The sequence below is a fragment of the Roseococcus pinisoli genome, assembly GCF_018413645.1.
GTDB classification, from domain to species: Bacteria; Pseudomonadota; Alphaproteobacteria; order Acetobacterales; family Acetobacteraceae; genus Roseococcus; species Roseococcus pinisoli.
The window spans coordinates 55907-112110 of sequence record NZ_JAHCDA010000001.1 but is presented as its reverse complement, the minus strand read 5'-3'; the positions used below and the strand labels follow the sequence as shown (position 1 = coordinate 112110).

General features: G+C 70.7%; 51 protein-coding genes (2 of these 51 running past the window's edge). 19 read left to right on the top strand and 32 right to left on the bottom strand.

Features of this window, described 5'->3' with window-relative positions; genetic code table 11:
• Positions 1 to 374, bottom strand: the 5' end (the start) of a protein-coding gene (gene modA, locus KHU32_RS00510) for a molybdate ABC transporter substrate-binding protein (protein WP_213668101.1). It extends 406 nt beyond the left edge of the window; the window shows 374 of its 780 coding nt (coding positions 1-374); it begins with the start codon at positions 372 to 374; the stop codon falls past the left edge of the window.
• Between the two features lie 246 nt (positions 375 to 620).
• Positions 621 to 956 carry a winged helix-turn-helix domain-containing protein gene (locus tag KHU32_RS00505; RefSeq protein WP_213668100.1) on the bottom strand — a complete coding sequence of 112 codons (336 nt, stop codon included), beginning with the start codon at positions 954 to 956 and terminating at the stop codon, positions 621 to 623.
• A gap of 103 nt (positions 957 to 1059) precedes the next feature.
• Here KHU32_RS00505 and KHU32_RS00500 point away from each other — a divergent pair, with 103 nt between their 5' ends.
• From KHU32_RS00500 to KHU32_RS00480, 4 genes are all read left to right on the top strand, one after another.
• Complete coding sequence (locus KHU32_RS00500) at positions 1060 to 2550, top strand: aldehyde dehydrogenase family protein (RefSeq protein ID WP_213668099.1); 1491 nt, start codon at positions 1060 to 1062, stop codon at positions 2548 to 2550.
• 38 nt (positions 2551 to 2588) lie between these two features.
• Entirely contained in the window at positions 2589 to 4703 is a 2115-nt protein-coding gene (locus tag KHU32_RS00495) for a molybdopterin-containing oxidoreductase family protein (protein ID WP_213668098.1), read from the top strand.
• A gap of 89 nt (positions 4704 to 4792) precedes the next feature.
• Entirely contained in the window at positions 4793 to 7531 is a 2739-nt protein-coding gene (locus tag KHU32_RS00485) for a heavy metal translocating P-type ATPase (protein WP_249680457.1), read from the top strand.
• Between the two features lie 75 nt (positions 7532 to 7606).
• Positions 7607 to 8095: a CinA family protein gene (locus tag KHU32_RS00480; protein ID WP_213668097.1), complete on the top strand. Its 489-nt coding sequence runs from the start codon at positions 7607 to 7609 to the stop codon at positions 8093 to 8095.
• Positions 8096 to 8125: 30 nt separating this feature from the next.
• Here KHU32_RS00480 and KHU32_RS00475 read toward each other — a convergent pair whose 3' ends face one another.
• Positions 8126 to 9037: a LysR family transcriptional regulator gene (locus KHU32_RS00475; RefSeq protein WP_213668096.1), complete on the bottom strand. Its 912-nt coding sequence runs from the start codon at positions 9035 to 9037 to the stop codon at positions 8126 to 8128.
• 64 nt (positions 9038 to 9101) lie between these two features.
• Here KHU32_RS00475 and KHU32_RS00470 point away from each other — a divergent pair, with 64 nt between their 5' ends.
• Positions 9102 to 10097 (top strand): alpha/beta hydrolase, encoded by a 996-nt coding sequence (locus tag KHU32_RS00470; RefSeq protein WP_213668095.1) that lies wholly within the window; start codon positions 9102 to 9104, stop codon positions 10095 to 10097.
• A 40-nt stretch (positions 10098 to 10137) separates the two neighbouring features.
• Here the strand turns inward: KHU32_RS00470 and KHU32_RS00465 are convergent, their stop codons facing one another.
• On the bottom strand, positions 10138 to 12285 hold the full coding sequence (locus tag KHU32_RS00465) for a heavy metal translocating P-type ATPase (protein ID WP_249680454.1): 2148 nt from the start codon (positions 12283 to 12285) through the stop codon (positions 10138 to 10140).
• Between the two features lie 35 nt (positions 12286 to 12320).
• The gene (locus KHU32_RS00460) at positions 12321 to 13616 is read right to left on the bottom strand and encodes an Nramp family divalent metal transporter (RefSeq protein WP_213668094.1); all 1296 of its coding nucleotides are present in this window, start codon (positions 13614 to 13616) and stop codon (positions 12321 to 12323) included.
• Positions 13617 to 13765: 149 nt separating this feature from the next.
• On the opposite strand from KHU32_RS00460, the gene mntR reads away from it, so the two are divergent.
• The gene (gene mntR, locus KHU32_RS00455; RefSeq protein ID WP_213668093.1) at positions 13766 to 14212 is read left to right on the top strand and encodes a manganese-binding transcriptional regulator MntR; all 447 of its coding nucleotides are present in this window, start codon (positions 13766 to 13768) and stop codon (positions 14210 to 14212) included.
• Between the two features lie 7 nt (positions 14213 to 14219).
• Here the strand turns inward: mntR and KHU32_RS00450 are convergent, their stop codons facing one another.
• Positions 14220 to 15482, bottom strand: a complete 1263-nt coding sequence (locus KHU32_RS00450; RefSeq protein ID WP_213668092.1) for a Zn-dependent hydrolase — start codon at positions 15480 to 15482, stop codon at positions 14220 to 14222.
• Between the two features lie 295 nt (positions 15483 to 15777).
• Between KHU32_RS00450 and KHU32_RS00445 the strand changes: the two genes are divergently transcribed.
• The gene (locus KHU32_RS00445) at positions 15778 to 16755 is read left to right on the top strand and encodes a Bug family tripartite tricarboxylate transporter substrate binding protein (RefSeq protein ID WP_213668091.1); all 978 of its coding nucleotides are present in this window, start codon (positions 15778 to 15780) and stop codon (positions 16753 to 16755) included.
• Positions 16756 to 16790: 35 nt separating this feature from the next.
• Here KHU32_RS00445 and KHU32_RS00440 read toward each other — a convergent pair whose 3' ends face one another.
• Positions 16791 to 18392 (bottom strand): zinc-binding metallopeptidase family protein, encoded by a 1602-nt coding sequence (locus tag KHU32_RS00440; protein ID WP_213668090.1) that lies wholly within the window; start codon positions 18390 to 18392, stop codon positions 16791 to 16793.
• A 30-nt stretch (positions 18393 to 18422) separates the two neighbouring features.
• The gene (locus KHU32_RS00435) at positions 18423 to 20015 is read right to left on the bottom strand and encodes an ABC transporter substrate-binding protein (protein ID WP_213668089.1); all 1593 of its coding nucleotides are present in this window, start codon (positions 20013 to 20015) and stop codon (positions 18423 to 18425) included.
• A gap of 227 nt (positions 20016 to 20242) precedes the next feature.
• Here KHU32_RS00435 and KHU32_RS00430 point away from each other — a divergent pair, with 227 nt between their 5' ends.
• Complete coding sequence (locus KHU32_RS00430; RefSeq protein WP_213668088.1) at positions 20243 to 20542, top strand: hypothetical protein; 300 nt, start codon at positions 20243 to 20245, stop codon at positions 20540 to 20542.
• Between the two features lie 3 nt (positions 20543 to 20545).
• Here KHU32_RS00430 and KHU32_RS00425 read toward each other — a convergent pair whose 3' ends face one another.
• The 4 genes from KHU32_RS00425 to KHU32_RS00410 form a co-directional block, all read right to left on the bottom strand.
• Positions 20546 to 21937, bottom strand: a complete 1392-nt coding sequence (locus KHU32_RS00425) for an amidase (RefSeq protein ID WP_249680452.1) — start codon at positions 21935 to 21937, stop codon at positions 20546 to 20548.
• Between the two features lie 157 nt (positions 21938 to 22094).
• Positions 22095 to 22847: an alpha/beta fold hydrolase gene (locus KHU32_RS00420; protein ID WP_213668086.1), complete on the bottom strand. Its 753-nt coding sequence runs from the start codon at positions 22845 to 22847 to the stop codon at positions 22095 to 22097.
• Between the two features lie 40 nt (positions 22848 to 22887).
• Positions 22888 to 23400 (bottom strand): cupin, encoded by a 513-nt coding sequence (locus tag KHU32_RS00415; RefSeq protein ID WP_213668085.1) that lies wholly within the window; start codon positions 23398 to 23400, stop codon positions 22888 to 22890.
• 51 nt (positions 23401 to 23451) lie between these two features.
• Positions 23452 to 23721 carry a hypothetical protein gene (locus tag KHU32_RS00410; protein WP_213668084.1) on the bottom strand — a complete coding sequence of 90 codons (270 nt, stop codon included), beginning with the start codon at positions 23719 to 23721 and terminating at the stop codon, positions 23452 to 23454.
• 101 nt (positions 23722 to 23822) lie between these two features.
• Between KHU32_RS00410 and KHU32_RS00405 the strand changes: the two genes are divergently transcribed.
• Complete coding sequence (locus KHU32_RS00405; RefSeq protein ID WP_213668083.1) at positions 23823 to 24356, top strand: 4-vinyl reductase; 534 nt, start codon at positions 23823 to 23825, stop codon at positions 24354 to 24356.
• A 9-nt stretch (positions 24357 to 24365) separates the two neighbouring features.
• On the opposite strand, the gene KHU32_RS00400 is transcribed toward KHU32_RS00405, so the two are convergent.
• Positions 24366 to 25928 (bottom strand): DHA2 family efflux MFS transporter permease subunit, encoded by a 1563-nt coding sequence (locus tag KHU32_RS00400; RefSeq protein ID WP_213668082.1) that lies wholly within the window; start codon positions 25926 to 25928, stop codon positions 24366 to 24368.
• On the bottom strand, positions 25921 to 27069 hold the full coding sequence (locus tag KHU32_RS00395; protein WP_213668081.1) for an HlyD family secretion protein: 1149 nt from the start codon (positions 27067 to 27069) through the stop codon (positions 25921 to 25923). Before KHU32_RS00395 ends, KHU32_RS00400 begins: the two co-directional genes overlap by 8 nt.
• A gap of 224 nt (positions 27070 to 27293) precedes the next feature.
• Between KHU32_RS00395 and KHU32_RS00390 the strand changes: the two genes are divergently transcribed.
• From KHU32_RS00390 to KHU32_RS00375, 4 genes are all read left to right on the top strand, one after another.
• Complete coding sequence (locus tag KHU32_RS00390) at positions 27294 to 27668, top strand: YciI family protein (RefSeq protein WP_213668080.1); 375 nt, start codon at positions 27294 to 27296, stop codon at positions 27666 to 27668.
• Positions 27665 to 28903 (top strand): RNA polymerase sigma factor, encoded by a 1239-nt coding sequence (locus tag KHU32_RS00385; RefSeq protein WP_213668079.1) that lies wholly within the window; start codon positions 27665 to 27667, stop codon positions 28901 to 28903. Before KHU32_RS00390 ends, KHU32_RS00385 begins: the two co-directional genes overlap by 4 nt.
• Before the next feature lie 76 nt (positions 28904 to 28979).
• The gene (locus KHU32_RS00380) at positions 28980 to 29390 is read left to right on the top strand and encodes a VOC family protein (protein WP_213668078.1); all 411 of its coding nucleotides are present in this window, start codon (positions 28980 to 28982) and stop codon (positions 29388 to 29390) included.
• A 78-nt stretch (positions 29391 to 29468) separates the two neighbouring features.
• On the top strand, positions 29469 to 30773 hold the full coding sequence (locus KHU32_RS00375) for an NAD(P)/FAD-dependent oxidoreductase (protein WP_213668077.1): 1305 nt from the start codon (positions 29469 to 29471) through the stop codon (positions 30771 to 30773).
• Between the two features lie 37 nt (positions 30774 to 30810).
• On the opposite strand, the gene KHU32_RS00370 is transcribed toward KHU32_RS00375, so the two are convergent.
• On the bottom strand, positions 30811 to 31392 hold the full coding sequence (locus KHU32_RS00370) for an FMN-dependent NADH-azoreductase (RefSeq protein ID WP_213668076.1): 582 nt from the start codon (positions 31390 to 31392) through the stop codon (positions 30811 to 30813).
• 90 nt (positions 31393 to 31482) lie between these two features.
• Between KHU32_RS00370 and KHU32_RS00365 the strand changes: the two genes are divergently transcribed.
• Positions 31483 to 31866 (top strand): winged helix-turn-helix transcriptional regulator, encoded by a 384-nt coding sequence (locus KHU32_RS00365; protein ID WP_213668075.1) that lies wholly within the window; start codon positions 31483 to 31485, stop codon positions 31864 to 31866.
• Positions 31867 to 31903: 37 nt separating this feature from the next.
• Here the strand turns inward: KHU32_RS00365 and KHU32_RS00360 are convergent, their stop codons facing one another.
• The 10 genes from KHU32_RS00360 to KHU32_RS00315 all read right to left on the bottom strand — a co-directional run bounded on the left by KHU32_RS00360 (position 31904) and on the right by KHU32_RS00315 (position 45426).
• Entirely contained in the window at positions 31904 to 34996 is a 3093-nt protein-coding gene (locus KHU32_RS00360) for an efflux RND transporter permease subunit (protein ID WP_213668074.1), read from the bottom strand.
• Between the two features lies 1 nt (position 34997).
• Positions 34998 to 38195 carry an efflux RND transporter permease subunit gene (locus KHU32_RS00355; protein ID WP_213668073.1) on the bottom strand — a complete coding sequence of 1066 codons (3198 nt, stop codon included), beginning with the start codon at positions 38193 to 38195 and terminating at the stop codon, positions 34998 to 35000.
• A complete protein-coding gene (locus tag KHU32_RS00350) occupies positions 38192 to 39691 on the bottom strand; it encodes an efflux RND transporter periplasmic adaptor subunit (RefSeq protein WP_249680450.1) in 1500 nt (499 codons plus the stop codon). Before KHU32_RS00350 ends, KHU32_RS00355 begins: the two co-directional genes overlap by 4 nt.
• A gap of 17 nt (positions 39692 to 39708) precedes the next feature.
• Positions 39709 to 41082: an efflux transporter outer membrane subunit gene (locus KHU32_RS00345; protein WP_249680448.1), complete on the bottom strand. Its 1374-nt coding sequence runs from the start codon at positions 41080 to 41082 to the stop codon at positions 39709 to 39711.
• A gap of 264 nt (positions 41083 to 41346) precedes the next feature.
• Positions 41347 to 41982: a pyridoxamine 5'-phosphate oxidase family protein gene (locus KHU32_RS00340; RefSeq protein WP_213668071.1), complete on the bottom strand. Its 636-nt coding sequence runs from the start codon at positions 41980 to 41982 to the stop codon at positions 41347 to 41349.
• Between the two features lie 151 nt (positions 41983 to 42133).
• Positions 42134 to 42910: an energy transducer TonB family protein gene (locus tag KHU32_RS23240; RefSeq protein WP_213668070.1), complete on the bottom strand. Its 777-nt coding sequence runs from the start codon at positions 42908 to 42910 to the stop codon at positions 42134 to 42136.
• The gene (gene exbD / locus KHU32_RS00330; protein ID WP_213668069.1) at positions 42907 to 43332 is read right to left on the bottom strand and encodes a TonB system transport protein ExbD; all 426 of its coding nucleotides are present in this window, start codon (positions 43330 to 43332) and stop codon (positions 42907 to 42909) included. Before exbD ends, KHU32_RS23240 begins: the two co-directional genes overlap by 4 nt.
• A 5-nt stretch (positions 43333 to 43337) precedes the next feature.
• On the bottom strand, positions 43338 to 44192 hold the full coding sequence (gene exbB, locus KHU32_RS00325; protein WP_347265484.1) for a tonB-system energizer ExbB: 855 nt from the start codon (positions 44190 to 44192) through the stop codon (positions 43338 to 43340).
• 249 nt (positions 44193 to 44441) lie between these two features.
• Positions 44442 to 44972: an AAA family ATPase gene (locus tag KHU32_RS00320; protein WP_213668068.1), complete on the bottom strand. Its 531-nt coding sequence runs from the start codon at positions 44970 to 44972 to the stop codon at positions 44442 to 44444.
• Between the two features lie 52 nt (positions 44973 to 45024).
• A complete protein-coding gene (locus KHU32_RS00315) occupies positions 45025 to 45426 on the bottom strand; it encodes a carboxymuconolactone decarboxylase family protein (RefSeq protein ID WP_249680446.1) in 402 nt (133 codons plus the stop codon).
• A 154-nt stretch (positions 45427 to 45580) separates the two neighbouring features.
• On the opposite strand from KHU32_RS00315, the gene cuyA reads away from it, so the two are divergent.
• Positions 45581 to 46582 carry a D-cysteate sulfo-lyase gene (gene cuyA, locus KHU32_RS00310; RefSeq protein ID WP_213668067.1) on the top strand — a complete coding sequence of 334 codons (1002 nt, stop codon included), beginning with the start codon at positions 45581 to 45583 and terminating at the stop codon, positions 46580 to 46582.
• Positions 46583 to 46633: 51 nt separating this feature from the next.
• Here the strand turns inward: cuyA and KHU32_RS00305 are convergent, their stop codons facing one another.
• Positions 46634 to 47245 (bottom strand): ABC transporter substrate-binding protein, encoded by a 612-nt coding sequence (locus KHU32_RS00305; protein ID WP_213668066.1) that lies wholly within the window; start codon positions 47243 to 47245, stop codon positions 46634 to 46636.
• 62 nt (positions 47246 to 47307) lie between these two features.
• On the opposite strand from KHU32_RS00305, the gene hpnA reads away from it, so the two are divergent.
• The 4 genes from hpnA to KHU32_RS00285 all read left to right on the top strand — a co-directional run bounded on the left by hpnA (position 47308) and on the right by KHU32_RS00285 (position 52804).
• A complete protein-coding gene (hpnA, locus tag KHU32_RS00300; RefSeq protein WP_213668065.1) occupies positions 47308 to 48306 on the top strand; it encodes a hopanoid-associated sugar epimerase in 999 nt (332 codons plus the stop codon).
• Complete coding sequence (locus tag KHU32_RS00295; protein WP_213668064.1) at positions 48303 to 49433, top strand: glycosyltransferase; 1131 nt, start codon at positions 48303 to 48305, stop codon at positions 49431 to 49433. The genes hpnA and KHU32_RS00295 overlap by 4 nt, the downstream gene beginning before the upstream one ends.
• 118 nt (positions 49434 to 49551) lie before the next feature.
• On the top strand, positions 49552 to 51576 hold the full coding sequence (gene shc / locus KHU32_RS00290; protein ID WP_213668063.1) for a squalene--hopene cyclase: 2025 nt from the start codon (positions 49552 to 49554) through the stop codon (positions 51574 to 51576).
• A gap of 52 nt (positions 51577 to 51628) precedes the next feature.
• Positions 51629 to 52804: a BaiN/RdsA family NAD(P)/FAD-dependent oxidoreductase gene (locus KHU32_RS00285; protein WP_213668062.1), complete on the top strand. Its 1176-nt coding sequence runs from the start codon at positions 51629 to 51631 to the stop codon at positions 52802 to 52804.
• A 7-nt stretch (positions 52805 to 52811) separates the two neighbouring features.
• Here the strand turns inward: KHU32_RS00285 and KHU32_RS00280 are convergent, their stop codons facing one another.
• The 6 genes from KHU32_RS00280 to KHU32_RS00255 form a co-directional block, all read right to left on the bottom strand.
• Positions 52812 to 53507, bottom strand: a complete 696-nt coding sequence (locus tag KHU32_RS00280; RefSeq protein ID WP_213668061.1) for a glutathione S-transferase N-terminal domain-containing protein — start codon at positions 53505 to 53507, stop codon at positions 52812 to 52814.
• Between the two features lie 88 nt (positions 53508 to 53595).
• On the bottom strand, positions 53596 to 54039 hold the full coding sequence (locus KHU32_RS00275; protein WP_213668060.1) for a DUF488 domain-containing protein: 444 nt from the start codon (positions 54037 to 54039) through the stop codon (positions 53596 to 53598).
• Positions 54036 to 54845, bottom strand: coding sequence for a pyrroline-5-carboxylate reductase (gene proC / locus KHU32_RS00270; RefSeq protein WP_213668059.1), 810 nt, complete (start codon positions 54843 to 54845; stop codon positions 54036 to 54038). Before proC ends, KHU32_RS00275 begins: the two co-directional genes overlap by 4 nt.
• 189 nt (positions 54846 to 55034) lie before the next feature.
• A complete protein-coding gene (locus KHU32_RS00265; RefSeq protein ID WP_408887832.1) occupies positions 55035 to 55535 on the bottom strand; it encodes a type III secretion system chaperone family protein in 501 nt (166 codons plus the stop codon).
• A 287-nt stretch (positions 55536 to 55822) separates the two neighbouring features.
• Positions 55823 to 56167, bottom strand: coding sequence for a DMT family protein (locus tag KHU32_RS00260; RefSeq protein ID WP_213668057.1), 345 nt, complete (start codon positions 56165 to 56167; stop codon positions 55823 to 55825).
• A gap of 1 nt (position 56168) precedes the next feature.
• A protein-coding gene (locus KHU32_RS00255) for an AmpG family muropeptide MFS transporter (RefSeq protein WP_213668056.1) crosses the window boundary here: on the bottom strand, positions 56169 to 56204 show its end. It continues 1245 nt past the right edge of the window; 36 of the gene's 1281 nt are visible here — the last part of the coding sequence; its start codon lies beyond the right edge, outside the window; the stop codon is at positions 56169 to 56171.

The following is a 56204-nucleotide window of genomic DNA, read 5'->3' as shown; positions in this document are numbered from 1 at the left end:
GTGCGCGTGAGCTCCACGGGCTGGGCCGCGTTGGAGGGCGCCACCAGCACCAGGGCATTGCTGATCGGGCTCACGCGGGTCGCGTTCACGATCAGGTTGCGCTCCTGCAGGTAGTCCATCCAAGGCTCGTCCGCGCTCATGAACAGCTCGGCCGGCGCGCCCTGCTCGATCTGTCGGGCCAGGGCCGAGGAGGCCGCGAAGGAGAGGCGCGGCGCCGGATTGCCGCGGCTCTGCCATTCCTGCGCGAGGGTGCGCATCGCATCGGTCAGGCTGGCTGCGGCGAAGACCGTGAGCGGCGCCTCCTGGGCGCGGGGCATGGCGGGGGCGGCCAGCAGGCCAAGGACCGCGAGGGCGGCGAGAAAGCGGCGTTGCATCTGGGGCTCCTTGGACTCAGTTCGGCGTAAAGGCAGGCGCGGCGAAGCGGATGGCGGGGCCATCGTCCGTCGGGCCGGTCAGGAAGAAGGGGGCGAGGCGCAGGCGTGCCGGACCCGACTTCCCGCCACCGTCGGCAGCGCGCTCGCGCACAGTTCGACGGTCTTTGCGGTCGGATGGGTCATGGGCCGCTCCACCTGGAGCCATCGTTATAGCCCATGAACTATAGCGGACGACAAGCCGCGCGATCAGTCGCCCGGCGGTCCCGCGGCGCGCTGCGCGGCGGCCTCGACGTCGCGGTAGCGCGCGATGAGCGCGCGCCCCGTCTCGGTGAGCGTGGCGCCGCCGCCCCGCTGGCCGCCCGGCGTGCGCGTCACCACCGGCGCGCCGATGGCGACGTCGAGCGCTTCGACCAGCCCCCAGGCGCGCGGATAGGACATGCCGAGCGCCCGCGCCGCGGCGGCGATCGAGCCCGTCTCGGCGATGGCCTCGAGCAGCGCGATCTTGCCGGGCCCGACCTTGCCGCCGGAGGCGAGGTCGAGCCGGATGCTCACGCGGAAGGGAAGGGTGGCAGGATCGGACACCGGCCCATTGAAGCCTGCCTGCGCGCCGCTGTCAGCCTTGGCGGATGGACGGTCGGCCGTCATCGCGTTATAAAGGGAAAAATATAACGAAGGAGGTTCAAGCATGAACGTCGATGTCCGAGTGACTCGTCACCCCTTCCTGGACGGCAAGCTCAAGCGCATGCTGATCGACGGGAAGTGGTTGGAGGCTGCCTCCGGGAAGACCTTCGAGACCTTCAACCCCGCCACCGGCGAACTCCTGGCCACCGTCGCCGAAGGCGATGCCGAGGATATCGACCGCGCCGTCACGGCCGCGCGCCGCGCCTTCGAGGGGCCCTGGTCCCGTGTGAAGCCCTTCGAGCGGCAGAACCTGCTGCTCAAGCTCGCCGACCTCGTCGACAAGCATTTCGAGGAGCTGGCCGACCTCGACACGCTCGACATGGGCGCGCCGATGAGCCGCACGCGCGGCAGTCGCCTGCGCGCCGTCGGCATGCTGCGCTACTATGCCGGCCAGACGACGGCCATCCATGGCGAGACCATCGAGAACTCGCTGCCCGGCGAGGTCACCTCCTTCACGCTGAAGGAGCCGGTCGGCGTCGTCGGCGCCATCATCCCCTGGAACGGCCCGCTGACGGCGACGATCTGGAAGATCGGCCCCGCCATCGCCACCGGCTGCACCGTGGTGCTGAAGCCGGCCGAGGAGGCGCCGCTCACCCCGCTGCGCCTGGCCGAGCTCTGCATGGAGGCGGGCATCCCGCCGGGCGTCGTGAACGTCGTCCCCGGCTATGGCGAGACGGCGGGCGCCGCGCTCTCCGCCCATCGCGACGTGGACAAGGTGGCCTTCACCGGCTCGCACGTCACGGGCCAGAAGATCATCCAGGCCTCGGCCGGTAACCTCAAGCGCGTCTCGCTGGAGCTCGGCGGCAAGTCGCCGGACGTGGTCTTCGCCGATGCCGATCTCGACGCGGCGGTGCCCGGCGCGGCCATGGCGGTCTTCGCCAATTCCGGCCAGATCTGCAGCGCTGGCACGCGCCTCTTCGTCGAGCGCAAGATCTACGAGGAGTTCTCCCAGCGCGTCGCCGATTTCGGCAAGACGCTGAAGGTGGGCGACGGGCGCGACCCCGACGTGCAGGTCGGCCCCCTGGTTTCCGTCGAGCAGCTCGATCGTGTCACCGGCTATCTCTCCATCGGCCGGCAGGAGGGCGCGCGCCCGCTCTCCGGCGGCGAGCGGCTGACCGAGGGCGCCCTGTCCAAGGGCTTCTTCGTGCCGCCGACCGTCTTCGCCGACGTGAAGGACGACATGCGCATCGCGCAGGAGGAGATTTTCGGGCCGGTGATCTCCGCGATCCCCTTCGACGACATCGAGGAGGTCATCACCCGCGCCAACAACACGGGCTTCGGCCTCGGTTCGGGTCTCTGGACCCGTGACGTGACCAAGGCCCACAAGCTGGCGAAGTCGATCCGCGCCGGCTCGGTCTGGATCAACTGCTACCAGGCGATGGACCCGGCCGTGCCCTTCGGCGGCTACAAGATGAGTGGCTACGGGCGCGAAAGCGGCAAGCAGCACGTCGAGGAGTACCTCAACGTGAAGTCGGTCTGGATCAAGACCGGCTGAGCAGGCAGTCTGGCGGGCACCATGACCGAGGTGCCCGCATGAGTACCAAGACCGAGGGGCGGGGCGTCTTCGAAAGCTCCGTCTGCCCCCATGACTGCCCCTCGACCTGCGCGCTGGAGGTCGAGGTGATGCCCGGCGCACGGCGCATCGGCGCGGTGCGCGGCGCGGCCGCCAACAGCTACACCGCCGGCGTCATCTGCGCGAAGGTCGCGCGCTATTCCGAGCGCGTGCACCACCCCGACCGCGTCACGCAGGCGCTGCTGCGCACCGGCCCCAAGGGCTCCGGCCAGTTCCGTGAGATCGGCATGGAGGAGGCGCTGGACCGCGTGGCGGAGCGCCTCATGGACGTCGCCGCGACGCATGGCGCCGAGGCGGTCTGGCCCTATTACTTCGCCGGCACCATGGGCCTCGTGCAGCGGGACGGCATCAACCGCCTGCGCCACGTCATGCGCTATTCCCGCCAGCGCAGCACCATCTGCAGTACGGTCTGCGAGTCCGGCTGGATGGCCGGCGTGGGCAAGTTTACCGGCCCCGATCCGCGCGAGATGGCGAAGTCCGACCTCATCGTCATGTGGGGCGGCAACCCCGTGGCGACGCAGGTGAATGTGATGACCCACGTCACCCGCGCCCGGAAGGAGCGCGGCGCGCGGCTCATCGTCGTCGATCCTTATCGCACCGGCACCGCCCAGGCGGCCGACCTGCACCTGCCGATCCGCCCCGGCACGGATGGCGCGCTGGCCTGCGCGGTGATGCACGTCGCCTTCCGCGACGGTTTTTGCGATCGCGACTACATGGCGCGCTACTCCGATGCCGATCCGGGGCTGGAGGCGCATCTGGCCGAGCGCGGGCCCGAATGGGCCTCGGCCATCACCGGCCTCTCCGTCGAGCTCATCGAGGCCTTCGCGCGGGAATATGGCGCGACCGAGCGCGCCTATATCCGCTGCGGCTACGGCTTCTCTCGCTCGCGCAACGGGGCGGCCGGGCTGCATGCCGTGACCTGCCTGCCCACCGTCACCGGCAAGTGGCGGCACGAGGGCGCCGGGGCCTTCTGGAACAACCGCGGCATCTACCACTGGAACAAGACGCTCATCGAAGGGCTCGACCGCAAGGACACCTCCATCCGCGAGATGGACATGTCGCGCATCGGCGCCGTGCTGACCGGCGACCGGAAGGAACTCGGCGACGGCCCGCCGGTCCATGCGCTCTTCATCCAGAACGTGAATCCCGTGACCGTCGCGCCCGACAGCAACCGCGTGCGCCGCGGCTTCCTCCGCGAGGACCTCTTCACCTGCGTGCACGAGCAGTTCATGACCGAGACGGCCCGCATGGCCGACATCGTGCTGCCCGCGACCATGTTCCTGGAGCACGACGACCTCTACCAGGCGGGCGGCCACAGCCACATCCAGATCGGCCGCAAGCTCATCGAGGCGCCAGGCGACTGCCTGTCCAACCATGAGGTCACGGCCGCGCTGGCGAAGCGCCTGGGCGCCGAGCATCCGGGCTTCGGCATGACGGCGAGGGAGGTGATCGACGCCACGCTGCGTGCCTCCGGCTGGCCTGGCGTGGAGGAGGTGATGGCGGGCCGCTGGGTCGACGCGCAGCCGGATTTCACGGCGAGCCACTTCCTGGAGGGCTTCGGCCACAAGGACGGCCGCTTCCACTTCCGCCCCGACTGGGCCGCCATCGGCCCCGATCACGCCCGCATGCCGAAGCTGCCGGACCACATGGCCACGATCGACGAGGCGAGCGCGGCGTATCCCTTCCGCCTGGTCACGGCGCCGGCGCGGCAGTTCCTCAATACGAGCTTCACCGAGACGCCGACGGCGCGGAAGCGCGAGGGCCGCCCCACCGCAATGGTTCATCCCGAGGATGCGGCGCGCCTCGGCATCGAGGAGGGCGGGCGCGTCCGCCTCGGCAATGGCCGGGGCGAGGTGATCGTCCATGCGAAGCTGTTCGATGGGCTTCAGCCCGGTGTGATCATCGTGGAAAGCGTCTGGCCCCATGCCGATTTCGAGGGCGGCATGGGCATCAACGCCCTCACCAGCGACGATCCTGCGCCGCCGGCCGGCGGCGCGGTCTTCCACGACACGGCCGTCTGGATGCGGGCCATCGCCGCGCAGGCCACGGAAACGCCGGCCCTCGCGGCGGAATAGCCGGCGAAAACGATCGTGCTCCAGGTGGGCTTGACCTTCCCATAGGGTCAGGGGCCACCTCCTGCTGCATCGAGGGCAAGGAGTGCGAGATGTCTGGTGCGACGGCGACGGTGAAGGACCCCGTCTGCGGGATGACGGTGGACCCGGCGAAGACGCCGCATCACGCGGAGCATGCCGGCAAGGCCTATCATTTCTGCTCGGCCGGATGCCGCACGAAGTTCCAGGCCGATCCCGGGAAGTACGTGGCTTCGGAGGAAGCGGTCAGCTGCTGCGGCGGCCACGAGGCCGCTCCCGCGAAGGCGGGCGCCTGCTGCGGCGGGCATGACGCCGCGCCCGTCGCGGCGACGGCGAAGGACCCGGTCTGCGGCATGACGGTGGATCCGGCGAAGACGCCGCATCACGCGGAGCATGCGGGCAAGACCTATCACTTCTGCTGCAACGGCTGCCGGACCAAGTTCCAGGCGGACCCGGCGAAGTACCTGGAGCCGGCCAAGGCTGGGGGCTGCTGCGGCGGACACCACGGCGCCAGCCCGGCCGCGGGCGAGGTGAAGGACCTGGTCTGCGGGATGACGGTGGACCCGGCGAAGACGCCGCACCACGCGAAGCATGCCGGCAAGGAATACCATTTCTGCTCGGCCGGCTGCCGCACGAAGTTCGCCGGCGATCCCGGCCGCTACCTGAATCCGAAGCCGAAGCTGGAGGCCGTCGCGGTCGATCCCGGCGCCATCTACACCTGCCCGATGGATCCCGAGATCCGCCAGGTCGGGCCCGGAACCTGCCCGATCTGCGGCATGGCGCTGGAGCCCGAGGTGCCGACCGCCGATGCCGGCCCCAACCCCGAGCTCGTCGATTTCACCCGCCGCTTCTGGATCGGCCTGGTCCTGACCCTGCCGGTCTTCGTTCTGGAGATGGGCAGCCACCTCATCGGCCGGCACCTCGTGGCGCCGGAGCTCGGCAACTGGATCCAGCTCGTCCTCGCCACGCCCGTGGTGCTCTGGGTGGGCTGGCCCTTCTTCGAGCGCGGCTGGAAGAGCCTCATCACGCGAAACCTCAATATGTTCACGCTGATCGCGCTGGGCACCGGCGTCGCCTGGCTGTTCAGCGTGGTCGCCACCGCGGCGCCGGGAATCTTCCCAGACGCCTTCCGAGGGCATGGCGGCACCGTCGCGGTCTATTTCGAGGCGGCGTCGGTCATCACGCTGCTGGTCCTGGTCGGCCAGCTGCTGGAGCTGCGCGCCCGCGAGCGGACCGGCGGCGCCATCCGCGCGCTGCTCGACCTCGCGCCCGCCATGGCGCGCCGCGTCGCGCCCGACGGTTCGGATGCCGAGGTGCCGCTGGCGGAGGTCCAGGTGGGGGACAGCCTGCGCGTCCGCCCCGGCGACAAGGTGCCGCTGGATGGCGAGGTGCTGGAGGGCAATTCCTACCTCGACGAGAGCATGGTGACCGGTGAATCCGTGCCCGTGGCCAAGGCGCCGGGGGCGCGCGTCATCGGCGGCACGCTGAACGGGCAGGGCGGCTTCGTCATGCGGGCCGATCGCGTGGGGCAGGACACGGTGCTGTCGCAGATCGTCCGCATGGTGGCCTCGGCGCAGCGCTCGCGCGCGCCGATCCAGCGCCTGGCCGACCAGGTGGCCGGCTGGTTCGTGCCCGTGGTCGTGGCCGTGGCGCTGCTGGCCTTCGCGGCCTGGGGCCTCTGGGGCCCCGAGCCGCGCCTCGCCCATGGGCTGGTGGCCGCGGTGGCCGTGCTCATCATCGCCTGCCCTTGCGCGTTGGGCCTCGCGACGCCCATGTCGATCATGGTGGGCGTGGGCCGAGGTGCCCAGGCCGGCGTGCTGATCCGTGACGCCGAGGCGCTGGAGCGGATGGAGCGCATCGACACGCTGGTCGTCGACAAGACCGGCACGCTGACCCAGGGACGGCCCGAGGTCGTGGCCGTGGTGCCGCGCGGCTTCGCGGAGGAGGAGCTGCTGCGCCTCGCCGCCGGCCTCGAGCGGCCGAGCCAGCATCCCTTGGCCGAAGCGGTGGTGCGCGCGGCGGAGAAGCGCGGCCTGGTCGTGCCCGCCGTCGAGGGCTTCGACGCGCCCACCGGCCGCGGCGTCCTCGGCCGCGTCGAGGGCCGCGACATGGTCATCGGCAGCGCGCGGTTGATGGGGGAGCGGGGCGTGGAGCTCGCAGACCTCGCCGCCGAGGCGGAGCGCCTGCGCGGCGAGGGCGCCTCCGTCGTCTTCGTGGCGATCGACGGCCGGTCCGCGGGGCTCCTCGCCGTCGCCGACCCGCTGAAGGAGAATGCGGCCGCCGCCGTCGCCGGGCTCGTGGCCGACGGCGTGCGCCTGGTGATGCTGACCGGCGACAGCCGCGCCACGGCCGAGGCGGTGGCCCGGAAGCTCGGCATCGCCGAGGTGCATGCGGAGGCCCTGCCGGAGGACAAGCAGCGCCTCGTCGAGCGGCTGCAGGCCGAGGGCCGGCACGTCGCCATGGCCGGTGACGGCGTGAACGACGCGCCGGCCCTGGCCGCGGCCGAGGTCGGCATCGCCATGGGCACGGGAACCGGCGTTGCCATCGAGAGTGCGGGGATCACCCTGCTGGGCGGCGATCTCGCCGGCATCCTGCGCGCGCGGCGCCTCTCGCGCGCGGTGATGTCGAACATCCGGCAGAACCTGTTCTTCGCCTTCATCTACAACGCGGCGGGCGTGCCGGTGGCGGCGGGGGTGCTCTACCCGATCTTCGGCCTGCTGCTCTCGCCGGTCTTCGCGGCGGCGGCGATGGCGCTCTCCTCGGTGAGCGTGGTCGGCAATGCGCTGCGGCTGCGGGCGGCGAAGCTCGACTGAGGGCGGTTGCCCCTCAGGATGGTTGTCCATGGGGCCGGGCCGCCGCACACTTCGCGGTGAAGAGGAACGCGCCCCATGGAAAAGCTGCTGATGATCGCCGGCCCGCTCGGCGAGCACCTGCGCCGCCGCAAGGAAACGGTCGCCGTGTCGGAATCCTCCGCCGGCGGCCTGATCGCGGCGGCACTACTGGCCCAGCCCGGCGCCTCCGCTTATTTCCTCGGCGGCGCCGTCACCTACACGCAGCCCGCGCGGCTCGGCCTGGTCGGCATCACGGCCGAGGACATGGAGGGCATGCGCTCCTCCAGCGAACCCTATGCCCTGCTGCTGGCGCGCCGCATGCGCGAGCGCCTGGGCGCCAGCTGGGGCCTGGCGGAGACCGGCGCGGCCGGCCCCACGGGCAACCGGTACGGCGATGCGGCGGGCCATAGCTGCCTCGCCATCTCGGGCCCGATCGAAATGGTGCGCACGCTCGAGACCGGCTCGGCCGACCGCTGGCGGAACATGCTGGACTTCGCGGCGGCGGCGATGACGCTGCTGGACGAGGGGATGAACGCGGCAGGCTAGGCATCCGGATCAGGCGCCAGGATCAGGCGGTCACTTTCGGCGGCCGCGGATCGCCTCGATCAGGGCGCGAAGGCCGGGCGACACGTGCCGGCGCCCCGGGTAGTAGAGGCATACCCCCGGGAAGGACGGACACCAGTCCTCCAACACGCGCTCGACCCGGCCGTCGGCGAGGGCCTCCGTGGCCAGGAAGTCGGGGACGAAGGCGATCCCGATGCCGTCGATCGCCGCATCCACCATGAGGAACATGTCGGTGAGGGTGAGCCGGCCGGCGACGTTGATCGTCTCGGCCACGCCGTGGCGCTCGAATTCCCAGCGGTAGATCGAGCCGCTCTCGAAGCGGAAACGGATGCAGTCGTGCTGGTACAGGTCCTGCGGGACGGCCGGCCGACCGCGCGCCGCCAGATAGCCGGGCGAGGCGACCGCCGCGAAGCGCACGGCGTCGAGAAGCGGCACGGCGATCATGTCCTGCGGCACCGCCTCGGCCAGGCGGATGCCCGCATCGAAGCCCTCGGCGACGATATCGCCCAGTCTTCCGTCCGTGACGATGTCGAGATGGATCAGCGGATGGTCGCGCAGGAAGCCGCCGAGGAGCGGGCGCAGGATCAGCCGCAGGGCGGCGTCGCTGGCGTTGATCCGCACGGTGCCGCTGGGCGTCTCGCGGAGGGCATCGACCTCCTGCAGCGCTTCCGTGATGGAGGACAGGGCGGGGCGGAGCTTCGCGGCGAGCCGCTCACCGGCCTCGGTCAGGGAGACGCTGCGCGTCGTGCGGTTGAACAGCCGGATGCCCAGACGCTGCTCCAGGCTCTTCACCGCGTGGCTGACCGCCGATCGGGTGACATTGAGCTCGACGGAGGCCGCGCGGAAATTGCGATGCGCCGCGACCGCGAGGAAGACGCTGAACGCCAGCAGGTCCCCATTCCGGGATTGGTGAGCGTCTTTCATCACGACGGCAAGAATTGGCGCGATTGTCGCGACATTCAAGAAGGCCACATCTGGACGCGGCACGATGGAGGAGACCAGCGCCATGGCGAAGCACGGCAATTACCTGCCCGAAAGGGTGACCTTCCCCTCGCATGGCGACGATGTCGCCGGCGTCGTCTATCGGCCGAAAGGCGACGGCCCGTTCCCGACCGTCGTTCTGCTCGGGCCCTATTCCTTCGAGAAGGAGCAGGCGCCGACCCATTATGCGACGCGTCTGGCCGATGAGGGCTTCCTGGCCCTGGCCTTCGATCCCCGCACGGTGGGCGAGAGCGGCGGCCAGCCGCGCAGGCTCGAAAACCCGAAGATGAAGAACGAGGACGTCGTCTCGGCGCTCGACTATCTGCTGGCGCGACCGGATGTCGATGCGGGGCGGGTCTTCGCGCTCGGCGTCTGCCAGGGCGGCCCCGAGATGCTCGACATCTCCTCCTACGAGGATCGGATCAAGGCGGTGGCCTCGGTGACCGGCTATTATCGCGACCGCGAAACCGACCTGTTCATGATCGCCGCCGGCGTGACCGAGAACCCCTTCGATACCGCGACGGCGCCGACCCTGTCGGAGCTGGAAGCGCTGCTCGCCGCCCGGCTCGAGCGCGCCCGCGATGCCAAGGCCCGCTACGAGGCGACGGGAGAGGTCGTCTATGCCCCCCTCGTCGACCCCAGGCTCGGCGATCGCAAGACCGGCTCGGATGCCGGCCTGCCCGGCCCATTGGTCTGGAGCTGGTACGGTTCCTGGACGCTCAAGGGCTGGGCGAACCGCTACGCCATCATGAGCGACCTCGACCATTTCGACTACACGACGGCGCCGGGCGTGGCGAAGCTCAACAAGCCTGCGCTCGTCATCCATTCCGACAGCTGCATGAATCCGGCCGCGGCGCGCCGGCATTTCGAGTCGATCCCGACGGCGCAGAAGAAGCTGATCTGGGAAAACGGCACCAACCATTTCCAGTATTACGATCAGCCCGACGTCGTGGACCGCACCGTCGGTCATGCGGCGGACTGGTTCCGCGAACACATGGCCTAGCCGAGCTGCCAGCGGGCCGCCCTGGCCCGCGACCGGCCGGCTACGCCGCCGGCCGCCACCCGAGCAGGCGCAGCGCGTTCAGCGTCACCAGCACCGTCGCGCCCGTATCGGCCAGGATCGCGGGCCAGAGGCCGGTGACGCCTGCCAGCGTCGTGATCAGGAACACGCCCTTCAGCCCGACCGCGACCGCCACGTTCTGCTTCACGTTGGACATGGTGGCGCGGGAGAGCGAGATCAGCTCCGCCACGCCCGTCACGCGGTCCCGCAGCACGGCGGCGTCGGCCGTCTCCAGCGCCACGTCGGTGCCGCCGCCCATGGCGATGCCGACCGTGGCGGCGGCGAGCGCCGGCGCGTCGTTGATGCCGTCGCCCACCATGGCCACGGGGCCTTCCGCCGCCAGGGCCGCGATCGCGCGCAGCTTGTCCTCGGGCAGGAGCTCCGCCTGGACGTCGAGGCCGAGGCCCGAGGCGATGGCCGCGCCCGTGCGGGCATTGTCGCCCGTCAGCATCACCGAGCGGACGCCGAGCGCGGTCAGCGCCGCGATGCCGGAGGCCGCATCGGCCCGCGGCTCGTCGCGCAGCGCGATCAGGCCGAGGAGCGCGCCGTCGATCAGCGCGACGGAGACCGTCTTGCCCTCGGCCTCCAGCCGCGCCAGCTCGCCGGCCAGGGCGCCGAGCGCGGCACCCGCCTCGGCCGCGTGGCGCGGGCTGCCGACCGCGATCTCCCTCCCGGCCACCTGCGCGCGCACGGCCTTGCCGGGAACGGCGGCGGCATCGCGCGCCGGCGGCAGGCTCAGCCCGCGGGCATCGGCCTCGGCCAGGATGGCGCGCGCGAGAGGATGGGCGCTGCCCTGCTCGACGGCGGCGGCGAGCGCCAGCAGCTCGCTCTCCGAGCGGCCCTCGGCGGGGATGAGGTCCGTCACGCGGGGGCGGCCCTCGGTCAGCGTGCCGGTCTTGTCGAAGGCGATGTGGCGGGCCGCGCCGATCGTCTCCAGCGCGGCGCCGCCCTTCACCAGCAGCCCGCGCCGCGCGCCGGCCGAAAGCCCGGAGGCCATGGCGGCGGGCACCGAGATCACGAGCGCGCAGGGGCAGGCGATCAGCAGCACGGCGAGGCCGCGATAGAGGCTGGTGGACCAGTCCCAGCCGAGCAGGAACGGCGCCCCCAGGATCACCAGCAGCGAGACGCCCATGGCCGATGGCGTCCACCAGGCGGCGAAGCGCTCGATGAAGCGCTGCGCCGGCGCGCGCGAGGCCGTGGCCTCCTCCACCATGCGGATGATGCGCGCGATGGTGTTGTCCGAGGCCGCGTGGGTGACGCGCACGCGCAGCGCGCCGTCGGCATTGATGCTGCCGGCGCGGACCAGCTCGCCCGGGCCGCGTGCGACGGGCACGCTCTCGCCGGAGACGGGGCTTTCGTCGAGCGCCGAGCGGCCTTCCTCGATGCTGCCGTCGCAGGGCACGCGATCGCCGGGGCGGATCAGCACGAGGTCGCCGGGGACGAGGCGCTGGGCCGGCACTTCCTCGGTGCCGCCGGCCGTGACGCGCAGTGCCGTGCGCGGCATGAGCGAGGCCAGCGCCCGGATGCCCGCCCTCGCGCGCCCGGCGGCCACGCCCTCCAGCATCTCGCCGAGGGCGAAGAGCAGCACCACCACCGCCGCTTCCTCGGCCGCGCCGATGAGGGCGGCGCCGATGGCGGCCGTGCACATCAGCGTCTCGATGGAGAAGGGGCTGCCGCTTCGGGCCAGGGCGATGGCACGGCGGCCGAAGGGCACCAGCGCCACGCCGGTCGCGACCAGGAAGAGCGGGTAGGTCAGCGTCTCCGGCAACACCAGCGAGAGCGCCCAGGCCGCGCCGACCAGCCCGCCCAGCAGCCAGGTGAGCTTCGCCTTGCCGGTGGCCCACCAGGGTTTCTCGGCATCGGCGGGATCGTCATGGTCGTGGTGGGAATGGGCCTGGGCCGGCGCCTCCGGGCTTGCGGCGGAGAGCGCGGTCGCGGTGAAGCCGAGGGCGGCGACCTGCCGCTCGACCTCCTCGGGCCTGGCGGTGGAGAGCGAGGCGGTCAGCCGCTCCGCCATCAGGTTCACCTCGATGTCGGCGATGCCGGGCATCTTCTCCAGCGCGCGGGTCAGGCTTGCGACGCAGCTGCCGCAATCCATGCCTTCGACACGCCAGACCAGCTTTTCAGACATCAGGCAGACTCCAGGAAATCCAGGCCGGCCTTCACTTAGGGACCGAAGGCCAAGTCTGCCAGGAGTGTCACGTTCAGCACCAGGATCAGCGCCGCGCAGGCCCAGCCCAGCGCCACCTGCCAACGCGGCGCGACAAGGGCGCCCAGGCGTCCCTTATCCTGCGCGAAAAGCATCAGCGGGATCACCGCGAAGGGAAGCTGAAGTGACAATATAACCTGCGACAGCACGAGCAGCCGCGCCGTGCCGCTGGGGCCGTAATGCCAGGTGACGATCACCGCCGGCACGATGGCGACCAGCCGCGTGACCAGCCTCCGCAGCACCGGCGACAGCTTGAACCGCAGGAAGCCCTCCATCACCACCTGGCCGGCGAGCGTCGCCGTCACGGTGGCGTTCAGGCCGCAGAGCAGCAATGCGAGCGCGAAGAGCGTCGCAGCCACGCCGGTCCCCAGCAGCGGGGCCATGAGGTGATAGGCATCGCCGATCTCGGCCACCTCGGTATGGCCCGAGGTGTGGAAGACCGCGGCCGCGGTGATGAGGATGGCCGAATTGATGAGCAGCGCGAAGGTGAGGGCGATGCTGCTGTCGATGGTCGCGTAGCGGATGGCGTCGCGCCGGCCCTTCTCGTCGGGTGTCCAGGCGCGCGACTGCACCAGCGCGGTGTGCAGGTAGAGGTTGTGGGGCATCACCGTGGCGCCGAGGATGCCCATGGCGATGTAGAGCTGCGTCCGGTCGGTCACGATGGAGGCGGCCGGGACGTAGCCGCGCAGCACCTCGCCCCAATTGGGATCGGAGAGCGCGATCTGCACGGCGAAGCAGCCGAAGATCAGCGCGATCATGCCGACCACCAGCGCCTCCAGCCAGCGCATGCCCTTGTTCTGCAGCCAGAGCATCAGGAAGGCGTCCAGCGCCGTCAGCATCACGCCGTAGAGCAGGGGAATGCCGAAAAGGAGCTCCAGCGCGATGGCCGTGCCGATGAGCTCGGCGAGGTCGGTCGCGCAGATGGCGATCTCGGCGAGGAACCACAGCGGGTAGGCCATGAATTTCGGGAACCGCTCGCGGCAGAGCTGCGCGAGGTCGCGCCCCGTCGCCACGCCGATGCGCACGCAGAGCGCCTGCAGCAGCAGCGCCATGAGCGAGGAGATGAGGGCGACGGAGAGCAGCGTGTAGCCGAAGGCCGATCCGCCGGCGAGCGAGGTCGCCCAGTTGCCGGGGTCCATGTAGCCCACCGCCACCAGGTATCCGGGTCCCAGGAAGGCGAAGAGCTTGCGCATGAAGCCGCCCGCATTGGGGACGGGGACGCTGCGATTTACCTCGGGCAGGCTGTGGGGCATGGCGGGCCCCGCCGGCGGCCGGGCGCCGGAAAGCGGGAAGGACGTTGTGGGCAGGTCAGGCACCACGGGTCACCATGCATGGCTTGGAAGTTCAGTCGATGCTAATATCTGAAACTTCTTCTATCAATGCCGGATACCCTTGCATGGTCATGCGCACCAAACGGGCCCCACGCCCCCTTCCGCCGGCCGAGGACCACGCCGCCCGTTTCGCCCGCCAGCGCGAGGGCGACCGGATGGCCGTCGCCGAGGATTATGTGGAGCTCGTGTCCGACCTGCTGCGCGAGGAGGGTGAGGCCCGCTCGGTCGAGATCGCGCGGCGCATGGGCGTGGCCCAGGCGACGGTGGCGGCCACCGTGACCCGGCTGCAGCGCGACGGGCTGGTGGCCACCAAGCCCTATCGCGGCATCTTCCTCACCGAGGCGGGCGAGGCCATGGCCGCCTCCGCGCGCGCGCGGCACGACCTGGTGGTGCGCTTCCTGCTCTCCCTCGGCCTCGACCCCGCCACGGCGGAGGAGGATGCCGAGGGGCTGGAGCATCACGTCAGCGACGCCACGCTGGCGGCCTTCGCCCGCTTCCTGAAGGAACGCCAGGAATAGCCCTGTTTCAGGCCGACGCCTTCATCGCCCAGTCGGCGATGACCGTGGCGGCCTCGGCAAAATCCTCGATGCGCATGGCTTCCAGCGGCGTGTGGCTGCCGTTCTGGTTGCGCACGAAGACCATGGCCGAGGGGATACCGGCCTGGGCGAAGGCCGCCGCGTCATGGCCGCCGCCCGAGGGCATCACCTTGTGCCCGATGCCCAGCACCTCGGCCGATTGGCGCAGCGCCTCGCGCAGGGCGGGATCCATCGGCGTGGGCTTGGATTCCTGGCGCGACGGCACCTCGAAGGTCACGCCGCGGCTCTTCCCGATCTCGGCGGCCAAGCGCTCGACCTCGACATAGAAGCGGTCGAGCGTCGCGGGCTCGGGCGCGCGGACGTCGAGGGTGAAGCAGACCTCGCCGGGCACCTTGCCGAAGCCCGCCTGGTCGGAGGTCGCCAGCGTGCAGAAGGTGCAGACCAGGGGCACGCCCTCGGCTTCCAGCTCGCCCCAGAAGCTGTCGAGGCGTTGGGCGAATTCGGCGAAGGCCAGCACCGCGTCGTGGCGATAGCCGCGCGGCGTGGCGCCGGAATGGTTCCATTCGCCATGGACCGCGCCCGCGCGGATGCGGCGGTTGCCGGGCAGGGCGGTGACGAGGCCGACCGGGATCTGCTCGGCGTCCAGCACGGGGCCCTGCTCGATATGCAGCTCCACATAGGCGTGGACGTTCTCGGGGCTGAGCACCTTCCTGCCCGTCCGCAGTGCCTCGGGATCGAAGCCCAACTCGCGCATGTGATGCTCGAGCGAGAGGCCGGTATCGGGCCGCAGATTGGCGAGGTTGGCGGGCAGGAAGCTGCCCAGCGCGCCGCGGCTGCCGGGGAAGCCGTTGAACCAGGCGCCGCCCTCCTCCGCGCGGATCGCCATCACCGTCACGTCGCGCTTCGGGGTGAAGGCCGCCTGCCGCATGCCCGCGACCACGGCCATGCCGCAGATCACGCCCGCCGCCCCGTCGAAATTGCCGCCCTGCGGCACGGAATCGAGATGGCTGCCGAGGATGATCCGCGGCAGCGCGCGGTCCGTGCCGGGCAGCGTCATGTACATGTTGCCCGCGAAGTCGACCTGGATCTCCAGGTTCAGCTTTTCCGCCTCCGCGCGGACCAGGGCATGGGCGATCTCCTCGCCGCGGCCATAGGCCTCGCGCGTGACGCCGACCCCGTCGAAGGTCTTTTCCCTCAGCGTGTCGAAGAGGTGGGAGGCGAGGGCGATGTCGGGGCGGATGTTCGTGCTCATGCACCCGAGCCTAAAACGATATCCGCGTCCCTGGATCCCACCTGGAGCCCCTCGCGGCGACGATTCACGATTTCGGTGATCCAGCCCCGGTGGATCGCCCCGATCGGGTGACTTGTCACTGCCCAACACCCCTCATAAGTTCCGCGCCAACGCCCTTCACGCGGTCCATTGCAGGACCGTCCCCCATGAACCTCCGCGAATGCACAGCGCCATGTCTGCCCTCGGCCGCGCCTGCGCGCGCCTGTTCGCCGGGGGAAGGCGTGCCTGTCCTGATCCGCCGAGCTGGAGCGTAGTGATGCCGAATTTCTCCCGTCGTGCCGTGGCCCTGGGCGCCGCCGCGCTGCCCTTCGCCGCGTCGGCGCAGCCCGCCGCCTGGCCGACCCGGCCGGTCCGCACCGTCGTGGCCTTCGCCGCGGGCGGCCCCGCCGACCTCGTGGCGCGGATCGTGGCCTCCAGCCTCGAGCGTCAGTTCGGCCAGCCCTTCCCGGTCGACAACCGGGCCGGCGCCGGCGGGCAGATCGGCACGGATTTCGTCGCCAAGGCTCCGGGCGACGGCTACACGCTGCTCGTCACCTCCTCGGCCGCGCATGGCGTGGGGCCGGGCCTCTATCCGAACCAGCCCTATGACGCCGTGCGGGACTTCACGCATATCGGGCTGATCGGCGTCGGGCCCATGGCCTTCCTGGTCAATGCGCAGTCGCCCTATCGCACGCTGGCCGAATTCGTCGCGGCGGCGAAGGCGCGCGGCACGCCCATGACCTTCGGCTCCGGCGGCACGGGGGGGCTCGGGCACCTCTCGGGCGAGCTCGCCTACCGGCGCATGGGCATCGAGATGACGCATGTGCCCTATCGCGGCAGCGCGCCGGCCCAGGCGGACCTCGTGGCGCGCAACATCGACGTGATCGTGGACAACCTCGCCGGGCATGCGGCGCTCATCCGCTCCGGCACGCTGCGGGTGCTGGCGATCTTCGCGGCCGCCCGCAACCCGAGCTTCCCCGAGGTCCCGACCTTCCCGGAGGAGGGCTTCCCGGACCTCGTTGCCTCCGCCTGGTTCGGCCTTTGCGCCGGCGCCGGCCTGCCGCCCGCGCTCGTGACCCGGCTCAACGCCGCGCTGGGCGAGATGGCGCGAACGCCCGAGGTGCAGCAGCGCTTCGAGACGCTGGGCCTTCGGGCCGACAGCAGCATGACGCCGGCCGAATACGCCGCCTTCGTCGCCAGCGAGGTGGCCCGCTGGCGCGAGGTGATCCGCATCGCCGGCGTGCGGATGGACTGATCGTCCGGGCTTGAGGGGGCCGAGGCCCCCTCGTCTCAGAGCAGTTCGCCGGCGCCCGTTCCGGAATGCGGCGTCGGGATGCACCATTCCTCGCCGCGCGGCGTCGAGACGTATTCCGGCCAGCGCAGATCCACCGGCGGGTCGAAATCCGCCGGCAGCAGCGGCCCGACCCACTTCGTCCCGCCCACGCCGCCGCCCGTGCGCTCCTTGAACTCGGCCTGCGCGGCCTGCAGCGCCTCCGGCAGCGTCGCGAGGTCGATCAGCGTCAGCGCCATGGTCTTGCCGGCCACGAACATGCCGGGATCCACGGCGGCGGGAAGGCCGCCGAGCGCGTTATAGGCCCAGTTCGGATAGGCGAAGCCCTTGGTCGGCGGACGCAGCCGCGGACGCGCGGCGAGCAGCCGCACCGTCGGCGCGTGCCAGGAATATTCCACATAGTCGTCGGCGCTGAGGTGCTTCTGCCAGGCGGGCAGGCCGGCGCGCAGCTTCGCCTCGTTCTCCTCCGGCGGCATCAGCCGGCTGACGGTCTCGATGAAGGGATCGGCCATCGGCTCGAGGCCGAGGTTCTTCTGGATCGCGCGGCCGAATTCCAGCGCATCCTCGCCGTACTTCGGCGCCCCCACGGCCTGCAGGTTCTTCCAGGTCAGGTCCGTCATCGCCTGGTTGGGCAGGCCGACGCGCGTCTTGGTCACCCAGCGCACATAGGCCTTGCAGCCCGTCATGGCCGCGACGTGCTTCGCGTTGTTCGCCAGCACGCGCCAGATCTGCTCCTGGATGCCAAGCGAGGAGGAACGCCAGGAATACTGGATCTGCGAGAAGCGCGGCGGCAGGTTGTCGGACGTCGCGCCACCGTCGCCGAGGACGAATTCGTTCAGCGTCCAGGAACCGGCATGCGGGAACATCGCCTCCTTGGTGTACTTCGTGGTCGTGTACATCAGGCACATGGCATCGAGCGCGCCGGGGCAGCGCGCCTGGGCATGCGCGCCCTCGATGGGCACCAGCGTCGGGTCGATCCAGGTCTCGGGCGCATCGGCCTCGAAGCTGATGACCGCGCTCCAATAGGCGCCGAAATGCGTCTCGCCGGTGACGGTGTTGTAGGGCCAGGGGTGCCAGACCACGGCGGCGTCGAGCCCGTCGAAATAGCCCTTCGCCGCGTGGATGGGCTTGGAGCCGCAGACCTTCTCGGCCGGCTCGCCGAAGAGCTTCAGCGTGCCCGCGACGCCGTGCTTCTGCATCGCCGCCTTGGCGCCGAGCATCGCCGTCAGCGCCGCTGTGCCGAGCATCGAATGCGGGTCGGTATGACCGGCGGTGTAGGGGTGCAGCCCCTCGCGCGGCGCCTCATAGGGCACGACCTGCTGCGAGTTGCCGGGCACCGCGTCGTATTCGGAGAAGCCCGCCAGCACGGGGCCGCCGCTGCCCTGTGTCCATGTCGCGGCGAAGGCTGTGGGCATCTGGCCGGAGCCTTCCTCCACCTCGAAGCCTTCGGCGCGGAGCAGGTCCACATAGTCGCGGGCGGAGCGGTATTCGCGCCAGGCCGGCTCCGCATAGGACCAGATCTTCTCGTTGAAGGCGGAGAGCCGCGCCTCGTTCGCCGTGATGTAGTCGAGTGCGCTCTGGCGCACTGCGTCGTTGCTCATTTCTTGCTTTCCTGGATCGCGTTTCGTGTCTCAGTTCCGGCGGACGTTCCAGAAGGTCGCGAAGCCTTCGTTGACGTCGGTGAGGTTCGACCGGAAGACCGTCGGCTGCAGGTACTGGCCGAGTGGGTAGTAAGGCACCTCGCGCATCGCCTCGACCTGGATGTCGCGACAGATGGCCTGCTGCGTCGTGAGGTCCGGCGCCTGGAACCAGGCGTCGCGCAGCTCCTCGATCCTCGGCATGGTGGCCCAGCCGCCATAGCCGGCGTCGCCATTGCCGCGCAGCGCGATGTGGCCGGCCGGGTTCAGCCAGTCGGTGCCGACCCAGTTGGACACGAAGGCGCTCCATCCGCCTTCGGCGATCGTGCCGCGGCGGTTGCGGCGCTGGAGCATCGCGTTGAACTCGACGGAGTAGACTTCCACGTTCAGGCCGGCCTGCTTGAACATGTCCGTCACCACCGCGCCCATCAGCGAGCTGGGCTCCGACGTGGAGGGGATCATCAGCAGCACCGGCTCGCCATTGTAGCCGGCGGCGCGCAGGTCGGCCCGGGCCTTGGCGTAGTCGCGCGGGCCGGTGAGCGGCGCCAGCCCGGCATCGGAGGCCATGGGCGTGCCGGGGCCGAAGAAACCGAGCGGCGTGTGGTACAGGCTGGTCTCCGCCGGCCCCACCAGCGCCTGCATGCAGGACACCTGGTCGATGGCGCTCCACAACGCGCGGCGGATCGCCGGATTGTTGAAGGGCGGCTGGATGTGGTTCACGCGCACCATGCCGACGAAGCCCGACTTGTCGAGCACCCTCACCTGCAGGTTGCGGTTCCGGCGCATGAGCGGCAGCAGGCTGTGATAGGCATATTCCTGCCAGTCCGCCTCGCCGGCGATGAGCGCGTTGGTCGCCGTCGCGCTGTCCGGCATCACCGTCCATTCGACGCGGTCGAAATGCACGGCCTTGGGGCCCGAGGTCCATTCGCGCTTGCCGTCGCGGCGCGGCACGTAGCCCTCGAACTTGGTGTAGACGATGCGCGAGCCGGGCACGCGCTCATCCGCCTTGAAGCGGAAGGGACCGCTGCCGATGAGCTCCGGCACCTGGCGGAAGGGATCGGTATTGGCCAGGTGCTCGGGCATCATGGCGCAGACCGGCACCGAGGCCTTGCCCAGCGCGATGGGCAGGTGCGGGAAAGGCTGCTTCAGGCGAAAGCGGATGGTGCGGTCGTCCGGCGCGGAGAGCTCGTCCGTCGTCTCCATCAGCTTCTCGCCGAAGGGGTCGCGCCGGGCCCAGCGCCGGATGCTGGCCACGCAGTCGCGCGCCGTCACCTTCTCGCCGCTGTGCCACATCAGCCCGTCGCGCAGCGTAAGGTTCCAGAGCTTGCCGTCATTCTCGACGGTGTGGCCATCGACCATCTGCGGCGTCGCCTGGAAATTGGCGTCCATGCCGTAGAGCGTGTCGAAGACCATGTAGCCGTGGTTGCGGCTGATATAGGCCGTGGTCGTGACGGGATCGAGCGTGATCAGATCCTGCTGCGGCGTGAATTTCAGCGTCGTGGCGGATTGGGCGCGAAGGCCGGAAGGGGCCGCGAGAGAGGCGGCGATCGCGGTTCCGGAGGCCGCGAGCAGGCTGCGTCTATGCAAGGGGTAGATACTCCTCGTCGGATCAGCAGGAGTGACGAAGAGTGCTCGTATTCGTCCCCGCCGCGCAACCCTGCGGGAGCGGTCTCTTCATAAGGAATTTCGGTGAGCTGGAACGGCCGGGCACGACCGACGTTACATTTTGCCCCAGGAATAAGGCAGCTTCGCCGCGACGTCGCCTTGAATGGTGAGTTGATTACGAGTGTGGAACCCAACGGGAGGAACTCACGATGCGTCGTTTTCTCATCGCCTCCGCGCTCGGCCTCGGCATCCTGTCGGGCGGCGCGGCGTCCGGGACGGCCGAAGCCGCCCCGTTCAATCCCGGCCGGGTAGAGCTGGGCGCCGGCGTGACGCCGGTCCAGTACTACGGCCACTATCATCCGCGGCCGCATTACCGCCCGCGCTACTATGCCCCGCCGCCGCCGCGCTATTACGCGCCGCCGCCGCGGCATTACGGCTACTACGCGCCCCCGCCGCCGCCGCGGTACTACCGGCCTCATCACCACCGGCCGTATTACGGCTGGCGGTAACGCTCAGCCGATCGCCGGTTCGATGGTTTCGACCATCCACCGCGCGATCGCCGTCACGGCCGCATCGGTATGCGGCTGGCCCATGAGCTGCACGCCCATCGGCATGCCGCCCACCGCGGTCATCGGCGAGGTGACGACCGGCGCGCCGAGCGCGGAGCTCGGCGTGTTGTAAACCGCATCGCCCGTCGGGCGCGGCGCCAGCGGCTGGCCCGGCACGTCGCCCGGCCAGAGCGGCGCGGGGCCGGGCGAGGCCGGCGCGATGAAGGCGTCCACCACGGGCGCGGTCGCCGCATGGCGCAGGCGGATTTCCTCGCGCCGCAGGATCATGGAGCGGTAGTCCGCGGGCGTCAGCTTCTCGGCATTGGCCAGCGTGTTCTTGGCGCGCTGGCTCACGCCGTCCGGGTTGGTGTTCACCAGGTTGCGGTGCGCCCAGTGGTTCTCCCAGGCGGTGATGGTGTTGGTGAGCACCTGGATGCCGTCCAGCGCCTCCTCCAGCGCATCGACCTGCGGGTTGTCGCCCTTGCGCAGCACGGTCACACCCTGCGCGCGCAGCCGCTCCAGCAGCGTCTCGAAGGCGTTGCGGCTGGTGTCGTCCAGCAGCGCCCAGCCCTCGGCCTCCATCACCGCCAGCGTCACCGGCTTGCGTGCCTCCGGCGTCGTCATGGGGCCGAAGAGGCCCAGGCGCCCGGGGTCGCCGCCCGCGCGCGTCGCGATCTCGATGGCGACCTGCCACATATCCTCGATTGTGCCTGCATGAGGGCCGTGCGTGCTCATGCTCGTCGACTGGCGCTCGCCGCGGTTGATGCCGCCCTGGGTCGGCTTCAAGGCGAAATTCCCGCAATAGCCGGCCGGCCGGATGATCGAGCCGCCCACCTGCGAGCCGATGGCCGCCGGCACCATGCGCGCGCCCACCGCCGCGGCCGAGCCGGAGGAGGAGCCGCCCGGCGTGCGCGCGGGGTCGAAGGGGTTGGTGGTGGCCGGCGGATGCGAGCCGCCGAGCTCGGCCGTCGTGGTCTTGCCGAGGACGACGGCGCCCGCCTCGCGCAGCGCCCAGACCGCCGCGTTGTCGCGCTTCGGGAAGTTCCCCTCATAGGCCTTGCAGCCCATCTGCGTCGGCATGTCCCGCGTTTCCAGCAGGTCCTTGATGCCGATGGGCATGCCGTCGATGGGCGAGAGCGGCTTGCCGGCCTTCCAGCGCGCGGTGCTGGCATCCGCCGCCTCGCGCGCGCCGGCCTCGTTCATGACGACCCAGGCCCGCACCACCGGCTCGCGCTCCGCGATCGTCCCGAGGCAGCGCTCGAGATAGGCGCGCGGCGTGTCGGAACCCTGGGCGAAGGCGGGCGTGGCGTCGTGCCAGCTCAGCGCACGGAATTCCTTGGGCGAATAGTTCGGCATGCGGGTCGTTCCCTCCATTGCGATCCTCATAAGGATCTGGGGAGCCCCGGCGGATGCTCGGCTGCCGGAGTCCGGTCAGGGAGCATCCCCGCGATAGGCCGGAAGGGGAAGCCGGCGCGGCGAAAAACCTGCCCGCCGCGCCGGCTTGCCCGACGGTTCAGCCCTTCGGCGTATGCGCGCGCAGGAAGGCGACGACGCGCTTCTCCTGCTCGACGGCGTGGTCCGGCGCGCGCCAGTCGGTCAGCACCTCCACGCCGGGCAGCAGCTCGGCCAGCTCGGCGCTGGTCGCGGCCGGGTGGGGGATGTCCGTGCCGGGCAGCAGGAAGGTGGGCACGGGGCAGTCGCGGACGAAGTCGCGGTCCACGCAATAGACGAAGTCGTGCGCCCACATGTTGCGCCCGAAGCCGGCCAGGGCCTCCTCGCTGAGCTCCGGGCGGGCCGCGCGCTGCTCCGCGCTCCATTCCGCATGGCTCTCGGGGAAGTACTCCGGGTGCTCGGGATTCAGGCCGATCGGGTTCTGCAGCACCGCCGCCGTGACGCGCTTCGGCGCGGCCCCCACCGCCTTCAGGCAGAAGCTGCCGCCGATGCAGCCGCCCAGGACATGGAATTTCCCGAAGCCGAGATGGTCCATGAGCGCGAGGTGATCGGCCGCATAGGTGTGCCAGCCGTGATCGGCCTGGATATCGGCGACGGACTGGCCGGCATTGCGCTGATCCATGGCGACGGCCGTGAAGCCGGCGGCGGGCAGCGCCTGCGTCCAGTCCACCCAGGGTCGGGGCGGGCCTCCGGCCGGCGAGGACCACATCTCCAGCCGCGAGCGCAGGCCGCCCGGGGCGAAGAGCAGCACGGGAAAGCCCGCGCCATAGGTCTCGTAGCGGATCTCGCCATCGGGGCGCTTCAGTACGGGCATCGCATCCTCCATCTTTTCGGCGGGGGAGATTGCGGGCGGATCAACGCGCGCGCCAGAGCTTGCGGAGGGGCGACGCGGCGCCGAGCACGGGGTCGGTGTCGGGAAAGGGCAGGGCGGCGATGCGCTGCCGCGCCTCGGGCGAGGGCTCCTCGCGCAGGATGTCGCCCTCCTGGTCGGGCGGATAGGCGCCGACGACAAGGAAATCGGGGCTCGACCGCCGCTTGAGATGGCCCGTGCCGGCCGGCAGCAGCGCGACGTCGCCGGCCTGGACCTCCACCTCCACGCCGTCCGGCCCGCCGATCTTCAGCAGCGCCTCGCCTTCCGCGAAGCCCAGCACCTCGTGCCCTTTCGAGTGATAGTGATGGTAGGTGTAGACGCCGTTGCGCCATTGCGGCGGCCAGCCGTTGCGCGCGAAGAGCGCCTCCATCGCGGCGGCGCGATCCGCGGCTTCCGGCACGGCCGCGCGGTAGAGCAGCACCGGCAATCTGGCATTGTTCGGCACCCAGTCGCTGCGGCCGAAATACAGGATCTCAGGAGGCGGGGCGGGGGGCATCGGGATCTCCCTGCGGTGGTGTCGGCTACAACGCCCGCGGGCCGCGATGGTCTACAGGGCGGCGGCGATCTCCGCCCATTCCTGCTCCAGCGGCACGGCCGGGCGGCGGCGCCCGGCGCGGCGATACCAGTAGTCCGCATTGGGCAGGTCGCCCTCCTTGCGGTGGAGATAGGCATGGACCCAGGCGCCCTCCGCCGTCTCGACGGATTGCGCCGCCTCATGCGCGCGGGCCCAGTCGTTCCTCGCGTCCCACCACAGCGCGGCGAGCGGCGCGGACAGGCCGTCCGGCGTCTCGCATTGCCTCAGCATTGTGGGTTCCATGGCGCGTCCTCCGCTATTGGCACGCAGCCTACCCCGAGGAGCCCTTGCGGGACCACCTTGCCCCGGCCAGAATCGCCGCTCCACCGATAGCGGAGGCGTGCATGGTCCAGCCCCAGGTTCCGATCGAGGTCGATCCCGAAACGGGCATCTGGACCACCGACGGCCTGCCGATGATCTACCTGCCGCGCCATTTCCTGGTGAACATGCAGAAGGCCATCGAGGATGCCATCGGGGCCGAGGCCTATCGCGCCATCCTCTACGGATCGAGCGATCTTTCCGCCCTCCAATGGTGCCGGGCGGAGGCCAGGACCCACGGCCTCGCGCCGGTCGAGACCTTCCGGCACTACCTGAAGCGGCTGTCGCAGCGCGGCTACGGCCAGCTCGAGATCACGGCGTTGGACGAGGCCACCGGCACCGGCGCGGTCACGGTGCGGCATTCGGCCTTCGCGCTGGGCTACGGGCCGGCGACGGGCCGCCCGGTCTGCTACACCTTCGAGGGAAGCTTCGCCGGCGGGATGCGCTACGTGCTGGAGATGGCGGGCCGGCCGGGAGTGCCGGTCTGCCGCGAGGTGGCCTGCGCGGCGGACGGCCATCCCGAATGCCGCTTCGAGCTGCGCTGCGAGCCGGCGGGGTAAGGCGAGGCGCTACCGCGCGCCCGGCGGCTTCTGCCGCAGCGTCAGCCCCGGCAGCACCGCCAGCAGGCAGGCCAGGCCGACGGCGATGAAGGCGTCGCGGAAGCCCATCAGCCCCGCCTGCGCCTCCACCATCCGCGAGAGGAAGTCGTAGGCGGAATCGCGCCGGATCACCTCCGGCAGGCCGCCCTGCGCGTAGAGGTTCTCCAGCAGGCGGCGCGCCTCCAGCGCCGCGGGCGCGCCCTCCAGCCGGGCGTTCAGGCCCTCGGCATGCAGCTGGGTCCGCCGCTCCATGTAGACGGCCAGGAGGTTCGTGCCGAAGGCGCCGCCCAGCATGCGGCAGAAGTTGATGCTGCCCGCGCCCTGGCCGAGCAGCGTGATCGGCAAGGCGCGCATGGCGCCGACATTCATGTTGGGCATGGTCAGCCCGAGCCCGACCCGGCCGACCAGGATCCATATGGCGAGCTGCCAGAAGGAGCTGTCCGTGCCGACGCCCGCGATCAGCCAGCTCGACAGCGCGAAGAGCAGCAGCCCGCAGCAGACCGGCAGCCAGGGCGGGAGGAAATCCGCGAGCCGGCCCGCGATCAGGAAGGCCAGCGCCACCGCGAAGCCCGCCGGCATCAGGATGAGGCCCGAGCGGGTGGGGGTGTAGCCCTGCACCGTCTGCACCAGCAGCGGCAGCAGGTAGGTCGAGCCGAAGATCGCCCCGCCGTAGATGAAGGCGACCATCGCCGCCGCCGTGAAGCCCCAGTAGCGGAAGAGCCGCAGGTCCATGAGGGGCGAGGAGGCGTAGCCCTGCCAGACCAGGAAGGCGACGGTCGAGACGGCGGCTACCACCAGCTCCACCACCACGCGGTCCGAGCCCCAGCCATGCTGCTGCCCGTTGGTGAGGCCGGAGAGCAGCGTCGTCATGGCGGCGGCGAGCAGGATGGCGCCCGGCCAGTCGAAGGTGCGGGTGCCGGCTGAGAGGCGGCCCGGCATGAAGGCCATGCCCATCACCAGGCCCAGGATGGCCGTCGGCAGCGAGAGGAAGAACACCGCGTGCCAGGAGTAATGGTCCACCAGCACGCCGCCGAGCGTGGGGCCGATGGCCGGCGCCATCACCACGCCGAAGCTGAAGAGGCCCATGGCCGTGCCACGGCGCTCCGGCGGGAAGACCAGGAAGATGATCTGCATCGACAGCGGCTGCAGCAGCCCCGCCGAGGCGCCCTGCAGCACCCGGCAGACCACCATCACGCTGGCCTCCGTCGCCAGCCCCGCCAGGATGGAGCTGACGACGAAGACGGCGATGGAGCCGACATAGGTGATCCGGAAGCCGAAGCGGTCCACGGCCCAGGCGTTCACCAGCATGAAGCCGGTATTGGCGGCCAGGAAGCCGGTGGCGAGGAGCTGCCCCTCCTCATGCCCCATGCCCAGCGCGCCCATGATGTCCGGCAGGGCCACGACGACGATGGTGGAGGAGAGGATGCAGGAGACGGTGCCGGTCAGCGCCGTGAGCGTGACGAACCAGCGATAGGAGGGGCCGAACCGCGCGAACAACGCCTCGATGGAGGCGCCGCGGAAGGCCTCACTCACGCGCCTCGGCCTCCACGCGGACCAGCATGCCGGGATGGAGGAGGCCCACCGGCGGCGGCGGGTCGAGCCGGACACGGACGGGCATGCGCTGGGTGATGCGGGTGAAGTTGCCGCTGGGATTGGGGCTCGGCAGCAGGGCGAACTCGCTCGTCGCCGCCTGGATGACGCGGTCCACCACGCCCGGGAATTCCCGGCCCGGCCAGGCATCCACCGTCACCCGGACGGGCTTGCCGGGCTCGAAGAAGCGGCGGTCGGTCTCGCGCACATTGGCCTCGATGCGGATCTGCGCCGGGTCGTGCACGAGGATGATGCGCTGGCCGGCCAGGACGTATTCGCCCGGATCCACGAAGATGCGGTCCACCACGCCGTCGAAGGGCATGCGCATCGAGCGGTCGGCGAGGTCCAGCGCGGCGCGGTCGCGCGAGGCGACGAGCTCGCGCTCCTGCGGGCCGAGCGCCTCGAGCTGGCGGGAGATGACCTGCAGCTCCTCGCGCGCGGCCAGGGCCCCGGCCATCAGCGCCTCGGCGTTGCGGATCTCGGCGGCGGCGGAGATCACGCGCTGACGGGCGGTGTCGAGCCCGGCGCGCAGGCGCTCGACGCTCTGGCGCGTGCCGCTGCCGCTGGCGATGAGGCTCTGCGCGCGGGCCAGCTCTGCCTCCGCCAAGCCGCGCTCGGCCTCGGCCGCGGGCAGCGACGCCCGCGCTGAATCGAGCCGGGCGATGGCGGCGTCGTGCTGGCTGGCGCTGGTGCGGTCCACCATGGCGCGCCGCGCCTCCAGCTCGCCGCGGCGGGCGCCGATGCCGGCGATGCGGGCGTTCAGCTCCTCGACGGCGAGGGCCGACTCGCGGGCATCCATCTGCACCAGCAGCGCGCCGGCCGGCACGCTGTCGCCGGCGACGGGGGGGATCTGGGTGACCCAGCCGGGCACGCGGCTGGCCATGGTGATCATGTCGGAAGCCACGCGCGCGTCGTCGAGGACGACGTGGTGGAACTGCCAATGCAGCCAGCGGAAGCTCAGGCCGAGGCCGGCGAGCCCGACCACCACGAAGGCCGCCATCCGGAAGAGGCGTCGTCGCGGCTTATCCCGCTTGACCTGACCGACGCCCTCCTGCGCGGGGCGCTTGGGCGGTCCGATATCCATTCAACGTTTCCCAGGGCGCCGACATTGCAGCGGCTGCCCACGGGGGAGAGCATAGGATGCGATTTCCGGGAATGCCAATCCGCCCGGCCCCATTCTGAACCGCCACTAGGTCGGGCAGTGCCGCCCGGCCCAGGGCAAAAGGGCCGTCGACGCCTTATATTCACACGCCTGCTGTCGGCGCGCGGCGTCCCCGAACGTCTTGAAGCCGGGAGGTTCCTGTCACGATGCTCTACGCCATTCTCTGCTACGACTCCGAGGACGTGGTCTGGTCCTGGACCAAGGAGGAGGAGGCCGCCGCGATGGCGCGCCTCGGCGCCGTCCAGGAGAAGCTGGCGCAGCAGGGCCGCCTCGGCCCCGTCGCGCGGCTGCTGCCCACCACCTCCGCCACCACGCTGCGCAAGGGGGCGGTGCCGCTGGTCATCGACGGCCCCTTCGCCGAGACCAAGGAGCAGCTGCTCGGCTTCTACATCGTCGAATGCACGGATCTGGACCAGGCGCTGGAGACGGCGCGGGAGCTGGCGGCCGCGAGCTCCACCGCCGGCGCCTTCGAGATCCGCCCGCTGGCCCTCTTCCGCCCGGGTGGGGCCGTGGCGGGATGACCGACCTCGCCTGGATCGACGCCGCGCTGGTCTCCGCCCGTCCCAAGGTGGTGGGGGCGCTGCTGCGCCATTTCCGCGACCTGGACACGGCGCAGGAGGCCTTCCAGGAGGCGTCGCTCCGGGCCTTGCGGCACTGGCCGGCGAATGGCCCCCCCCGCGACGCCCCGGCCTGGCTCATCATGGTCGCCCGCAACGTCGCGATCGACGGCAAGCGCCGCCAGGCCCGCGAGGCGCCGCTGCCCGAGGAGGAGCATCTCTCCGACCTGGGCGACGCGGAGGCGCCCCTGGCCGAGCGGCTGGACGCGGCCGATTACCGTGACGACGTGCTGCGGCTGCTCTTCATCTGCTGCCATCCGGCGCTGACGCCCCCGCAGCAGATCCCGCTCGCGCTGCGCATCGTCTCGGGCGTGCCCCTGCGTGAGATCGCCCGCGCCTTTCTGGTGAGCGAGGCGGCGATGGAGCAGCGCATCACCCGCGCCAAGGCGCGCATCGCCGCCGCCGCACTGCCCTTCGAGACCCCGGGCGCCCTGGAGCGCGCGGAGCGCCTCCAGGCGGTCTCGGCCATGGTCTACCTCCTCTTCAACGAGGGCTATTCGGCCGGGGCCGATCCGGACCGCGCGGCCCTCGCGGCCGAGGCGATCCGCCTCGCGCGGCTGCTGCTGCGCCTCTTCCCCGCCGAGCCCGAGATCATGGGCCTGCTCGCGCTGTTCCTGCTCCAGCAGGCCCGGTGGGAGGCTCGCTTCGATGCCGAGGGCGCGACCGTCCTGCTCGAGGCGCAGGAGCGCGGCCGCTGGAACGGCGGCATGATCGCCGAGGGCCTCGCCCTCATCGACAAGGCCATGCGGCACCGCACGCCCGGCCCCTATCAGATCCAGGCGGCCATCGCGGCGCTGCACGCCCGCGCGGCACGGCCGGAGGAGACCGACTGGCCGCAGATCGACCTGCTCTATGCCGCGCTGGAGCGGCTGCAGCCCTCCCCGGTGGTCACGCTCAACCGCGCGGTCGCGGTGTCGAAGACGCGGGGCGCCGGGGCGGCGCTGGAGATGGTGGAGCCCCTGGCGGAGCGCCTCGCGGGCTACTTCCCGTTCCATGGCCTGCGGGGCGCGCTGCTCCGGGAGCTGGGCCGGGCCACGGAGGCGCGGGTCGCCTTCGGCCAGGCCATCGCGCTGGCGGGCACCGTGGCCGAGGCCGACCATATCCGGCGGCATCTCGACGAATTGCGCGGAAATTCCTGAGCCGGTGTCGGGCGGCGGCCTGGCCGCGCGTCCTCGGGTCAGGGGGAAATCCTACCCCGGGGATGGAGGAGACGAGATGATGGACGAAATGCCGAAGCTGCCGGAGGTCAAGGGCGGGGTCGTTCCCTATCTGATGGTCGATGGCGCGGTGAAGGCCGCGGAGTTCTACGGCAAGGCGCTGGGCGCCGAGACGGCGATGGTCATGCCGCCCGACGACAAGGGGCGGACCATGCATGTCCATATCTACGTCAATGGCGGGTCGATCATGATGGGCGACCCCTATCCCGAGCACGGCCAGGGGATGAAGGAGCGCTACGGAACCACCCTCCATCTGCAGGTGGCGGATGTGGACCGCTGGTGGAAGCGCGCGGTCGAGGGCGGGATGGAGATCACCATGCCGCTCGAGATGCAGTTCTGGGGCGAGCGGTACGGCCAGCTGCGGGACCCGTTCGGCGTGCTCTGGAGCATGTCCTCGCGCGCGGGCTGAGCCGCGGGGCGGAGGGAGACGGCGTCAAGACCTTTCCCTGCGCCCGCGCGGGTGCCATGTGAGACACGGAGGTGCCGCATGCATCGGACCGTGATCGTCGGCGGCGGTGCCGCCGGCCTTGAACTCGCCACCCGCCTGGGCAACCAGTATGGCCGCGACAACCGCGCCGCCATCACCCTCGTGGAGCGCGCCCGCACCCATCTGTGGAAGCCGCTGCTGCACGCGGTGGCGGCGGGCGCCATCGACCGCTCGCAGCACGAGCTCAACTACCTCGCCCAGGCGCACTGGCACCACTTCACCTACCGCTTCGGCGAGATGACCGGCCTCGACCGCGCGGCGCGGGAGATCGAGCTGGGCGCTACCCATGACGAGGAAGGGCGTGTCATCACGCCGGCGACGCGCCTCGGCTACGACACGCTGATCATGGCCGTCGGCAGCGTCACCAACGACTTCGGCACGCCGGGCGCGGCCGAGCACGCCATCCCGCTGGAGACGCCCGACCAGGCGGCGCGCTTCAACCGGCGCCTGATCAATGCCTGCCTGCGCGCCAATGCCCAGGAGGAGCCGGTGCGGCCGGGCCAGCTGCATGTCGCCATCATCGGCGCGGGGGCCACGGGCACCGAGCTGGCGGCCGAGCTGCACCGTACCGTGCGGGCGGTGGTGGCCTACGGCATGGACCACATCGTGCCGGAGCGCGACATCCGCATCACCCTGGTGGAGGCGGCGCCGCGCATCCTTCCGGCCCTGCCGGAGCGCATCGCCAACGAGACGTTGCGCCTGCTGCGCGAGATGGGGGTGGAGGTGCGGACGGGCACGCGCGTCGCCGAGGTGCGCGAGGACGGTCTCGTGCTCGCGGATGGCAGCGTCATGCCCTCGGAGCTCATCGTCTGGGCGGCGGGCGTGAAGGGGCCGGATTTCCTGCACGAGCTGGGCGGGCTGGAGACCAACCGCATCAACCAGCTCGTCGTGGAGCAGACGCTGCGGACCACGCGCGACCCCGCGATCTTCGCCATCGGCGATTGCGCCGCCTGCCCGCAGCCCGGCCGCGACCAGCCGGTGCCGCCGCGGGCGCAGGCGGCCCACCAGATGGCTTCGCACATGGTGGGCCAGATGGAGCGCATCCTGGGGGGGCGGCCGCTGGAACCCTTCGTCTATCGGGACTTCGGCTCGCTGGTCTCGCTCGGCGAATACAGCACCGTCGGCACGCTGATGGGCGGGCTGCTCGGCCGCAGCTTCTTCGTCGAAGGCCTCTTCGCGCGGCTGATGTACCGCTCGCTCTACCAGATGCATCTCTCGGCGCTGCACGGGAAGGCGCCGACGCTGTGGCGGAACTGGCTGTCGCTCTTCTCCAACCGTCCGGCGCCGACGGTGAAGCTGCACTGAGGGCGAGGGGGCTCGCCCCCTCGCGCACCCCTTTGGTTTAGGCCGCGCGGAGCAGCCCGGCCGCTTCCAACCCGCCCCGCAGCGCTTCCGCGCGCTGCTCCGCGCCCAGCGCGATGCCCTCCGCGACGATGAACTCCGGATCGGCGATGCCGACGAAGCCGAGGACGAGGCGCAGATAGGTCTCCGCATGCTCGGCCGCGGCGGCGGGCGTGCCGGCGCCGTAGAAGCCGCCGCGCGAGACCGCCACGATCACGCGCTTGCCGCCGGCCAGGCCCTCGGGGCCCTTCTCGGCGTAGCGGAAGGTCTTGCCGGCCACGAGGATACGGTCGAGCCAGGCCTTGAGCTGGGTGGGGATGGTGAAGTTGTACATGGGCGCGCCGATCACCACGATATCCGCGTCCAGGAACTCCTGAAGCGCCGCCTGGCTCTCGGCATCGGGCGTGCCGCCGAGGCCCAGGGCGGCCGGAAGCAGGTGCGGCAGGGGCGCGGCGGCGAGGTCGCGCGTCACGACCTCGAGGCCGGGCGTGGCCTGCCGCAGCCGCTCGACCGCCGCGGTCGAGATGGAGCGGCTGACGGAATTCTCGCCGAGGATGCTGGAATCGATATGGAGCAGTTTCATGGTGGATGTCCTGGTCAGGATTTGTGACTAGGTGCGGATATGGGACTGCTGCTAAACCACCAAGAACGCATAAATTCAGGACTTAGTCAGATGGATATGACCGCCCCCCGGCGCCCCAACCCGGCGCATGGGGATTGCAGCAAGGTGAGCCAGATCCTCGCGCGGGTCGGCGACAAATGGACCGTGCTGGTGGTGATGATGCTCGGCGGCGGCCCGAAGCGCTTCAACGAGATCCGGCGCAGCATCGAGGGCATCTCGCAGCAGATGCTGACGCGGACGCTGCGCGGGCTGGAGCGCGACGGCATGGTGACGCGCACCATCTACCCGACCATCCCACCGCAGGTGGAATACGAGCTGACGCCGCTCGGCCGCTCGCTGCTGGAGCCGGTGATGGCGCTGGGCAGTTGGGCGCAGGCGCATATCCCCAGCATCGACGCGGCGCGGGCCGAGTTCGACCGCCGCAAGGCCGGCTGAGCACCGTTCAGGCCCGCCTGGCCTGAACGATGCCGTGCTACTCCGCCGGCAGCGGCGGCGCCGCGATCCGCTGGCGCTTCCCGCCCGCGAGGCTCTCCAGCGCCAGGTACACGACCGGCGTCGTGTAGAGCGTCAGCAGCTGCGACAGTGCCAGCCCGCCGATGATGGCGATGCCGAGCGGCTGGCGCAGCTCGCTGCCCGGGCCCGTGCCAATCGCCAGCGGCACGGCACCGAGGAGGGCGGCGAGGGTGGTCATCAGGATCGGGCGGAAGCGCTCGCGGCAGGCTTCCAGGATGGCCTGCTCGCCCGGCTCGCCGCCCTCGCGCTCATGCTCCAGCGCGAAGTCCACCATCATGATCGCGTTCTTCTTCACGATGCCCATGAGCAGGATCACGCCGATCAGCGCGATGACCGTGAAGGGCGTGTCCGTAAGGATGAGCGCCAGCAGCGCGCCGATGCCCGCCGTGGGCAGGGTGGAGATGATGGTCAGCGGGTGGATCAGGCTCTCGTAGAGGATGCCGAGCACGAGATAGATGCTGACCAGGGCGGCGAGGATCAGCAGCGCCTGCCCGGTCTGGAAGGAGCGGAAGACGCGCGCATTGCCCGCGAACTCGCCGCGCACGGTGGGCGGCATGCCGATGTCGCGCTGCGCCTTCTCCACCAGCGCCGCCGCTTCGCCCAGCGCGATGCCGGGGGCGAGGTTGAAGGTGATGGTCGAAGCCGGGAACTGCCCCTGATGCATGATGGAGAGCGGCGCGGTGGAGCGTTCCAGGCGGGTGACGGCGCTGAGCGGGACCTGGCCGTTGGCGCCGGACACGTAGATGTCGTCGAGCTGGCGCGGATCCTCGGTCAGGCGCGGATCCACCTCCAGGATGACGCGATACTGGTTGCGCGTGCGATAGATCACGCTGACCTGGCGCTGCGAGAAGGCGTTGTTGAGGATCTGGTTGATGGCCTGGATGCTGATGCCGAGCCGCGAGGCCGCGTCGCGATCCACCACGAGGCGCGAGACGAGGCCCGCGCGCTCCTGGTCGGAGGAAACGTCGGCGAGCTGCGGCACGGTGCGGAGTTGGCGCACCAGCTTCTCCGACCAGTCCTCCAGCTCGTCGAGATTCGGCGCCAGCAGCGCGTACTGGAAGGAGGCGTTGCCGGCGCGGCCGCCCACATTGATGTCCTGGATGCCGCGCAGGAAGGTCTGCGTGCCGGGAAGGCGGTTGAGCGGCATGCGGAGCCGGTTGATCACCATGTCGGCATTGACGCCGGGGCGCTCGGATTGCGGCTTCAGCGAGATGAACATCCGCGCCATGCTGCCCGAGCCGCCGCTGCCGGCGCCCACCGAGACGCCGAGCGAGGCGACGGCCGGGTCGGCCAGGATGATGTCGACCGCCTGTTCCTGCAGCCGCATCATCGTCTGGAACGAGGTATCGGGCGCGGCGACGACGGCACCTGCGATCAGCCCCGTATCCTGCGACGGAAAGAAGTCCTTCGGCACGATGATGTAGAGCCAGACCGTGACGCCCACGAGGCTCACCGTCAGCAGCAGCATCAGGGCGCGGAAGCGGAGCACGACCTTCAGGCTCGACATGTAGCCCGCGATCATCCCGTCCATCATCCGCTCGAAGGTGCGGGCGAACCAGCCGGGCCGCCGGTCGGCCGAGGAGGTCAGGCGCGCCGCGATCATGGGCGTGACGGTGAGGGAGATGACGGCCGAGAAGGCGACGGCGACGGCCAGCGTGACCGAGAATTCGCGGAACATGCGCCCCACGATGCCCGGCATGAAGAGCAGCGGGATGAAGACCGCGATGAGCGAAAGTGTGATGGACACCACGGTGAAGCCGATCTGCCGCGCGCCCTCCAGCGCGGCCTCCATCTGGCCCATGCCCTTCTCGCGTAGCCGGGTCATGTTCTCGATCATGACGATGGCATCGTCCACGACGAAGCCGACGGAGATGGTCAGCGCCATCAGCGAGAGGTTGTCGAGCGAGTAGCCCAGCAGCCACATGACCGCGAGCGTGCCCAGCAGCGAGAGCGGGACCGAGACCGCGGCGGCGAAGACGGCCGCCTTGCGCCGGAGGAAGGCGGCCACCACCAGCACGACGAGGACGATCGAGATCAGGAGGGTGAACTGCACCTCGTCCACGCTCGCGCGGATGGTCTCGGACCGGTCGCGGATGGTGTGGATGTGCACGCCCGCCGGCAGCCAGCGCTGCAGGTCGGGCAGCAGTTGCTGGATCTGGTCCACCACCTCGATGACGTTGGCGTCCGGCTGCTTGTAGATCACGGCGATCACGGCCGGGCGGCCGTTGAAGCCGCCGCCCTGGCGCCGGTCCCGCGCGCCGAGCTCGACATTGGCGATGTGGGAGAGGCGCATGATCGCGCCGTCCTGCGCGCGCAGGATGAGGTTGCCGTAGTCCTCTGCCCGGTCCAGCCGGTCGTTGATCGAGATGGCGCCGCCCTGGGTCGTACCGTCGATGAGGCCGGTGGGTTGGGTGACGTTGGCGGCGGCGACGGTGCTGCGCACGGTCTCCAGCGAGATGCCCGCCGAGGCCGCCGCCATCGGGTCCACCTGGATGCGCACGGCCGGCTGCTCGGCGCCGCTGACATTCACCTGCGCGACGCCGTCGATCCGCGCGATGCGGGGCGAGATGATGCTGTCCACCGCGTCGTAGACCGCGCCCGGGGCCAGCGTGTCCGAGGTGATGGCGAGGATGAGGATGGGCGCGTCGGCCGGGTTGGCCTTGCGGAAGCTCGGCGGGTTCGGCAGGCCGGCGGGCAGGTCGGTCCCGGCAGCGTTGATCGCGGCCATGACGTCCTTCGCCGCGTCGCTCACGGAACGGCCAAGATCGAACTGCACGACGATCGCGGTGCTGCCGAGCGAGGAGCGGGACGTCATCTCCGACACGCCGGCGATCGCGCCCAGACGGCGCTCCAGCGGTGCCGCGACCGAGGAGGCCATGACCGCCGGGTCTGCGCCGGGCTGGCTGGCCGTGACCACGATGGTGGGCAGGTCGATGCGCGGCAGCGGCGCCACCGGCAGGCCGAAATAGGCGACCATGCCAGCCAGGGCGAGGCCCACCGCCATCATCACCGTGGCGATGGGGCGGCGGATGAAGGGCGCGGAGATCGACATCCTATTCCGCCGGCGCGCGCGGCGCGCCCGGTGCCGGGAGCTCGTCGGGCCGGCCGCCCAGGCGGGTGCGCAGCTGCTCCAGCGCCAGGTAGATGACGGGCGTGGTGTAGAGCGTGATGACCTGGCTCAGCAGCAGGCCGCCGATGACCGACACGCCAAGCGGGATGCGCAGCTCGCTGCCCGGGCCGCTGCCGATCACCAGCGGCACCGCGCCCAGAAGGGCCGCCATGGTCGTCATCATGATGGGGCGGAAGCGCAGCACGCTGGCCTCGTAGATGGCCTCCCGCGGGGGCAGCCCGTGGTCGCGCTGCGCCTCCAGCGCGAAGTCGATCATCATGATCGCGTTCTTCTTCACGATGCCCATCAGCAGCACGATGCCGATGAGCCCCACGACCGAGAGGTCGAGCCCCATCATCCAGAGCGCCAGCAGCGCGCCGATGCCGGCCGAGGGCAGCGTGGAGAGGATGGTGATCGGATGGATCACGCTCTCGTAGAGGATGCCCAGCACCAGGTAGATCACGACCACCGCGGCCAGGATCAGATAGGGGGCGGAGGCCAGCGAGGTCGTGAACTCGGCCGCGTCGCCCGAGAATTCGCCCGTGATGGTGTCGGGCAGGCCCATGGCGCGCTCGATGCGCTGGATCTCGCTGACGGCCTCGCTCAGGGAATAGCCGGGCGCCAGGTCAAAGCCGATGGTGACGGCGGGGAACTGGTCCTGCCGCGTCACGGTCAGCGGGCCGGGGCGGCGGCTGATGGTGGCGATGGCGCTGAGCGGCACCTGGTAGTTGCCGCTGCCGCTGGCGGAAGTCGCCGAGATGGTCGCGCCCAAGGTCACCTGCGTGGCGCCCGTGCTGCCGCCCTGACCGCTGGAGTTGCCGGGAACGCGCAGCATGCCGATCAGCGAGGGATCGTCGCGGATCTCGGGCGTCGCCTCGAGCACCACCCGGTACTGGTTGGACTGCGCGTAGATGGTGGAGACCTGCCGCTGGCCGAAGGCGTCGTAGAGCACGTCGTCGATGGCCTGGACCGTGACGCCGAGCTGCGCCGCGCGGTCGCGGTCGATCTCGACATGGACGCGCAGCCCGCCATCGCGCTGGTCGGTGGTCAGATGGCGCAGCGCCGGCGCTTCGGCCAGGCGCTGCAGGAGCCGCGGCGCCCATTGGCGCAGCTGCACCGGGTCGGAATCCGTGAGGGTATAGAGGTACTGCGTGCTGGCGGCCCGTGCCCCGATCTGGATGTCCTGGACGGACTGGATGCGCGTGTCGACGCCGACGATGGCAGCCAGCCGCGGCGCCAGCCGCTCCGAGATCTGCTGCGCATTGGCGCTGCGGTCGGCGCGGGGCTTCAGGATGGCGGTGATGCGGCCGGAATTCGCGGCCGTGTTCACGGTGCCCGCGCCCGCGACGGAGGTGACCCCCACCACGTCCGGATCCTGCTGCACTGCCGCCGCCACCTGCTGCTGCAGCTCGACGATCCGGGCGAAGGAGGCGTCCTCCGGCCCCTCGGTCGTGATGACCAGCAGGCCGGTATCCTGCGCGGGGAGGAAGCCCTTGGGCATGACGATGTAGAGACCGACCGTGCCCGCGATGGTCGCGGCCGTGAGGGCCAGCATCAGCCCCTCATGGCGCAGCACCCAGCGCAGGCTGGAGGCGTAGTGGTGGCGCATCCAGTCGAAGCCGCGCTCGAACTGGCGGGAGACCCAGCCGGGCTTGTCCTCGCCGCGCGGGCGCAGCATGCGGCCGGTCATCATCGGCGTCAGCGTCAGCGACACGAACATCGAGACGACGACCGCGATGGTCAGCGTCAGCGCGAATTCGCGGAACAGCCGGCCCACGACGCCGGACATGAACAGCAGCGGGATGAAGACCGCGACCAGCGAGACCGTCAGCGAGACGATGGTGAAGCCGATCTGCTTCGCGCCCTTATAGGCGGCGGCAAGGGGGGATTCGCCCTCCTCGATCAGGCGCACGATGTTCTCGATCATCACGATCGCGTCGTCGACGACGAAGCCCGTCGCGATGGTGAGCGCCATCAGCGAGAGGTTGTCCATCGAGAAGCCGCAGAGCGACATCACGCCGAAGGTGCCGATGATGGAGAGCGGCAGGGCCACGCCGGGCACGACGGTCGCGCGCGCGGAGCGCAGGAAGAGGTAGATCACCGCCACCACCAGCACGACCGAGAGCACGAGGGTGAACTGCACCTCGTGCACCGAGGCGCGGATGGTCTCCGTCCGGTCGGCGACGACGGTCAGGGTGATGCCCCCGGGCAGCGCGCCCTGCATCTGCTCGAGCTGGTCGCGCACGCGGTCGACCGTCTCGACGATATTGGCGCCCGGCTGGCGCTGCACGTCGATGAGCACGGCGCGCTGGCCGTTGAACCAGGCGGCGTTGAGGGTGTTCTCCAGCCCGTCCACAGCGGCGCCGACGTCGGAGATGCGCACCGGCGCGCCGTTGCGCCAGGCGACCACGAGGTTGTTGAAGCCGGCGGCGGTGGTGATCTGGTCGTTGGCCATCACCGTCGAGGCCTGGTGCGGCCCGTCGAGCGAGCCCTTGGGACCGGCCTGGTTGGCGCCGATGATGGTGCTGCGGATATCCTCGAGCGAGAGGCCATAGGCGGCGAGCCGGCGCGGATCGGCCTGGACGCGGATGGCCGGGCGCATGTTGCCCTGCACGGTCACGCGGCCGACGCCGGTCACCTGCGACAGGCGCTGGGCGAGCAGCGAATCCGCGGAATCCGAGACGCGGTAGATGGGGATGGAATCCGAGGTCAGCGCCAGCGTCATGATCGGCGGATCGGCCGGGTTCACCTTCGCGTAGGTCGGCGGGTAGGGCAGGTTCTGCGGCAGCGTGCCGCGCGCGGCGTTGATCGCGGCCTGCACGTCCTGCGCGGCGTCGTCGATGTTGCGGCCGAGGTTGAACTGCAGGGTGATGCGGCTGACGCCCGGCCCGCTGACCGAGCTGATCGAGGTCAGGCCGGAGATCTGGTTGAGCTGCCGCTCGAGCGAGGCCGCGATCTGCAGGGAGATCGTCTCGGCCGAGGCGCCGGGCAGCTGGGTCGACACTTCGATGGTCGGGAAATCCACCTCCGGAAGGGCGGAGACGGGGAGCTTGAGATAGCCGAAGAGGCCGGCCAGCAGCACCGCCACCGCGAGGAGCGAGGTGGCGATGGGCCGGGTGATGAAGGGGGCGGAGACGTTCACGGTGCGCCGGCGGGGCTCGCCGCGGCCGGGCGCTGCCCGGCTGTCCCGGCGGCGGGCGGACCCGACGGCCGGATGTCACCGGGCGCGGCGCCACGGGGGCCGCGCGGCGCCTCGCCGGAAGCCGCCCCCGCATTGGGAGCACCGCGCCCCGCGCCGTCCCCGCCACGCCCGCCGGGACCACCTTGGCGCCGCGTGCGGGTGGGCGGCACATAGGCCGGCACCACGGGCTCGATCACCTGGACCTCGGCGCCGGCATTCAGGCGCAGCGCGCCGGAGGTCACCACGCGCTCATCCGGCTGGATGCCCCGCGTCACTACCGCGTCGGTCGCGTTGATGAAGCCGGTCGCGATCGGCCTCTGCTCGACGGTGTTGTCGGCCTTGAGCACGAAGGCATAGGGGCCGTCGGGGCCGCGCTGCACCGCGACCAGTGGAATGGTCGTGGCCTGGCGGATGGTCGCCACCAGCATGCGCACGTTCACGAAGGCGCCGGGCCAGAGGTCGCGGTTCGGGTTGGGGAAGGTGGCCTTCAGCTTGATGGTGCCGGTGGTCTGGTCCACCTGGTTGTCGGGCGTCAGCAGCGTGCCCGTCGCGCGCGTCGAGCCATCGGCCGCGACCACCAGCACCTGCACGGGGCCTTCGCGCATGGCGGTGACGATGCGCGGCAGGTCCTGCTGCGGCAGGGTGAAGAGCACGCTGATCGGGTCGACCTGCGTCACGACCACGAGGCCGGTGGCGTCGCCCGAGCGCACGAGATTGCCCTGGTCCACCTGGCGCAGGCCCACGCGCCCATCCACCGGGGAGCGGATGGTCGTGAAGTCGAGCTGCGTGCGCGCCGTGTCGATGGCGGCCTGGTCGGCCTGCAGCTGCGCCTCGTTCTGCGCGACGAGGGCGCGCTGCGTGTCGAGCTGCTGGCGCGAGGCGCCGTTGCTGCGCGAAAGGTCGACATAGCGCTGCAGGTCGAGCCGCGAATTGGCCAGCACCGCCTGGTCCTGGGCCAGCTTCGCCTCGGCCTGGGCGAGGGCGGCGGCATAGGTGCGCTGGTCGATGCGGGCCAGCACGTCGCCGCGGCGGACCTCCTGGCCCTCGGTGAAGGCGACCTCCACCAGGATGCCGTCCACCTGCGAGCGCACGGTGATGGTGTTGAGCGCCTGGACGGTGCCCAGCGCGTCGAGCATCACGGGCAGGTCCCGCAGCGCGGCCGGCGCCACCGTCACGGGGACGGCCAGACCGCCGCCGAAACGGCCGCGACCGCCGGGACCGCCCGGCCCGCCCTGGGTGGGCTGGCCCGAGAACTTCGCCGAGAGCTGCGGCCAGTAGTGCCAGATCGCACCGCCGCCCGCGCCGAGCGCGGCAAGCAGGATGAGCCGGCCCAGCCAGCGGCGGCGCCGGGCCGGCGGCTCAGGCTCCGGGGCGCTCGGCGGCGGCGGCAGGGCAAGGCGCTCCGCGGGCGGGGGCAGCGCCTTGGTCTGTTCCATCGGAAGGGATGTGTCGGGCATATGCGTTTCCCTCGGCCTCAGGACCATCCGCCGCCGAGCGCGCGGAACAATCCGACCGCCGCCTGGAGCTTCAGGAGCCGCACCTGCGCGAGTTGGTTGCGGGCATTGAACAAGGTCTGCTGCGTGTTCAGCACGGTGATGAGGTCGATGGTGCCGGCGCGAAGCTGGGCGTCGGAGATCGCATAGGCGCGTTCGGCGCTGCGGGTGGCCGCCGCCTGCAGCGCTTCCTGATCCGTCGTCTCGCGCAGCGCCACGATCGCGCTTTCCACATCCACCAGCGCGGCGACGATCGCCTGCCGGTAGTTCTCGAGGATCTCCTCGGCCTGAGCCTGGGTCAGGCGATACTGTGCCCGGAGCTGACCCAGCTGAAAGATGGGTTGCGTCAGCCCCGATGCCAGGGAGTAGAGCACCGAGCCGGGGCGGAGCAGGTTCTCCAGCGCCAGGTTCTGGAAGCCGCCGCTCGCCGTGAGGGTGATGGACGGGAACATCGCCGCGCGTGCCTGCTCGACGCTGGCCTGCGCCGCGGCCAGCGTGGCCTCGGCCTGCCAGACGTCGGGGCGCCGCTGGAGCACGTCGGCCGGCAGGCCCGGGCTGGCGGGCGGGATGCGGATATCGGCCAGGGCCATCTGCGGCCGCACCACCCGCTCCGGCGTCTGGCCGGTGAGCGTTCCCAGCGAATAGGTGTTCTGGTCGATGGACTGCCGCAGCGGCGGGATGGCGGCGCGCTGCTGCTCCACCAGCGTCTGCTGCTGCGCGATGTCGAGGCCGGTATTGGTGCCGGCCGCGAGCCGCTGCTGCAGCAGGTTCAGGATGCGCTGCGCCGCCTCCAGGTTGGACTGCTGGATGGCGAGCTGCTCGCGCGAGGCCAGGACCTGGAAATAGGCATTGGCGACGGAGGCTTCCGTCGTGAGCGTGACGGCACCGACGTCGAAGCGGTTGGCGCGGGCCGTCTGCTCCGCGGCGACCACGCCCGCGCGGTTCTTGCCCCAGAAGTCGATCTCGTAGCTGGCCTGCAGCCCGGTCTGGAACAGCTCGCGCTGGGTGAAGCGGCTGCGGGCGGCATTGCCGATATTCACCGCCGTGGCCGTGGAGATGGGTGTCTGGGTGCGGGTGGCGCTGGCCGTCAGGTTGCCGGTGGGCAGCAGCGACTGGCCGGCGATGCGCACCTGCGCATCGGCCTGGCGGACGCGCGAGATGGCGGCGCGGATGTCGAAATTGGCCACCACGGCCTGCTGCATCAGCGCGTCCAGCTCCGGCGAGCCGAAACCCCGCCACCAGAGGGGATCGGGCCAGTTGGCGGGCTCGCCGGTCGCGGAGGCGAGCTGCGGGGGCAGGTCGATGCCGGAGGCCGGATTGGGCCGGAACGTCGAGCAACCGGCGAGCGGGAGCAACGCGAACGCCAGGGCGGATCGACGGGAAGAGGAACGGAACGACATCACGGGGCCCTGTATGGCGGGTTCAGGCGTAAGCCGCAGCTATTGTTACCCTTTGCAAATCTTACCAACAAAGGCGTCACCTCCGCTCTCCGCCCCAAGCGGGCAGCGCATCCCCGGCCGGCGCGAAGGCCGCGCGGCACAGCGTCTCATCAAGGCCCAGGAACCCGGCGGTCCTGTGGCGGTTGCCGGCCCATTCCGGGCGCGATCCGGCGGCTTCGGTCATGGTCGCGGCGGCTCGCGGCTGCCGACCACGGCGCGATGCGCGTCGTCCTGCGGCAGGGCGTCGCGGATATAGTCGCGGGCCTTCCAGGCGGGCGGGGGCGGCGCGTGGCCGGGCGCCGGCGGGTGCGGGCTGGGCGTGACCAGCCGCATCTCCGGGATGTAGCGGGGGCAATTGGGATAGACGTAGTCGGCCTCGAAGCGGATCACCGACTTGATGCCGGCCGCCGCGCCGCCGTGCCGCGCCAGCGCTTCCGGGTCGCGCAGCAGCGTCGCCTCGCCCGTCAGCCGCGTGCGGTTGGCCGTGGCGTCGAAGCGGATGAAGAGCAGGCCGATCCTCGGGCTGCGCAGGATGTTGCCGGCGGTGCGGTACATCGAGTTGCCGTCGTATTCCGGCCATTCCAGCGCCGAGGGGCCGGCCACCTTCACGAAGCCGGGCGCGCCGCCGCGGAAGCTGCAATCCACGGCCTCGCCATGCGCGGTGGCGATGAAGAAGAAGGGCACGGAGGTGAAGAGCTCGATCTCCTCCGGCCAGAATTCGCGATGCTTGCGCCGGCTCTCCAGCGCATCGGCGACGCGGCGGCCGTCGAAGGCGTCCTGCAGCTCGCGCATGCCGTCATGGTACATGGAACTCATCGGTGCCCCTCCGTTTGATGGGCGGCAGCCTACATGGGGCGGCCGCGGCTTCGCGCAGGTTTTGGCCTGGCAGGGGGAAGGGACGCCGGGGCGGCTCGGGCCCGGACCACCACCCGCTTTCGCGGGCAGGATCCGGGCCGAGGCCCGCCGGTCAGCGCAGGGAGAAGCGGACCGGGACGGTGAGGCTGAGCGGGTTTCCGGCCACGTCGTCCGGCGGCGCGGGCAGCGGCGAGGCGCGCCGCGCCAACTCCAGCGTCTCCTGGTCCAGCGACGGGTAGCCGGAGCTCCGCGCGATGCGCGCGCTCAGCACATTGCCTTCGCGATCCATCGAGAAATTCAGATGGACCACGCCCTCCTCGCGCCGGGAGCGCGAGATCTCGGGATAGCGCCGCAGGGATTGCAGCCGCGCCATGAGCCGGCCCTGCCAGCTCACGATGCCGCCGCTGCCGCCGCGATGGGCGGGCGCGGTGCCGGGGGCAGCCGGCGCCGCCACGGGGGCAGGCGCGGTCGGCTCCTCGGCAGGCGCCGCCTGGCTATGGACGGGCTGCGGCGTGGGTGGCCGGGGCCGGGGCGGCCGCCGCTGGGGCGGGGGTGGCGTGGGCGGCGGGGGCGGGGTGGGCAGCACCACTTCCGGCTCGACGACGGGCGGCGGCGGCTCCGGCGGAGGCGGTGGCTCTTCGTATTGCGGGGGCGGCGGGGCGGCGTTGGCCTGCTCGGGCTCGGGCGCGGATTCCTCGGCCGGCGGTGCGGGGGACAGATCGATCATGATCGCCTCCGCCGCCGAGGGGCGGCTTACCGGCACATGATAGGTCAGCATGCCGGCCGCGGCGGCGCCATGCAGGCCGACCACCACCACCAGCGCGGCGGTCCAGCGCGGCCGCGTGTCGCCGGGGCCCACGCCGCTCCAGGAGAGGCCGGCCGTGCTCACGGGTTCTGGCTCGCGTCCAGGCCCACGAGCGCGAGCTTCAGATAGCCCGCGGCGCGCAGCAGGTTCATCGCCTCGGTCAGCTCGCCATAGGGCACGGTCGTGTCGGCGCGCAGGAAGACCCGCTGCTCGCGATCATTGCCGGAGGCCAGGTCGAGCGCGGCGCGCAGCCCCTCGCGCGCGACGGCATTCTCGCCTAGGGCGAGGGTGAGGTCCGAGCGCAGGGTCAGGAAGATCGGCTTGTCCGGCCGCGGCTGCTGCGTGGCCGTGCTGGAGGGCAGGTCCACCGGCACGTCCACGGTGGCGAGCGGCGCCGCCACCATGAAGACGATGAGCAGCACGAGCACGACGTCGATGAAGGGCGTGACGTTGATGTCATGGGTCTCGACGAGATCGTCGTCGCCGCCCCCGAGCTGGAATGCCATCAGGCTTACTCCGCCACCATCCGCAGCTGCGCGCGGTTCGGGTGATCGAGATCGCGGGAGAGCAGGCGCATCGTCTCGGCGACGGAGTCGGAGAGCAGCGCCTTGTGCGCGGTGATGGCGCGGGCGAAGGCATTGTAGAGGATGACGGCCGGGATGGCGGCGACCAGGCCGATGCCGGTGGCCAGCAGCGCCTCGGCGATGCCCGGCGCCACGATGGCCAGATTGGTCGTCTGGGCGCGCGAGATACCGATGAAGCTGTTCATGATGCCCCAGACCGTGCCGAAGAGGCCGACGAAGGGCGCCACCGAGCCGATGGAGGCGAGCAGGCCGGTCCCGCGCGAGAGGCGGCGGCCGGCATTGGCGACGATGCGCTCCAGCCGCCAGCCCACGCGCTCCTGCACGGCCTCGCGCTGGGCGCCGTCGCTGGTGGCGAGCTCGGCCGCGGCGGTGCGGGCAAGGGCGGCGGCAGCGCCCGGCTTGCCGGCCAGGCCGCGCGCGGCCTCGCCGAGGTTGAGGGCGCCGGCCAGGATGCCCAGGCCCTCACGCGCACGGCGGTTGGCGCCCATCAGCTCGAAGGTCTTGGCCAGTGCCACGGTCCAGGTCAGCACCGAGGCGAGGACGAGGCCGCCCATCACCGACTGAACGATGATGTCCGCATGCGCGACCATGCCCCAGGGCGAAAGGTCGTGCGGCAGGATGGCCGGCAGCGCGGCCGGGGCCGCGGCCAGCGGCGGGGCAGCGGCCGCAGCCGCGTCGGCGGGCGCGCCGGTCGCCGCGGGGTCGCCCTGCGCATGCGCCTGGGCGGCGAGAAGGAAAAGTCCCGCCGGGGCGAGGAGGGAGGAGAGGGGGCGCTTGAGCACGGCAGTCACTTTCCTGAGCTGGCCTTGTCCGCAGCGGGCAGCGGCCCAGCATCGCCGGGGTGGAAGTCGGACGGGCGGGCGATCGATACCGACATGTCCCCGGCGAGCCTTCCAGGGCTTTGGCGCTGCGCGCGGGGCATCTTGGGGGCTTCTCTGTGGGTTGTGCGTTGCACTAGGGCAATTGCGACGCGTTCGCAATATGAAGGTGCATGGCAAATTGGTCAGGCCAGGGTTGCGGAGATCGGCCGTCTAGCTTGGGAAGGTCGTGCTTCCGAGGGCGGCGACACACCGCTCCACGAGCTCCTCTGGCGGAGCGGCGGCCGTGTCCAGGCGCAGGTGCTCGCCCTCCCAGGGGGCGAATTCCCGGCGGATGACGTCGTCCCAGCTGGGCAGGACATGGCCGGCGATATCGGCCGTGCGGGTCTCGACCCGGCGGCGGTGCTCGGCGGGGTCTCCGCAGATAAGGAGGATGTCGATCAGGTGGGCGCCCGTGCGGTCGGCGATGCCGCGCCAGGCCGTGCGGCTCTCCCGCACCGGATTGACGCAGTCGACCACGACCGTGAGGCCGTGCCGGAGATTGGCCTCGGCCATCGCATTGGCGGCCGCGTAGCCGGCGGGGCCAATCTTCTCGGCTCCGGCCGCCTTCATGGCCTGCTCGATGGCGTCGATCCGCAGGTAGACCGCGCCCAGCCGGGCCGCGAGGCTCCGCGAGACGGTCGTCTTGCCGGTGCCCGGCAGGCCGCTGAAGACGACGAGGCGGGGGCGGGGAGGCGGGGCCATCCGGGCAGGGTGTCGCGCCCGGAGGGCCCTGGGAAGGGGCCCTCGCGCCGGGTCAGGCGGGAAGCGCGCCCTGCTCCTTCAGCACCTGCTCGGCCAGGCGCAGCGCGTCGATCGCCGCCGGGAAGCCGCAATAGGCGACGGCGTGGGTGAAGACCTCGCTGATCTCCTCTGCCGTACAGCCGTTGTTCAGCGCCGCGACGAGGTGGATCCGCAGCTCATGCGGATGGTTCAGGGCGCAGATCATGGCCAGGGTGATGAGGCTGCGCTGCTTGCGATCGAGGCCCGGCCGCGTCCAGAGCGTGGCATAGGCCATCTCCTCCGACAGCGCGCGGACGGCGGCGTTGAAGGGGTTGGTGCTGCGGTCCCGGGCCTCGGTGTATTCCGCGCCGAGGATCTCGCGCATCTCAGCGCGGCCCTTTCCGCGCAGGGCTTCGTGCGCGGCTGACTGGTCCATGGCTTCTCTCCCGTGTTGTTTCCGGGAGCCTAGGAGCTAACGGCGGCTCCTTCCAAGGGAGGGCCCGTCCCTTGCGGGAAGCGGCGGCAGGACCGAAGCTCCGCGCGGAGCCCGTCCCAAAGTCTTGCCTGAAACGGCAGAGAGGAATGTCCTGATGAACCTCGCCCGCTTCCCCCGCGTCCGCCTCGGCCATATGCCGACCCCGCTGGAGCCGATGGAGAACCTCTCCCGCCTGCTGGGCGGGCCCGATATCTGGATCAAGCGGGACGACTGCACCGGGCTTTCCTCGGGCGGCAACAAGACCCGCAAGCTCGAATACCTGCTGGCCGAGGCCCTGGCCCAGGGCGCGGACACCGTGCTGACCCAGGGTGCGACGCAGTCCAACCACGCCCGGCAGACCGCCGCGGCCGCCGCGAAGCTCGGTCTGGAATGCCATATCCTGCTGGAAGACCGCACCGGCTATGCGGACGAGGCCTATAACCAGTCGGGCAACGTGCTGCTGGACAAGCTGCATGGCGCCAGCATTACCCGCCACCCGGGCGGGACCGACATGCAGGCCGAGATGGAGAAGCAGGCCGAGGCGCTGAAGGCCAAGGGCCGCAAGCCCTATTGCATCCCCGGCGGCGGTTCCAACGCGGTCGGTGCCCTGGGCTACGTCAACGCGGCGCTCGAACTGGTGAACCAGGCGGCCGAGATGGGCCTGCGGATCGACCATGTGGTGCATGCCACCGGCAGCAGCGGCACCCAGGCGGGGCTCGTGACCGGGCTGGTGGCGCTGAATTCCGGCATCCCCGTGCTCGGCATCGGCGTGCGCGCGCCGAAGGAGAAGCAGGAGGCCAATGTGCTGGCGCTGTCCGAGAAGGTGGCCACGCATCTGGGCCTGCCCGGCATCGTGCGGGCCGAGCATGTCGTCGCCAATACCGACTATGTCGGCCAGGGCTATGGCATTCCCACCGAGGGCATGATCGAGGCCGTGAAGCTGGTGGCGGAGAAGGAGGGGATCATTCTGGACCCGGTCTATTCCGGCAAGGGCATGGCCGGGCTGATCGACCTGATCCGCAAGGGCCACTTCAAGAAGGGCGAGAACATCGTCTTCCTTCACACCGGCGGCTCGGTGGGCCTCTTCGGCTATCCGGACAGCCTCGACCTCGGCTGAGGCGGGCGCCTCCCCGCGCTCATCCGGAGCGCCGGGGAAGCCTGCGGCCGTTCAGGCGGCCAGCAGGCGGCTCGTCCGGGACTGCAGTTCCTGGATCAGGCGGGGCGCGCCGCCCTCGCGGATGAGGGTCGCGAACTCCGACCGGCGCGAGGCGAGCTCGCTGATCGTCCCCGTCAGGTAGACATCCACGACGCGGGGCGGCTGGCCGCGCAGCAGGTAGGACAGCACCACCGGATCCCCATCCGTGCGGTTCAGTCGCGTGCGCACCAGGGTGTCGCCATTCGCCAGGGTCTGCGTGCCGACGGTCTGGAAGCTCTCGCCGGAATAGCCGTCGAAGCGCGAGGCGTAGGTCGCGATGGACCAGCGCCGGAAGGCGTCGGTCAGCGTGTTCCGCTGGTCGGGCGAGAGATTCGCCCAATTGGCGCCGGCGGCGATCCGCGTCATGGCCGACAGGTCGAAGACCTGGTCCATGACGGGCGTCAGCTGCTCGTTGCGGCCGCGGATGCCGAGGCGCTGCGCGTTGCGCATCACCCCCAGCAGGGCGGCGTGGAAACGCTCGACCACCTCGGTCGGGGCCGATTGCGCCGAGGCGGGGCGCGGGAGGGCCGCCAGCGCGGGCGCCAGCAGCGCGGGGGCGAGGAGGAGGAGGCGTCGCGTGTGCATGGGCCCCATATAAGACTTCTCTCGATCTGGACCATGGCCCCCGGGTCGGTCACAAGACGGCCATGCGTCCAACGACGATCTTGCTGACCGGCGCGACCGGCTTCCTCGGCGCCTCCCTGGCCCGCGCCCTGCTGGCTCAGGGGCATGCCGTCCGCGCCTTCGTCCGCCCGCAGGCGGCCCGCGAATCCCTGGCGGAGCTCGATATTTCCTACGCGCTGGGCACGGTGACGGACGGGAAGAGCCTCGCCTATGCCATGGCGGGCGTGGGCGGGGTGATCCATGCCGCGGCGGATTACCGCATCTTCGTCCCCGACCCCGAGCGCATGCGCGCGACCAATGTCGGCGGGACCGAGGCCGTGATGCGCGCGGCGCTGGAGGCCGGCGTGCCCCGCATCGTCCATGTCTCCTCCGTGGCCACCCTGAAGCCGCGCGCCGACGGCAGCCCCGCCACCGAGGAGGACCCGGCCACGCCCCAGGAGGCGATCGGCCCCTACAAGTCCAGCAAGACCGAGGCCGAGCGCGTGGTGGAGGAGCTGGTGCGGCGCGAGGGCCTGCCGGCGGTGATCGTGAACCCCTCCACCCCCATCGGCCCGCATGACCGGCGCCCGACCCCCACCGGCCGGGTGATCCTTGAGGCCGCGCGGGGAAAGATGCCGGCCTATGTGGAGACCGGCCTCAACCTCGTCCATGTCGAGGATTGCGCGGCCGGCTGCGTCGCCGCGCTGGATCACGGGGTGGTCGGTGAGCGGCACATCCTCGGCGGGCAGGACGTGACGCTGGCGCAGATGCTGGAATTCATCGCCCTGGAATGCGGGCACCGGAAGCCTTTCCGCCTGCCGCGTGCACCCCTCTATCCGCTGGCCTTCCTCTCGGAGATGGCGGCGCGGGTGACCGGCCGCGAGCCCATGCTCACCCTCGACGGGCTGCGCATGGCGGGGCACCACATGTTCTTCTCGGCCGAGAAGGCGAAGCGCGTCCTGGGCTACCAGGTGCGGCCCTGGCAGGAGGGGGTGATGGACGCCATCCACTGGTACGAGCGCGCGGGGATGCTGCGCCGGTGATCTGGATCGCGCTTGCCGCCTGCCTGGCCTGGGCGGTGCTGCTCCTCGGCCGCGGCTTCTTCTGGCGCGCGCGGGACGACGATTCCGACGCGGAACGCCTGCCCGAGCCGGCGCGCTGGCCCGCGGTCTGCGCCATCGTGCCCGCCCGCAACGAGGCGGAGACCATCGCGGCCACGGTGCGCGGCCTGACGGCGCAGGACTATCCCGGCCCCTTCCGCCTCGTCGTGGTGGACGACCGCAGCTCGGACGGCACGGGCGATCTCGCCCGGGGCGCGGGCGACGATCGCCTGCTGGTCGTGACCGGCACGGGCAAGGCGCCGGGCTGGTCGGGCAAGCTCTACGCCCTGCAGCAGGGGCTGGAGGCCGTGAAGGGCGAGGGGCACGAATTCCTGCTCTTCACCGATGCCGATATCGAGCATTCCCCCGACAGCCTGCGCCGCCTCGTCGCGCGCGCCCTGGCCGACGACCGGGACCTCGTCTCCCTCATGGCGCGGCTGCGCTGCGACAGCCTCTGGGAGCGCTGGCTCATCCCGGCCTTCGTCTTCTTCTTCCAGATGCTCTACCCCTTCCGCTGGTCCAACCAGCCCAAGGCGCGCACGGCCGCGGCGGCCGGCGGCTGCGTGCTGCTGCGCCGCGCGGCCTTCGAGGCGCGCGGCGGGCTGCTGCCGATCAAGGGCCGGATCATCGACGATTGCTCGCTGGCCGGGCTGATGAAGGGCGGCGGCTCGCGGATCTGGCTGGGACTGACCGAGCGCGTCCGCTCGCTGCGCGCCTATGACGATATCGGCACCATCCGCGCCATGGTGGTCCGCACCGCCTATGCGCAGCTTTTCTACAACCCGCTGGTCCTGATCGGCATGGTGGCGGCGCTGAGCCTCGTCTTCCTGGCGCCGCCGCTGCTCGCGATCCTGGGCGGGGGCTGGGCGAGGTGGCTCGGCCTGCTCGCCTGGTCGGGGATGGTGCTGGCCTATGCCCCCATGCTGCGGCGCTTCGGGCTGTCGCCGCTGCGGGGCCTGGCGCTGCCGCTGGTCGCCACGATCTATCTGCTCTTTACGCTGGATTCCGCCCGGGCCGAATGGGCCGGCAAGGGCGGCCTCTGGAAGGGCGAGACCCTCTCGCGCGGCTGAGCTGACCCGATCAGGCCGTCGGGGTCGGGCCTATCGGAACCTTGCCGGAATGGTCTATCCCTTCGGGTCGGAATTCGGATTTCTGTACTGAATCAAGGGGTGTATTGAGTTGATCAAGATGCCGAGCCTTTCCGGTAGCGCCGATCTCGCCGCTCTGAAGGGCTCCCCCGGTCCCGGCAGTCCGGAACTGGAGCAGGCGGTCAATGCCGCCGCGCAGCATCTGCTCGCGCACCAGCGCCCGGACGGCCACTGGGTCTTCGAGCTGGAGGCGGACTGCACCATCCCCGCCGAATACGTGATGCTCCACCACTTCTTCGGCCGCATCCAGCCGGAGAAGGAGGCGCGGATCGCGCGCTACCTGCGCCGCGTGCAGGCCGAGCAGCTCGACAATTGCGGCGGCGGCTGGCCGCTCTTCCACGGCGGGCCGCTCGATATCTCCTGCTCGGTGAAGGCCTATTTCGCCCTCAAGCTGATCGGCGACGACGCCGGGGCGCCGCACATGCTGGCCGCCCGTAAGGCGATCCTGGCCGCCGGCGGGGCCGAGCGCTCCAACGTCTTCACGCGTAGCACCCTGGCCCTTTTCGGCGCCGTGCCCTGGCGCGCCGTGCCGATGATGCCGCCCGAGATCATGCTGCTGCCGCGCTGGTTCCCCTTCCACATCAGCAAGATCAGCTATTGGGCCCGCACGGTGCTGGTGCCGCTGACCGTCGTCATCGCCAACCGCCCCCAGGCGCAGAACCCGACCGGCGCCACGATCGAGGAGATCTTCCTCACCCCGCCCGAGCAGGTGAAGGAATGGGCGGGCGGCGCCCATCAGGCGGAGCCCTGGGCCACGCTCTTCAAGGGCCTCGACGGCGCGCTGCACCGCGCCCGCAAGCTCTTCCCGCGCACCCATCGCGCGCGCGCCGAGGCGGCCTGCGAACGTTTCGTCACCGAGCGCCTGAACGGCGAGGACGGGCTGGGCGCCATCTACCCGGCCATGGCCAATGCCGTGATGATGTACCACTGCATGGGCGTGCCGGCGGACGATCCGCGGCTCCTCACCGCCTGGTCGTCGATCGAGAAGCTCGTCCAGGACCGGACCGCCCCGGACGGCGAGGTCGAGACCTATGTGCAGCCCTGCCTCTCCCCGGTCTGGGACACGGCGCTGGCGAGCCATGCGCTGCTCGAGGCGGGCGGCGGCGAGGAACGCTCGGCCGTCGGGCGCGGACTCGACTGGCTGATGACCAAGGAGATCACGGACGTCCAGGGCGACTGGTCCTGGCAGCGGCCGAACCTCAAGCCCGGCGGCTGGGCCTTCCAGTACGAGAATGCCCATTACCCCGATGTGGACGACACCGCCGTCGTGGTGCTGGCCATGGACCGCTACCGGCGCGAGGCGGGCGGGGACGCGAAGTACGACCCTGCCATCCGGCGCGCCACCGACTGGACCGTGGGCATGCAGTCCAAGGGCGGCGGCTGGGGCGCCTTCGACGCCGACAACACCTTCCACTACCTGAACCACATCCCCTTCGCCGACCACGGCGCGCTACTGGATCCGCCGACGGCCGACGTCTCGGGCCGCTGCCTCGCCATGCTGGCGCAGCTGGGCCGCGGGGAGGAGACGGCGTCCAAGCACGCCATCGAATACCTGCTGCGCGAGCAGGAGGCCGACGGCTCCTGGTACGGCCGCTGGGGCGTGAACTACGTCTACGGCACCTGGTCCGCGCTGACGGCGCTGAACGCCGCGGGCCTGGCGCCCGAGCACCAGGCCGTGCGCCGCGGCGTCGCCTGGCTGGTCCAGCACCAGAACGAGGATGGCGGCTGGGGCGAGGACGGTATGACCTATCCCGAGGGCGGCGGCACGCGCCCCAAGGGCTGGCAGCCGGGGCCCTCCTCGGCGAGCCAGACCGCCTGGGCGATCCTGGGGCTGATGGCCTCGGGCGAGGCGGATCATCCCGCCGTGCAGCGCGGCGCCGCCTGGCTGGTCCAGAACCAGAAGGAGGACGGCGACTGGCCGGAGGAGGACTATACGGGCACGGGTTTCCCGCGCGTCTTCTACCTGCGCTACCACGGCTATCGGCGGATCTTCCCGCTCTGGGCCCTGGCGCGCCTGCGCAACCTCCGCGCGTCCAACACGCGGCGGGTGATGCACGGCCTCTGAGGGTGCTTCTCCATACCCGGCCGGGGCTGCCCGGCCTTCCGCCGAGCGCGCCGTGACCCGCTTCGACGTGCTGGTGATCGGCGCCGGCGCGGCCGGGCTGATGTGCGCCATCCGCGCCGGCCAGCGCGGCCGGCGCGTGCTGCTGATCGACCATGCGGAGGAGGCGGGGAAGAAGATCCTCATCTCCGGCGGCGGGCGCTGCAACTTCACCAACCGCGACGTCCGGCCGGAGCGCTTCCTCTCCGCCAATCCGCAATTCTGCCGCTCCGCGCTCTCCCGCTACACGGCGCGGGACTTCGTCGCCCTGGTCGAGAAGCACCGCATCGCCTTTCACGAGAAGACGCTGGGCCAGCTCTTCTGCGACGGGTCGGCGCGGCAGGTGGTCGCGATGCTGCTGGCCGAGGCCGAGGCGGCGGGCGTGGAGCTGCGGCTGAACCAGCGCGTGACCGAGGTGGCGCGCCACAGCGAGTTCCGGGTCGCGACCGACCGCGAGGTCATCGCGGCGGAATCCCTGGTGCTGGCGACGGGCGGCATCTCCATCCCTAAGATGGGCGCGACCGGCTTCGCCTATGACGCCGCGGCGCGCTTCGGCCTGAAGCTGGTCGAGCGGCGGCCGGCCCTGGTGCCGCTGGCCTTCGGCGGTGAGCAGCTGGCGCTCATGCAGCCGCTGGCGGGCGTCTCGCTGCCGGTGATCGCCAAGGCGGGCAAGGCGAAGTTCCCCGAGGCGATGCTCTTCACCCATCGCGGCCTCTCCGGCCCCGCGATCCTCCAGGTCAGCTCCTATTGGCGCGAGGGCGAGGCGGTGACGCTGGACCTCCTGCCAGGGCAGGACGCGGTCGCCCTGCTGCTGGCTGCCAAGCGGGCACGGCCCAAGGCGGAGCCGAAGACGGTGCTCGGCGGGTTCCTTCCCGCGCGGCTGGCCCAGGCCCTGGCCGAGCGGCACCTGCCCGGCGCCCGGATGGCCGACCTGCAGGACCGGGCGCTCATCGCGCTGGCCAATCTGCTCAAGGCCTGGGTGCTGACGCCCTCGACCACCGAGGGCTATGCCAAGGCCGAGGTGACGCTGGGCGGCGTGGATACCGACGGCCTGTCGCAGCAGAACCTGATGGCGAAGGAGGTCCCCGGCCTCTTCGTGATCGGCGAGGCGGTGGACGTCACGGGCTGGCTCGGCGGCTACAATTTCCAGTGGGCCTGGGCGAGCGGCTGGGCGGCGGGCGAGGCGGCGTAGGACGGCGTCAGGGGGGCAGGTCCCGAAGACCCGCCAGCTCTGGCTCGGCATGCAGGCCCTCCTGCTCCAGGGCGCGCCAAACGGGTGGCCGCCTGACAACCTTTGCCGTCAATGCGGTCCAGGCCGGATAGCTCTTGGCCATATTGAGACCGACCTTTCCGCCCCACCGCCAGAAAACCAGAAGGAATGGGTCCGCCACGCTGTAGCCCTGAGGAATGGCCCAATGCCGTCCATCCGACAGGATGCTTTCGATGAAGGCGTATTGTTCCTTCAGATTCGCATGGCCCTTGTCGGTCACGGCCGAGAAGAGCGCCGGGTCCGAGACAAAGCGCTGCGGTCGCCAGATTTGCGCCAGCGACATGCTGTGAACCGTGTCCGACAGCCAGTTCAGCCATTCTAGGCATCGGGCCTCGGCTGATGGATCCGCTGGCAGCAGGCCGGCCTCAGGAAAGCGCCTCCCGAGATAAAGCAGAATGGCGGAGGCCTCGGTCAGAAGACCTTCCGTGCCGCCCGATCGTCCTGGGACACCCGCAAGCGCCGGGACGCGCCCCTTGGGATTGATCGACAGGTAGGCGGGTGCGCCTGTCCCTTCTCCATTGTTGCGGGCGGAGCAGAGCTCCAGCTCGTAGGGACGGCATACTTCCTCCAGCACGATATGCGGTGCCAACGAGCAGGCGCCCGGGGAATAGAAGAGGCGATACATCGAGTCCTCATCCAGGGGAGGGACGCATCGGAAATGCGTTCACGACGAAAAGCAGCCTATCTACATCTCGGGTGATGCGCGAAAGGCTCTACAAATGCGCGACGCTCAGCGTCCCGCCCCATTTCTCGTTCAGGTACTCCACCACCAGCCGGCGATGGCACCGATGCGCCGTCGCCTCCGAACACAGCAGGCAGGCGCCATCGAGGAGGGCGGGCTTCAGCGCCTTCTCGATCTTCCGCTCCTTCATCAGCGCGGAGAAGTCGCGCGCGAAGACGTCCCAGTCGCCCTTCTCGGTCTTGAAGAACTTCATCAGCTCCTCGGTGGGCGCGAGGAGGGGCTCAGGCACGTAGTCCATGCCGTTGATCGTCTTCAGGAAATAGGCGAGGTCGTCCGCCTTGGCGAAGCCGGCGAGCTGCGAGGTGTTGTGCAGCCGCACATCGACCACCCGCTTCACCCCGGCCTTGCGAAGCCGCGCGAAGAAATTCTCCGCGCTGGTCTTCGTGAAGCCGATGGTGGCGACGGCCGTCGTCATCTCGCGAGCTCGCGGGAGCGCGCCGTCGCCGCCTCGATGGCTTCCTCCATGATGGCGGGCCAGTTCTCGGGGCGCATGAGCACGGCCAGGGCGCGCTCGGTCGTGCCCTTGGGGCTGGTCACGTTGACGCGCAGCGTGGAGGCGTCCTCGGTGCTGGCGGCCAGCAGCGCGCCGGAGCCTGCGACCGTCGCGCGGGCCATGCGGCGGGCGAGGTCCGCCGGCAGGCCCTGGGAGAGGGCGGCCTTCTCCATCACCTCTGCCAGCAGGAAGACATAGGCGGGGCCGCCGCCGGAGACGGCCGTCACGGGATCGATGAGGGCCTCGTCCTCCACCCAGGCGGCCTCGCCGATCGCGGTGAGCAGGCTGTCGCAGAGCTCGCGCTGGGCCGAGGTCACGCCGGGGCCGGGGCAGGCGACGGTGAAGCCGAGGCGCACGGCGGCCGGCGTGTTCGGCATGGCGCGGACGACATTCGCCTCGCCGCCCAGCAGCTTGCGCATCCCGGCGATGGTCTTGCCGGCCATGATCGAGAGGAAGACGGTTTCCGGCCGGACCAGATGCGCCAGCGCCGGCAGGGCGTTCGGCGCTTCCTGCGGCTTGGTGGCGAGGATCACGGCGGCGGGCGCGAAATCGGCGGGGATATCGGCGAGGGTCGCGACATGGCGGACGCGGCCGGCGAAGGCGGCGACGCCGGCAGCATGCGGCTCGACCACGACGGTTTCCGGGGCCAGGCCCTTCTCCAGCCATCCGGCGAGCATGGCGCCGCCCATCTTGCCGCAGCCGATGAGGAGGAGGGGAGGGAGGGACATGCCGCGGTTCCTGTCGGGTTTCGCCGCAGTCTAGCGGTCCTTGCCCGTCAGGCGAGCCCCGGACGACGCGATCCCATCGAGGATCCGGCCGCAACGCGGCCGGCGCCGCCCTACTGACCTTGCATCCCGCGCACCAGCGGCGCGGCGTAGCCAAGCCGCCGGAGGCGGCGCCCGGCGTCTAGGGCAGAACTAAGCCTCGCCGACGCAGTCCAGCATGGCGGCTTCCAGCGCCTGGCCCGGCGCCTTGCCGCCCCAGAGCACGAACTGGAAGGCAGGGAAGAAGCGCTCGCACTCCGTGATGGCGATGTCGACCATGTCCTCGAGGGATTCGGCCGAGGCACCCGGCGCGCCGCGCAGCAGCACCGCATGCCGGAAGACGGGCACGCCCTCGTCGGATTCCAGGCCGAAATGGCCGATCCAGAGGCGCTCATTGGCCAGGGCCAGCAGCTCGAAGAGCGGGCCGCGGCGCTGGTCCGGCACCTTCACGTCGAAGGCGCAGGAGAAATGCATGGCGCTGATCTCGGGCGACCAGGAGAAGAAGAGGGTATAGTTGCACCACTTGCCGGGCGCTTCCGCGGCCATCTCGCCGTCCGAGCGGCGCTCGAACACCCAATCATTGGCGATGACGATCTGTTCCAGCACATCGAGCGGGTTGGTCGCGCGCTCGTCGTCGGCAACCTCTGCCAGCATTACGGACATGTGGCACTCCCCTTAAAGCCCGGCCCGGCCTCGCGAAACCGCCCCGGGCGGGCGCGACTCGCGGGTGGAGGGACGTCATCGCCCAATCCCGCGTGACGCTCCCTTGGCCTCCCCTAGGCCCCAGGGATTGGGGTGTGCCACGCGAATCACCACCACCGGTAGGCTAGGCGAGCGAAATCCCGTGTCGCAAGTCCCGCAAATGCGAAGAAGCTGTGAATAACTGCCTCGTGGCACTGCGATACCACCGCGAAGCGGTAATATTCGTCTCGTCGGAGGCCCTAATCGACCGGGATGAAGATGAAGACCACGGCCATCACCAGGCAGCCCATCGCGGCGAAATAGGTCCAGCGAAGCTGCTCGCCCAGGAAGGTCACGCTGAAGACGGCGAAGACGCCCAGCGTGATGACCTCCTGCATGATCTTGAGCTGCTGCCCCGTGAAGGTGCCGTAGCCCAGGCGGTTGGCCGGCACGGCCAGGCAATACTCGAAGAAGGCGATGCCCCAGGAGATCAGGATCGCCACGTACATCGGCCAGGACGGCGCTTTGAGGTGGCCGTACCAGGCGAAGGTCATGACGATGTTGCTGCCCACGAGCAGCAGCGGCGTCAGCCAATAAGCGCTCATCTCATGCCACCAACGGAATGGGTTCTGCCGGGGGTTG

Coding starts and splice junctions, on each gene's coding strand:
- KHU32_RS00475 (WP_213668096.1), bottom strand. CDS start 9,037: ATGAAAGACGCTCACCAATCCCGGAATGGGGACCTGCTGGCGTTCAGC.
- KHU32_RS00370 (WP_213668076.1), bottom strand. CDS start 31,392: ATGAAACTGCTCCATATCGATTCCAGCATCCTCGGCGAGAATTCCGTC.
- KHU32_RS00420 (WP_213668086.1), bottom strand. CDS start 22,847: ATGCCCGTACTGAAGCGCCCCGATGGCGAGATCCGCTACGAGACCTAT.
- KHU32_RS00395 (WP_213668081.1), bottom strand. CDS start 27,069: ATGGATATCGGACCGCCCAAGCGCCCCGCGCAGGAGGGCGTCGGTCAG.
- KHU32_RS00445 (WP_213668091.1), top strand. CDS start 15,778: ATGCCGAATTTCTCCCGTCGTGCCGTGGCCCTGGGCGCCGCCGCGCTG.
- KHU32_RS00305 (WP_213668066.1), bottom strand. CDS start 47,245: ATGCACACGCGACGCCTCCTCCTCCTCGCCCCCGCGCTGCTGGCGCCC.
- KHU32_RS00410 (WP_213668084.1), bottom strand. CDS start 23,721: ATGGAACCCACAATGCTGAGGCAATGCGAGACGCCGGACGGCCTGTCC.
- KHU32_RS00320 (WP_213668068.1), bottom strand. CDS start 44,972: ATGGCCCCGCCTCCCCGCCCCCGCCTCGTCGTCTTCAGCGGCCTGCCG.
- KHU32_RS00385 (WP_213668079.1), top strand. CDS start 27,665: ATGACCGACCTCGCCTGGATCGACGCCGCGCTGGTCTCCGCCCGTCCC.
- KHU32_RS00470 (WP_213668095.1), top strand. CDS start 9,102: ATGGAGGAGACCAGCGCCATGGCGAAGCACGGCAATTACCTGCCCGAA.
- KHU32_RS00340 (WP_213668071.1), bottom strand. CDS start 41,982: ATGAGTTCCATGTACCATGACGGCATGCGCGAGCTGCAGGACGCCTTC.
- hpnA (WP_213668065.1), top strand. CDS start 47,308: ATGCGTCCAACGACGATCTTGCTGACCGGCGCGACCGGCTTCCTCGGC.
- KHU32_RS00450 (WP_213668092.1), bottom strand. CDS start 15,482: ATGAGCACGAACATCCGCCCCGACATCGCCCTCGCCTCCCACCTCTTC.
- KHU32_RS00360 (WP_213668074.1), bottom strand. CDS start 34,996: ATGTCGATCTCCGCGCCCTTCATCCGCCGCCCCATCGCCACGGTGATG.
- KHU32_RS00365 (WP_213668075.1), top strand. CDS start 31,483: ATGGATATGACCGCCCCCCGGCGCCCCAACCCGGCGCATGGGGATTGC.
- KHU32_RS00405 (WP_213668083.1), top strand. CDS start 23,823: ATGGTCCAGCCCCAGGTTCCGATCGAGGTCGATCCCGAAACGGGCATC.
- KHU32_RS00260 (WP_213668057.1), bottom strand. CDS start 56,167: ATGAGCGCTTATTGGCTGACGCCGCTGCTGCTCGTGGGCAGCAACATC.
- KHU32_RS00465 (WP_249680454.1), bottom strand. CDS start 12,285: ATGTCTGAAAAGCTGGTCTGGCGTGTCGAAGGCATGGATTGCGGCAGC.
- cuyA (WP_213668067.1), top strand. CDS start 45,581: ATGAACCTCGCCCGCTTCCCCCGCGTCCGCCTCGGCCATATGCCGACC.
- KHU32_RS00500 (WP_213668099.1), top strand. CDS start 1,060: ATGAACGTCGATGTCCGAGTGACTCGTCACCCCTTCCTGGACGGCAAG.
- KHU32_RS00390 (WP_213668080.1), top strand. CDS start 27,294: ATGCTCTACGCCATTCTCTGCTACGACTCCGAGGACGTGGTCTGGTCC.
- KHU32_RS00265 (WP_408887832.1), bottom strand. CDS start 55,535: ATGCTGGCAGAGGTTGCCGACGACGAGCGCGCGACCAACCCGCTCGAT.
- KHU32_RS00480 (WP_213668097.1), top strand. CDS start 7,607: ATGGAAAAGCTGCTGATGATCGCCGGCCCGCTCGGCGAGCACCTGCGC.
- KHU32_RS00430 (WP_213668088.1), top strand. CDS start 20,243: ATGCGTCGTTTTCTCATCGCCTCCGCGCTCGGCCTCGGCATCCTGTCG.
- KHU32_RS00350 (WP_249680450.1), bottom strand. CDS start 39,691: ATGCCCGACACATCCCTTCCGATGGAACAGACCAAGGCGCTGCCCCCG.
- proC (WP_213668059.1), bottom strand. CDS start 54,845: ATGTCCCTCCCTCCCCTCCTCCTCATCGGCTGCGGCAAGATGGGCGGC.
- KHU32_RS00440 (WP_213668090.1), bottom strand. CDS start 18,392: ATGAGCAACGACGCAGTGCGCCAGAGCGCACTCGACTACATCACGGCG.
- shc (WP_213668063.1), top strand. CDS start 49,552: ATGCCGAGCCTTTCCGGTAGCGCCGATCTCGCCGCTCTGAAGGGCTCC.
- exbD (WP_213668069.1), bottom strand. CDS start 43,332: ATGGCATTCCAGCTCGGGGGCGGCGACGACGATCTCGTCGAGACCCAT.
- mntR (WP_213668093.1), top strand. CDS start 13,766: ATGCGCACCAAACGGGCCCCACGCCCCCTTCCGCCGGCCGAGGACCAC.
- KHU32_RS00425 (WP_249680452.1), bottom strand. CDS start 21,937: ATGCCGAACTATTCGCCCAAGGAATTCCGTGCGCTGAGCTGGCACGAC.
- KHU32_RS00315 (WP_249680446.1), bottom strand. CDS start 45,426: ATGGACCAGTCAGCCGCGCACGAAGCCCTGCGCGGAAAGGGCCGCGCT.
- KHU32_RS00280 (WP_213668061.1), bottom strand. CDS start 53,507: ATGTATCGCCTCTTCTATTCCCCGGGCGCCTGCTCGTTGGCACCGCAT.
- KHU32_RS00485 (WP_249680457.1), top strand. CDS start 4,793: ATGTCTGGTGCGACGGCGACGGTGAAGGACCCCGTCTGCGGGATGACG.
- KHU32_RS00495 (WP_213668098.1), top strand. CDS start 2,589: ATGAGTACCAAGACCGAGGGGCGGGGCGTCTTCGAAAGCTCCGTCTGC.
- KHU32_RS00380 (WP_213668078.1), top strand. CDS start 28,980: ATGATGGACGAAATGCCGAAGCTGCCGGAGGTCAAGGGCGGGGTCGTT.
- KHU32_RS00460 (WP_213668094.1), bottom strand. CDS start 13,616: ATGCCCCACAGCCTGCCCGAGGTAAATCGCAGCGTCCCCGTCCCCAAT.
- KHU32_RS00275 (WP_213668060.1), bottom strand. CDS start 54,039: ATGACGACGGCCGTCGCCACCATCGGCTTCACGAAGACCAGCGCGGAG.
- KHU32_RS00415 (WP_213668085.1), bottom strand. CDS start 23,400: ATGCCCCCCGCCCCGCCTCCTGAGATCCTGTATTTCGGCCGCAGCGAC.
- KHU32_RS00375 (WP_213668077.1), top strand. CDS start 29,469: ATGCATCGGACCGTGATCGTCGGCGGCGGTGCCGCCGGCCTTGAACTC.